General features: G+C 67.2%; 47 protein-coding genes. 27 read left to right on the top strand and 20 right to left on the bottom strand.

The annotated features are described in order from the left end of the window. Positions 1 to 127: 127 nt before the first annotated feature. Both E7T09_RS20185 and E7T09_RS22610 read right to left on the bottom strand, forming a co-directional pair. Positions 128 to 1129: an IS110 family transposase gene (locus E7T09_RS20185; RefSeq protein ID WP_136391012.1), complete on the bottom strand. Its 1002-nt coding sequence runs from the start codon at positions 1127 to 1129 to the stop codon at positions 128 to 130. A gap of 295 nt (positions 1130 to 1424) precedes the next feature. Further along, positions 1425 to 1631 (bottom strand): helix-turn-helix transcriptional regulator, encoded by a 207-nt coding sequence (locus tag E7T09_RS22610; protein WP_205747058.1) that lies wholly within the window; start codon positions 1629 to 1631, stop codon positions 1425 to 1427. A 93-nt stretch (positions 1632 to 1724) separates the two neighbouring features. Between E7T09_RS22610 and E7T09_RS20175 the strand changes: the two genes are divergently transcribed. Then, on the top strand, positions 1725 to 2465 hold the full coding sequence (locus E7T09_RS20175; protein WP_136391011.1) for a gamma-glutamyl-gamma-aminobutyrate hydrolase family protein: 741 nt from the start codon (positions 1725 to 1727) through the stop codon (positions 2463 to 2465). 550 nt (positions 2466 to 3015) lie between these two features. Here the strand turns inward: E7T09_RS20175 and E7T09_RS20165 are convergent. Further along, positions 3016 to 4095: a diguanylate cyclase gene (locus E7T09_RS20165; RefSeq protein WP_136391010.1), complete on the bottom strand. Its 1080-nt coding sequence runs from the start codon at positions 4093 to 4095 to the stop codon at positions 3016 to 3018. A 279-nt stretch (positions 4096 to 4374) separates the two neighbouring features. Beyond that, complete coding sequence (locus tag E7T09_RS20160) at positions 4375 to 4806, bottom strand: hypothetical protein (protein WP_168734959.1); 432 nt, start codon at positions 4804 to 4806, stop codon at positions 4375 to 4377. A gap of 169 nt (positions 4807 to 4975) precedes the next feature. Between E7T09_RS20160 and E7T09_RS20155 the strand changes: the two genes are divergently transcribed. The 4 genes from E7T09_RS20155 (at position 4976) to E7T09_RS20140 (ending at position 9015) form a co-directional block, all read left to right on the top strand. Continuing rightward, positions 4976 to 5512, top strand: coding sequence for a helix-turn-helix domain-containing protein (locus E7T09_RS20155; protein WP_168734958.1), 537 nt, complete (start codon positions 4976 to 4978; stop codon positions 5510 to 5512). Positions 5513 to 5627: 115 nt separating this feature from the next. Further along, the gene (locus tag E7T09_RS20150) at positions 5628 to 6581 is read left to right on the top strand and encodes an ABC transporter permease (RefSeq protein WP_136391007.1); all 954 of its coding nucleotides are present in this window, start codon (positions 5628 to 5630) and stop codon (positions 6579 to 6581) included. After that, entirely contained in the window at positions 6578 to 7444 is an 867-nt protein-coding gene (locus E7T09_RS20145; protein ID WP_205747057.1) for an ABC transporter permease, read from the top strand. The genes E7T09_RS20150 and E7T09_RS20145 overlap by 4 nt, the downstream gene beginning before the upstream one ends. A gap of 50 nt (positions 7445 to 7494) precedes the next feature. Next, positions 7495 to 9015: an ABC transporter substrate-binding protein gene (locus tag E7T09_RS20140; protein ID WP_136391006.1), complete on the top strand. Its 1521-nt coding sequence runs from the start codon at positions 7495 to 7497 to the stop codon at positions 9013 to 9015. Between the two features lie 229 nt (positions 9016 to 9244). On the opposite strand, the gene E7T09_RS20135 is transcribed toward E7T09_RS20140, so the two are convergent. After that, positions 9245 to 11560, bottom strand: a complete 2316-nt coding sequence (locus tag E7T09_RS20135) for an AbfB domain-containing protein (protein ID WP_136391005.1) — start codon at positions 11558 to 11560, stop codon at positions 9245 to 9247. A gap of 442 nt (positions 11561 to 12002) precedes the next feature. Here E7T09_RS20135 and E7T09_RS20130 point away from each other — a divergent pair, with 442 nt between their 5' ends. Further along, positions 12003 to 12845: a phytanoyl-CoA dioxygenase family protein gene (locus E7T09_RS20130; RefSeq protein WP_136391004.1), complete on the top strand. Its 843-nt coding sequence runs from the start codon at positions 12003 to 12005 to the stop codon at positions 12843 to 12845. 2 nt (positions 12846 to 12847) lie between these two features. Beyond that, the gene (locus tag E7T09_RS20125) at positions 12848 to 13093 is read left to right on the top strand and encodes a hypothetical protein (protein ID WP_136391003.1); all 246 of its coding nucleotides are present in this window, start codon (positions 12848 to 12850) and stop codon (positions 13091 to 13093) included. Positions 13094 to 13315: 222 nt separating this feature from the next. Here the strand turns inward: E7T09_RS20125 and E7T09_RS20120 are convergent, their stop codons facing one another. Beyond that, positions 13316 to 13612 carry a hypothetical protein gene (locus E7T09_RS20120; protein ID WP_136391002.1) on the bottom strand — a complete coding sequence of 99 codons (297 nt, stop codon included), beginning with the start codon at positions 13610 to 13612 and terminating at the stop codon, positions 13316 to 13318. Between E7T09_RS20120 and E7T09_RS20115 the strand changes: the two genes are divergently transcribed. The 6 genes from E7T09_RS20115 to E7T09_RS20090 all read left to right on the top strand — a co-directional run bounded on the left by E7T09_RS20115 (position 13596) and on the right by E7T09_RS20090 (position 23698). Beyond that, a complete protein-coding gene (locus E7T09_RS20115; protein WP_136391001.1) occupies positions 13596 to 14549 on the top strand; it encodes an NAD(P)-dependent oxidoreductase in 954 nt (317 codons plus the stop codon). The two genes, E7T09_RS20120 and E7T09_RS20115, sit on opposite strands and share 17 nt — an antisense overlap. Positions 14550 to 14607: 58 nt before the next feature. Next, complete coding sequence (locus tag E7T09_RS20110; protein ID WP_136391000.1) at positions 14608 to 14931, top strand: Dabb family protein; 324 nt, start codon at positions 14608 to 14610, stop codon at positions 14929 to 14931. Between the two features lie 342 nt (positions 14932 to 15273). Next, a complete protein-coding gene (locus tag E7T09_RS20105) occupies positions 15274 to 16578 on the top strand; it encodes a S8 family serine peptidase (RefSeq protein ID WP_136390999.1) in 1305 nt (434 codons plus the stop codon). An 8-nt stretch (positions 16579 to 16586) separates the two neighbouring features. Next, positions 16587 to 19241, top strand: coding sequence for a diguanylate cyclase domain-containing protein (locus E7T09_RS20100; protein WP_136390998.1), 2655 nt, complete (start codon positions 16587 to 16589; stop codon positions 19239 to 19241). A 158-nt stretch (positions 19242 to 19399) separates the two neighbouring features. Further along, a complete protein-coding gene (locus E7T09_RS22555; RefSeq protein ID WP_136390997.1) occupies positions 19400 to 21835 on the top strand; it encodes a bifunctional diguanylate cyclase/phosphodiesterase in 2436 nt (811 codons plus the stop codon). A 171-nt stretch (positions 21836 to 22006) separates the two neighbouring features. Further along, the gene (locus E7T09_RS20090; RefSeq protein WP_136390996.1) at positions 22007 to 23698 is read left to right on the top strand and encodes an ATP-binding protein; all 1692 of its coding nucleotides are present in this window, start codon (positions 22007 to 22009) and stop codon (positions 23696 to 23698) included. Positions 23699 to 23741: 43 nt separating this feature from the next. Here E7T09_RS20090 and E7T09_RS20085 read toward each other — a convergent pair whose 3' ends face one another. Further along, entirely contained in the window at positions 23742 to 23975 is a 234-nt protein-coding gene (locus E7T09_RS20085) for a hypothetical protein (RefSeq protein WP_136390995.1), read from the bottom strand. A gap of 279 nt (positions 23976 to 24254) precedes the next feature. Between E7T09_RS20085 and E7T09_RS20080 the strand changes: the two genes are divergently transcribed. Beyond that, entirely contained in the window at positions 24255 to 25013 is a 759-nt protein-coding gene (locus E7T09_RS20080; RefSeq protein WP_136390994.1) for an SDR family oxidoreductase, read from the top strand. Between the two features lie 130 nt (positions 25014 to 25143). Here E7T09_RS20080 and E7T09_RS20075 read toward each other — a convergent pair whose 3' ends face one another. The 5 genes from E7T09_RS20075 to aceB all read right to left on the bottom strand — a co-directional run bounded on the left by E7T09_RS20075 (position 25144) and on the right by aceB (position 29932). After that, complete coding sequence (locus E7T09_RS20075; RefSeq protein ID WP_136390993.1) at positions 25144 to 25986, bottom strand: alpha/beta fold hydrolase; 843 nt, start codon at positions 25984 to 25986, stop codon at positions 25144 to 25146. Between the two features lie 37 nt (positions 25987 to 26023). After that, positions 26024 to 26806 (bottom strand): isocitrate lyase/phosphoenolpyruvate mutase family protein, encoded by a 783-nt coding sequence (locus E7T09_RS20070; RefSeq protein WP_136390992.1) that lies wholly within the window; start codon positions 26804 to 26806, stop codon positions 26024 to 26026. Next, positions 26806 to 27399 carry a TetR/AcrR family transcriptional regulator gene (locus E7T09_RS20065; protein WP_136390991.1) on the bottom strand — a complete coding sequence of 198 codons (594 nt, stop codon included), beginning with the start codon at positions 27397 to 27399 and terminating at the stop codon, positions 26806 to 26808. The genes E7T09_RS20070 and E7T09_RS20065 overlap by 1 nt, the downstream gene beginning before the upstream one ends. A 138-nt stretch (positions 27400 to 27537) precedes the next feature. Beyond that, entirely contained in the window at positions 27538 to 28332 is a 795-nt protein-coding gene (locus E7T09_RS20060; RefSeq protein ID WP_136390990.1) for an IclR family transcriptional regulator, read from the bottom strand. 40 nt (positions 28333 to 28372) lie between these two features. Then, positions 28373 to 29932: a malate synthase A gene (gene aceB, locus E7T09_RS20055; protein WP_136390989.1), complete on the bottom strand. Its 1560-nt coding sequence runs from the start codon at positions 29930 to 29932 to the stop codon at positions 28373 to 28375. A gap of 407 nt (positions 29933 to 30339) precedes the next feature. Between aceB and E7T09_RS20050 the strand changes: the two genes are divergently transcribed. Then, on the top strand, positions 30340 to 32298 hold the full coding sequence (locus tag E7T09_RS20050; RefSeq protein ID WP_136390988.1) for a YjhG/YagF family D-xylonate dehydratase: 1959 nt from the start codon (positions 30340 to 30342) through the stop codon (positions 32296 to 32298). 5 nt (positions 32299 to 32303) lie between these two features. Beyond that, positions 32304 to 33074 carry an SDR family NAD(P)-dependent oxidoreductase gene (locus tag E7T09_RS20045; protein ID WP_136391076.1) on the top strand — a complete coding sequence of 257 codons (771 nt, stop codon included), beginning with the start codon at positions 32304 to 32306 and terminating at the stop codon, positions 33072 to 33074. Between the two features lie 57 nt (positions 33075 to 33131). Here E7T09_RS20045 and E7T09_RS20040 read toward each other — a convergent pair whose 3' ends face one another. The 3 genes from E7T09_RS20040 to E7T09_RS20030 are packed head-to-tail and all read right to left on the bottom strand — an operon-like array spanning position 33132 to position 36876. Then, complete coding sequence (locus E7T09_RS20040) at positions 33132 to 35345, bottom strand: xanthine dehydrogenase family protein molybdopterin-binding subunit (RefSeq protein WP_136390987.1); 2214 nt, start codon at positions 35343 to 35345, stop codon at positions 33132 to 33134. Continuing rightward, positions 35342 to 36310, bottom strand: a complete 969-nt coding sequence (locus E7T09_RS20035) for a xanthine dehydrogenase family protein subunit M (protein ID WP_136390986.1) — start codon at positions 36308 to 36310, stop codon at positions 35342 to 35344. The genes E7T09_RS20040 and E7T09_RS20035 overlap by 4 nt, the downstream gene beginning before the upstream one ends. After that, positions 36307 to 36876 carry a 2Fe-2S iron-sulfur cluster-binding protein gene (locus E7T09_RS20030; RefSeq protein ID WP_136390985.1) on the bottom strand — a complete coding sequence of 190 codons (570 nt, stop codon included), beginning with the start codon at positions 36874 to 36876 and terminating at the stop codon, positions 36307 to 36309. The genes E7T09_RS20035 and E7T09_RS20030 overlap by 4 nt, the downstream gene beginning before the upstream one ends. 363 nt (positions 36877 to 37239) lie before the next feature. Between E7T09_RS20030 and E7T09_RS20025 the strand changes: the two genes are divergently transcribed. From E7T09_RS20025 to E7T09_RS19985, 9 genes are all read left to right on the top strand, one after another. Further along, positions 37240 to 40815, top strand: coding sequence for a transposase (locus tag E7T09_RS20025; RefSeq protein ID WP_168734957.1), 3576 nt, complete (start codon positions 37240 to 37242; stop codon positions 40813 to 40815). 189 nt (positions 40816 to 41004) lie between these two features. Next, positions 41005 to 41829: a hypothetical protein gene (locus tag E7T09_RS20020; RefSeq protein WP_136390983.1), complete on the top strand. Its 825-nt coding sequence runs from the start codon at positions 41005 to 41007 to the stop codon at positions 41827 to 41829. A 20-nt stretch (positions 41830 to 41849) separates the two neighbouring features. Continuing rightward, on the top strand, positions 41850 to 42065 hold the full coding sequence (locus E7T09_RS20015) for a hypothetical protein (RefSeq protein ID WP_136390982.1): 216 nt from the start codon (positions 41850 to 41852) through the stop codon (positions 42063 to 42065). Positions 42066 to 42083: 18 nt separating this feature from the next. Further along, positions 42084 to 42914: a hypothetical protein gene (locus tag E7T09_RS20010; RefSeq protein WP_136390981.1), complete on the top strand. Its 831-nt coding sequence runs from the start codon at positions 42084 to 42086 to the stop codon at positions 42912 to 42914. 96 nt (positions 42915 to 43010) lie between these two features. Continuing rightward, positions 43011 to 44135, top strand: a complete 1125-nt coding sequence (locus tag E7T09_RS20005; RefSeq protein ID WP_136390980.1) for a DUF4352 domain-containing protein — start codon at positions 43011 to 43013, stop codon at positions 44133 to 44135. Then, complete coding sequence (locus tag E7T09_RS20000) at positions 44132 to 45937, top strand: hypothetical protein (RefSeq protein WP_136390979.1); 1806 nt, start codon at positions 44132 to 44134, stop codon at positions 45935 to 45937. The genes E7T09_RS20005 and E7T09_RS20000 overlap by 4 nt, the downstream gene beginning before the upstream one ends. A gap of 3 nt (positions 45938 to 45940) precedes the next feature. Further along, positions 45941 to 46429: a hypothetical protein gene (locus tag E7T09_RS19995; RefSeq protein WP_136390978.1), complete on the top strand. Its 489-nt coding sequence runs from the start codon at positions 45941 to 45943 to the stop codon at positions 46427 to 46429. A gap of 222 nt (positions 46430 to 46651) precedes the next feature. After that, positions 46652 to 47188: a MarR family winged helix-turn-helix transcriptional regulator gene (locus E7T09_RS19990; RefSeq protein WP_136390977.1), complete on the top strand. Its 537-nt coding sequence runs from the start codon at positions 46652 to 46654 to the stop codon at positions 47186 to 47188. Further along, entirely contained in the window at positions 47185 to 49311 is a 2127-nt protein-coding gene (locus tag E7T09_RS19985) for a DHA2 family efflux MFS transporter permease subunit (RefSeq protein WP_136390976.1), read from the top strand. Before E7T09_RS19990 ends, E7T09_RS19985 begins: the two co-directional genes overlap by 4 nt. 140 nt (positions 49312 to 49451) lie before the next feature. Here the strand turns inward: E7T09_RS19985 and E7T09_RS19980 are convergent, their stop codons facing one another. From E7T09_RS19980 to E7T09_RS19960, 5 genes are all read right to left on the bottom strand, one after another. Next, a complete protein-coding gene (locus tag E7T09_RS19980) occupies positions 49452 to 49931 on the bottom strand; it encodes a hypothetical protein (RefSeq protein WP_136390975.1) in 480 nt (159 codons plus the stop codon). A gap of 234 nt (positions 49932 to 50165) precedes the next feature. Next, positions 50166 to 51722, bottom strand: a complete 1557-nt coding sequence (locus E7T09_RS19975) for a protease pro-enzyme activation domain-containing protein (RefSeq protein WP_136390974.1) — start codon at positions 51720 to 51722, stop codon at positions 50166 to 50168. Positions 51723 to 52676: 954 nt separating this feature from the next. After that, positions 52677 to 53024 carry a hypothetical protein gene (locus tag E7T09_RS19970; protein ID WP_136390973.1) on the bottom strand — a complete coding sequence of 116 codons (348 nt, stop codon included), beginning with the start codon at positions 53022 to 53024 and terminating at the stop codon, positions 52677 to 52679. After that, positions 53021 to 53665 (bottom strand): ParA family protein, encoded by a 645-nt coding sequence (locus E7T09_RS19965; protein ID WP_136390972.1) that lies wholly within the window; start codon positions 53663 to 53665, stop codon positions 53021 to 53023. The genes E7T09_RS19970 and E7T09_RS19965 overlap by 4 nt, the downstream gene beginning before the upstream one ends. A 933-nt stretch (positions 53666 to 54598) precedes the next feature. Further along, complete coding sequence (locus E7T09_RS19960; RefSeq protein ID WP_136390971.1) at positions 54599 to 55996, bottom strand: replication initiator protein A; 1398 nt, start codon at positions 55994 to 55996, stop codon at positions 54599 to 54601. Positions 55997 to 56729: 733 nt separating this feature from the next. Here E7T09_RS19960 and E7T09_RS19955 point away from each other — a divergent pair. Both E7T09_RS19955 and E7T09_RS22360 read left to right on the top strand, forming a co-directional pair. After that, the gene (locus E7T09_RS19955) at positions 56730 to 57215 is read left to right on the top strand and encodes a Type 1 glutamine amidotransferase-like domain-containing protein (RefSeq protein ID WP_240741912.1); all 486 of its coding nucleotides are present in this window, start codon (positions 56730 to 56732) and stop codon (positions 57213 to 57215) included. Between the two features lie 20 nt (positions 57216 to 57235). Further along, the gene (locus tag E7T09_RS22360) at positions 57236 to 57400 is read left to right on the top strand and encodes a hypothetical protein (protein ID WP_240741911.1); all 165 of its coding nucleotides are present in this window, start codon (positions 57236 to 57238) and stop codon (positions 57398 to 57400) included. Positions 57401 to 57671 lie beyond the last annotated feature (271 nt).

The raw sequence follows: 57671 nt of genomic DNA, 5'->3' as shown, positions 1-57671 counted from the left end.
GCCAGGATGTAACACACGACCTGCAGGGTCGAAGTTACCAGCAGGCTTGTCGGCCCGAGCGGGAGTGACGCGCTCAGCGCCCCACAGCTCAGCGCAACCCACAAAATACTGTGTTGCTAGGGATCCGTCAAGCACCAGGTTGCAACGCTCGTGTATAGCCGGGGTCATACGCTTGGCCTGATTTTAAGACGGCGAAGCAGACTCGGATGATTTTGCGTGCCAGCGCAATGAGAGCCACTTTTTTCGGTTTCCCTGAGGCTGTGAGGCGGCGGTAGAAGTCGCCGAATGGAGTCGTCATTCGCGAGGCCGTCAGAGCCGAAAGATAGAATGTTCGTCGCAGACGAGCATTCCCAATCTTGGAGATCCTCGTCTTCCCGACGAAGTGCCCGGACTGGTGCGGCATCGGTGAAAGGCCAGCGTACGCAGCCCACTGATCCGCATGCTCCATCTGACCTAACGTCATGGTTTCGGTCAACAAGACCGACGCGGTAAGCAGGCCAATCCCCGGAACCGTTGACAGCAGTTCGACGTGTTGATGTAGACGCAGCGATGCCTTGATCAGCGTCCGGATTTCAGTATCCGCCTCGTCAAGTTGCTGTGCGAGAAATGCTTGACGGGCTTCGATCCACCTCAGCGCCACTGGACTCGACTGAAATTGATGCTCCATCGCGTGGTGGCGGCCTTTCTCGAGCGTGATCAGCTCAACGATACTCGCCCGGCCTCGCATCAGAGCACGCAATTCGACCAATTCTGTCTCTGGGGGCATCCAGCACGCTGGATGCATCGCAGCTCCATAGTGTGCAATCAATTCGGCGTCCAACACATCGGTTTTGCCGCGCTTCAGCAGGCTTTTGCCAAAAAACCTGATCTGTGCGGCATTGACGATGCTGACAACGTATCCGGCCTCGTGGAGGTACATCGCGATGGTTTCCCAGTACACGCTGGTCGATTCCATGACCACCTGGGTCTCCGCGACCACCGCACGCGACGTTCTCAGCCAGGCAACCAGCTGTCGGTGCCCTGCAGCGGTGTTCGGGAACGGTTTGACTTTTCCCTGGGATTCTCCTTTCTGGCTCCGCAGTGAGACATATAACTCGTCCTTTCCAACGTCGATTCCAAGCACAGCCATACAAACCCCCAGTGAGGATGGATGGTCACTGCCCTAATTCAATCGACGATATTTTGTGTGCAGGCTCGGACGCCTCGAATACTGTTGCGTCTGGTTGAAGGAGTCTCGGGCCGGCCAGGATTTAACACACGACCTTGCAGGGTCGAAGTTGCCAGCAGGCTTGTCGGCCCGAGTGGGAGTGACGCGCTCAGCGTCCCACGGCTCAGCGCAACACACAAAGTTGCCAGAACCCCCTACCTCAGCTGGCCTGTCCAACCCCAAATCAGCAACCACACGCCGCGCTCCTGTCTACCGTTCAGTCTGAAGCTGCAGGATGGCCCTGTCGGCCATACCGGCGGGGCGGGCGGCCCATCACCCGTTTGAACGCTGTGCTGAATGCCGCCTCAGACTCATACCCCAGCGACAGCGCGATGTCGGCCACGCTCTCCCCGCCAGCGGTGAGCCGGTTCGCTGCCAGCAGCATGCGCCACCTCGTCAGGTAGGCCAGCGGGGTCAGCCCCACGCCCGCTCTGAATATTCAGCAGGCCACCACATCGGGCCGCTGAGCATCTCGTTTTCAGAGGCTTGATACGGTGGCCTGCTCTATGCTCGGGCCATGCCCGCACGCCCCCTGATCGGCCTGAGCACCTCGCAGCCCACCGAGACGTCCGGGCTGGGCCGCCGCTTCAGCGGCACCTCCCAGAACTACGCCGAGGGCCTGGCGGTGGTCGGCGCCCTGCCCATCCAGCTTCCACCGCTGCCCGAACTGGCCGGCGAACACGCCCGCATCGTGGACGCCGTGCTGCTGACCGGCGGCGTGGACGTGCACCCCCGGCACTTCGGCGCCCACCCGGTGCGCGGCCTCGGCGAGGTGGATGAGGGACGCGACCGCTACGAGACCGAGCTGTACCGCGCGGCACGGACGCTGGGCAAACCGGTGTTCGGCATCTGCCGGGGCGTGCAGATGATCAACGTGCTGGAGGGCGGCACCCTGTGGCAGCATCTGCCGGACCACGCCAGATTCTGGGTGGATCACGCCCAGGTTGCCCGGCCACCCACCCTGGGCCACGAGGTGACCCTCGTTCCCGGCAGCGCCCTGCACGCCGCGCACGGAGAACGTGCCCTGGTGAACTCGTACCACCATCAGGGAATTGATGTCCTGGCACCCACGCTGCGCGCCGCAGCCCACGCTCCGGACGGACTGGTCGAGGCGGTCGAGGGCGACGGTCTGGTCGCGGTGCAGTGGCACCCGGAACTTCTGTTCGCGGCCCACCCTCACACCCTGAGCACCTTTCACGCGTTCATGGCCGTGTTGCACGATCGCCACGCAGTCCGGCCGACGCCATCCCACGGGTAGGCACCGTCGCCCCGCCCGGGGGCAAGTCCAGCAGGATCGCCAGGCCTGCCGCCACTCGTGGTGGGGGCGCATCGCCGCCCACACAGCCGAGCCCTTCCATGTCGAGCCACACCATGACGACGTCGTCACCTGCGGGGTACCTCTGCTGGCCCCGCACTGCAAAGGTCAGGCCACTGCCGTTCTCCATGCCACAGGTGAACACCCACCGAGACTCACGCGGCACTGGTGGGCGAAGCGCTCGCCCTCTACCGGGATCAGGTGGTCATCACCACCAAGTTCGCGAACGAGGACGACGCGGATGGAGGCCACGTAAGCCTGAATAGCCGTCCCGAACACATCCGGCAGGTCATCGAGGGCTTACTTCGACGCCTTCGTACATGCCACATCGACTGTACGACCAGCACCGCGTCGACCTCAACGTGCAATCGAAGACGTGGCCGGCACCTTGAGGAACCTGATTACAGCGTCGCTGATGCCGCCCCACTGGCCCTTGACCGCAGCCCAGATGGAGCGTCCCACGGATACATCCTCCTGGTGCCCGTGACTGCGGTCAGTTCAGGCTGGCCGGTGCGAGGTGGCTTGAGCCCGCGCTGATCACGGTGCGGTTGCGTCCCGCGGCCTTGGCCTGGTACAGCGCCCGATCCGCCTGCACCACCACGTCCAGCGGCGGTTCCTTCCCCATCAATGCCGCGCCCACACTCACCGTCACGTGCGACCACACGCTCAGCAGGGGGTCGCGTTCCACCGCCGCGCGCAGCCGCTCCGCCACCGCCGGCAGGTGGCTTGCCCCGACGTCCAGCAGAATGACCGCGAACTCCTCGCCCCCGTAGCGGTAGGCCCGGTCACCCCCACGCAGCTCGCCGCTCAGGCGCTGCGCGACCTCGCGCAGCGCGGCGTCCCCCACGGCGTGGCCGTGCGTGTCGTTCAGCGCCTTGAAGTGGTCGATGTCCACCATCACGACCGCGTCCATGGCCTGGAGGGTCAGCAGGTCGCGCTCGAACTGTCGGCGGTTGGCCACGTCCGTGAGCGCGTCCAGCAGCGCCTGGCCTTCGAGGGTGCTCAAAAGCCGCAGCGTCGTCAGCCGGGAATCGATGATCATCATGACCACCACGTACCCGGCCAGGCTTAGGAGCAGCACCGGCGCGTACGTCTGGGCGAACAGGGCCTGTCCCTGCGGCAACAGGAGCAGCCCCAGACCGTTGGGCAGCAGGGTCAGCAGGCTGCGGGTCACGCGCCGCCGCCAGCTGACTTCAAATCCCGGCAGGGGATCGAGACGGCGAACCACGCTGCCGAGGAGCAGCATGCTGATGGTGCTGAGCACCATGATGGGCGCCCCGGCACCGCCGAGGTGAAGGCGGTAGAGCATCAGGGGAAAGGCAACGACCATCCCAGCCACCGGCCCGCTGTGCAGCACGGTAAACACGACGGGCACGGCGCGCAGGTCGGCGAACACGCCTGGAACCACCGTGGCGGGGAATTGCATCAGCAGGAGGCCGCTGGCCGCCATCCCGGCATAACGCACCCAGAACCATGGCCCCCGGCCCTGCACGGGCCACCGGCGGTAGGTGAAGCTGAGTGTGAACGCGCAGGCGGTCAGGATGCACAGGTTGAGAAACAGCGTGGTGAGCATGGCCCCTCCCGGTGGTGGCCCCCAAAGGGTAGGGAGTCGGCCCTTACGGAATCGTTACCCCTGGTGAACGGGTGATCCCTTCACGGGCATGACTGCCGGTCCGGCCTGGCCGGTCACCGTGCCAGCGCGATGTGGCCAGCGGCGCTGACGACCAGGAGGGAGGCGCCCTACTCCGTCACGACCTCAGGCCGCCTGACCCGGTGGCTCGGCCGCAGGGCAGCCCCTTGGTTCCCGCCGCGCAGAGTGGCCCACACCCTGGGGATGATCTCCCACACTCCGTTATGCGTCTGACAACGTGAAGCCATATCCACCCTCCATCCAGAAGCCCCAGGAGAGGGGCTGGGTGAATGTGTTGCTGCCCTGCGGCCCGGTGAGATACACCGTCGCCTGAAACACGACACCCGCTTTGAACAGGGCGGATTTTCCCTGGATGCTGGCCTGAAGGGTCACCCTGTCCGCCATATCAGGGCCGATGAGCACCAGCTCGTGTCCGGGTTCCAGCGTCCGATCGATGGAAATCGTCACTGACAAGTCCTCACTGGAAAAATCGACCCGATCCACCGCGATTGGGGACGTTCCACGGTTCACCAAGGTCAGGTGGATGGCTGTGATACCTGGCCGTTCCTGATCGACCGTGCGTTCCATGCGGGTCAGCAGGAGATCACCATGTCGTTCGACCTCGTACACGCGCGTCTCGTCAGGGGAAGTCATACGTCAGCCTACGCCACGGCGTCTGAAGATTTCCCGTTCCAGACCGTTATCGCGAACAGTTGTCGGGCACCATCAACGGAACCAAAGACGTCACAGTCCAAGGTGGTTACCCTTGAACTGTGATCAGAATTATTCTGATAGGCTGCAAGCACCTCAACCAGGAGGGGTGATGCAGCTAGGTTCAAAGGTTCGCGCACGACGACGTCACCTCAGCCTCACCCTCAAGGACATCAGCGAACGCAGCGGCCTGTCCGTGCCGTACCTGTCGCAGATCGAGCGTCACCAGGCCAATCCCAGCATGACCTCGCTGGCTTCCATTGCCCGGGCACTGGGCGTCACCCTCACCTACTTCGTTCCCGAGGACGTCCCGCATTCCAGCGTCACCCGCCAGGGCTGCGGTAACGTCCTGCACCTGCGTGAACTGCCCTACCGGGTCGAGAGTCTGGCCGGCCAGGGCACAGACCTTCAACTCGAACCGCTGCTGATCAGCATCCATCCCGGCTTCACCTCAGACCTGAACAGCCACCTGGGCGAGGAGTTCATTCACGTGCTTCAGGGTCAACTGCGCCTGACACTCGGCACCGAACAGTTCGAGCTCGGGCCGGGCGACAGCGCCCACCACCCGAGCACCACGTCCCACACCTGGGCCAATCCGGGCTCCTCGGACACCCTGCTGCTGTGGGTTGGCACACCCCGCCTGCTGTGAAGCACCTGCTCCACCCCCTCGGAGGAACGATGCACCGGCCGACCGTCACCCCCCCTGCCCACTCCCGGGTCCTGCATGCAGGCCTTGTGCGGCGTATCGCATCACCGGAACAGCCGTGAGCCCCAGCTGGCTGCTGCGGCGCGTCCTGCTGGCCCTGCTCGCGGCCTTCGGCGTCAGCGTGCTCGTCTTCGTGCTCCTGCGGCTGGTGCCGGGCGACATCGTCACGCAATTGATCGGCCTGGAGGGCAATGTCAGCGCCGCGCAGCAGGCCGAGATGCGCCGGCTCTTCGGGCTGAACGAACCCATCTGGCTGCAGTTCACGCACTGGTTCTGGGCGCTGCTGCACGGCAACCTGGGGATCAGCCTGCGCACGGATCGCCCGGTCTTCCACGACCTGCTGATGCGCTTCCCGGTCACGCTTCAGCTCACCGGCCTGGCGCTGCTGTTCGCCGTGGTGATCGGCCTGCCGCTGGGCATCCTGGCCGCCCTGAGACGCGGCCGCTCGGCGGACTTGCTGTCGAGCACCTTCGTGCTGATCGGCCTGGCCGCGCCGGAATTCTGGCTGGCGATCCTGATGATCCTGCTGTTCAGCCTGAAGCTCGGCTGGTTCCCGCCGAACGGCTACGTGACCCCGGCCGAGTCCCTGGGCGGGAACCTCCGCAGCCTGTTCCTGCCCGCGCTGGCCCTGAGTTTCAGCCTCTCGGCCGCCACGACCCGGATCGTCCGGGCCAGCCTGCTCGACGTGCTCGGGCAGGATTACATCCGCACGGCCCGTGCCAAGGGCCTGACCGGCGGCGCCGTGGTCATCCGGCACGCGCTGCGCAACGCCCTGATTCCCGTGGTGACCGTCATCGGGCTTCAGGTGGGCAACCTGCTGGGCGGCGCGGTGATCATCGAGCAGCTCTTCGGCCTGCCCGGCGTCGGCCGGTACGCCCTGGAGGGCATCAACCTGCGCGACTACCCGGTGGTGCAGGGCGCGGTGCTGTGGATCGCGGTGAGCTACGTGCTGGTCAACGTGATCGTCGACGTGCTGTACGGCGTGATCGACCGCCGGGTGGCGTACTCGTGACGGCGGTGGCCGCCGTCCAGCCGCGCTCGCCCGCCCGGCGCGCCGCGCAGGTCTTCTTCCGCACGCCCAGCGGCGTCGCCGGCCTGATCCTGGTGCTGATCGTGGTGGTGGCGGCCCTGTTCGCGCCGCACCTCGCGCCGTACGATCCGGTGCAGTACCGGCCGATCGACCGGATGCAGGGGCCGTCGGCGCACCACTGGCTCGGCACCGACCTGTACGGCCGCGACCTGTTCTCCCGCGTGATCTTCGGCAGCCGCATCAGTCTGGCCGTCAGCATCCTGAGCGTCTCCCTGGCACTGCTGGTCGGCGGCACCCTGGGCGCGCTGGCCGGGTTCTACCTGAAGTGGGTGGACACGCTGATCATGCGCATCACCGACATCCTGCTGGCCTTCCCCGCCATCCTGCTGGCCATTGCGCTGCTGGCCTTCCTGGGCGGCGGCTTCTGGAATCTCACCATTGCCATCGCGGTCGCGTACATCGCTCCGTTCGCGCGGGTCGTCCGGGCGGCGGTGCTGCGCACCCGCGACACGATGTTCGTGGAGGCCAGCACCGCCCTCGGGGCGTCCGACACCCGGCTGCTGCTGCGGCATGTCCTGCCCAACGCGACCGGCCCGGTGCTCGTGGAAATCACCCTGCGTCTCGCCTACGCCATCCTCGGCGAGGCGGCCCTGAGCTTTCTCGGCCTGGGCACCCAGCCCCCGGCGCCCGCGTGGGGGCAGATGATCGCCGATGGCCGGCCTTTTCTCGAAACCAATCCCTGGATCTCGATCGCGCCTGGCCTGGCGATCATGGTCACCGTGCTCGGCTTCAACCTCCTCGGCGACGCGCTGCGTGACGCCCTGGATCCGCGCCTCACCCGCTGACGCCCCCCATTCACGTCACCCCTGCACTCCCCTGGAGGATCACCATGCGCATGAAGACCCGGACCGCCCTCACACTCGTCCTCTCGCTCGCTGCGCTGGGCAGTGCCCACGCCCAGACCGCCGGCGGCATCCTGCGCGCCGGGATGCAGGCCGACCCGGTGGGCCTCGACCCGCACGTCACGCAGGCCACGTCCACCCGCAACCAGCTCGAGAACGTGTACGACACCCTGGTCGCCTTCGACGCCAGCGGCAAGGTCGTGCCGTCCCTCGCCACGCGCTGGACGACCAGCAAGGACGGCCTGACCTGGACCTTCACGCTGCGCTCCGGCGTGAAGTTCCACAACGGCCGCACGCTGGAAGCCAGCGACGTCGTGTACTCGATAGGCCGCATCAAGGATCCCGCGACCAAATCCCCCCGCAGCGGCGACTTCGAACTCGTCAAGAGCATCACCGCGCCGAACAAGAGCACCGTCGTCATGACCCTCAGCAAGCCCTTCTCGCCGCTGCTGAGCAAGCTCGCCTTCAGCCTCAACGTGATCGTCCCCAAGGAAGCCGCCGCAACCCTGAATACCAAGCCGGTCGGCACCGGGCCGTTCACCTTCGTCGAGTACGTGCCGCAGACGCGCATGGTGCTCAAGAAGAACCCCAACTTCTGGGGTAAGGACGCCAAGGGCAACAAGCTCCCCTACCTCGACGGCATCACCTTCAGCTACCTGCCGGATCCCACGGCCCGCGTGACGGCCCTGCGCACCGGCACCGTGGACTGGATCGAGTACGTGCCCTCCACGGACATCACGGCGCTGAAGGGCAACGCCGCCGTGAACGTCCTCGGCGGGCCCGCCGCCAACTACCGCGCGCTGTTCCTGAACGTCGCGCAGAAGCCGCTCAACGACCCGCGCGTGCGCCGCGCCATCGCCTACGCGATGAACAACCAGGAAATCGTGGACGTGGCCCTGCTCGGGGTGGGCGGTCTGCCCTCAGCGGGCACCGTGCTCCCGAACGGCAGCTACTACGGGCAGCCCGATCCCACCTACGGCAAGCCGAACCTCGACAAGGCCCGCGCCCTGCTCAAGGACGCCGGCTACGGAAGCGGCTTCACGCTGGAACTGAAGGTCACCTCCACCTACGACTTCCTGCGCACGCCCGCCGAGATCATCCAGGCGCAGCTCGCTCCCCTGGGCATCAAGGTGAACATCACGGCGCTGGAGTGGAGCGTGTACCTGCCCGACATCCTGAAGAAGAACTACATGTCCACCATCCTCGGCGAGAGCGGCCAGGGCGACCCGGACGACTACCTCTTCACGCCCTTCGCCTCGGACAGCGGCGGCAACCTCACCAACTTCAAGGACGCCACCATCGACACGCTGCTCGACCAGGGCCGCCAGACGGCCGACCCCGCCGCGCGCAAGGCCATCTACGCCAAGGTGCAGCAGCGCCTGGTCGAACTGAGCCCGATGGTCTTCCTGTACTCCAGCACGCAGTACGAAGCGGCGGGCAAGGCCGTCCAGGGCTATGAGCACTTCCCGAACACCAGCTACGTCGGCCTGCGCACCACCTGGCTCAAGCGCTGAGCTTGGCGGCAGGGCTTCCAGCCCCTTGAGGGCCTGAGGCTGCTCCCACGGGCCCGACCGAATTCTCGGCCCCTACGGACAGGTGCACCACGCTCTTGCAAACTGAAGATCGTCACCGGGAACCCCCACAGGTTCCCGGTGGTTCATTGACGAGATCGGCAATGGTCATTAATCGCTGTGGCAACAACAGTGCAAAACGGAAACGACCCGGAGCAGGTGCCCGCTCCCGTCACCTGAACCATCGGGCTGACGGATGGGGTGGGGCCACCACCCGCCACGTCACGTCCACGGGGTAGGCCATGCCGCCGTCCCAGGGCTGGTCGCCCCCACGGTCGGCCAGCCACAGCGTGCCCTGGTAGCGGCGGATGGCGGCGGCGCGGAAGTTGTACGACACCAGGGTGACGCCCGTGCCCGCTGCGCCCCGTTCCGCGCAGAAGGTCGCGTCCTGTCGGAAGCCTACGGAGTTCAGGTCATCGGTCTCCACGTGCAGCAGGGACTCGCGGTGACGGAGGTAACTCTGCGGATCGCTGGACGAACGGAAGGACGCGCACGTGGGATCCGCGAGGCCCGGCACCGCCACCAGGGTCGCCGCCTTGACGTCCGCGGCGCTGGTGCCCGCCGGCAGGGAACCGACCTGCAGGGGATCGGCCGTGTAGAGCAGGAACGTGGGCTTGCCGGGCACCTGGAAGGCCACGGGGCCGGGACGGATGGCCACGCGCGTGGACGCGCTTCCGGACGCCGCGATCAGGGCCCGGTGGGCGGCCCGCAGGCGCGGAGCGTCCACCTTCATGACCTGCCGGTCGTAGGTCAGCAGGCCGTTGACCTCGCCCTCCACGTCGGTGATCTCGGTGTAGATGGCGGCGCTCAGTCCCGCGTTGGCGATCATCGGCCGCAGGCTGTCCACCAGCCCCAGGTAGCGGCGGTTCAGGTCGCCGGGACTCGCCTGCATCTCGTAGGAAAAACTGGTTACGGGCGACCACTCGTGGCCGGGAACGCGCAGGCCCAGACCGCCGAACTCGCCCAGCACGGCCGCGCGGCGCACGCTGGGTGAAGGTGAACTCGGGCCGATGTACACGTGCCAGTCGGCCAGGTCGCCATTGCCGCCGTCGTGGGCGCCGCAGCAGTTGATGCCGCTCATGTTGTCCACCAGCCGGCTGGGATCCCAGCGTTTCACGGCGGCGGCCAGCGGGGCCTGCGCGAACTGCCCCCAGCCCTCGTTCTGGTTCACCCACGTGACGATGGCGGGCGACGAGCGGTGCTGGTCGATGATCCGGCGGTACTGCCGGACAAACTCGTTGGCCGCCCCCGGCGTGACCGGCTGCTCGGTCATCATGCTGGGCATGTCCTGCCACACCAGCAACCCGAGCTTGTCCGCCCAGTAGTACCAGCGCTGGGGCTCGACCTTGATGTGCTTGCGCACCATGTTGAACCCCAGCTGCTTGTGCTTGACGAGGTCGAATTTGAGCGCCGCGTCGCTGGGCGCCGTGTACAGACCGTCGGGCCAGAAGCCCTGGTCGAGGGTGCCGATCTGAAACACGAATTTGCCATTGAGCACGGGACGCGTCCAGCCGTTCACGGTCTGCAGGCCGATCGACCGCATCCCGAAGTAACTCTGCACGCGGTCGACCGTCCGGCCGCCCTGCTCCACCGTCACGGTCAGCGTGTACAGGAACGGATCGTCCGGTGACCACAGGTGGGCCGACGGCACTGGCAGCCGGACTTCCTGCCCCAGCACGCCGGCGACCGAACTCACGACCTTCCCCCCCGCCCTCGCCGTCAGGTGGACGCGGCCCTGCCCGGTGCCCTGAACGGTCGCCCGCAGGGCGCGGCCGGGCACATCCGGCGTAAGGGTCAGCCGTGAGACATGCGTCGGCGCGACGGGCTCCAGCCACACGGTCTGCCAGATGCCCGAACTGGCGGTGTAGAAGATCCCGCTCGGCTCCAGGCGCTGCTTGCCGACGGGCATCCCTCCCGCGCCGGTATCGTCCAGCACGTGGACGATCACCTCGTTCACGCCGCGTTCGAGGTGTGGCGTGACGTCGAAGCTGAAGCTGTCGTAGCCGCCGGTATGGGTGCCGACCCGCTGGCCGTTGATATATACCGCCGCGACGGTGTCCACCGCACCGAAGTGAAGCAGGATGCGCCGTCCGGCCCAGCCGGCGGGCAGCGTGAACGTCCGGCGATACCACATGGCGGCCTCGTGGCGGGCCAGGCCGGACAGCGCGGATTCCACCGGGAACGGCACCAGCACCGTCTCCCGGAGCGTGCGGCGCACAGGCACCGCGTCACCGGCGCCGGCCGCCTGGAACTGCCACGGTCCGTTGAGGTTCAGCCAGTCTGGGCGCACGAGCTGGGGGCGGGGGTACTCGGGCAGTGGCCGCGCCGTCGAGACCTGTGCCGTCCAGGGCGTCCGGAGGAGGGGCGACTTGACCTGCAGGGGTCTCTGCCCCCCCTCTGCGCGGGCAAGCCCCAGCAGGGCCAGCGTGAACACCAGGAGGCAGATGGCCCCCCGGAAAATCTGGAAACGAGGATGTACACCGGACATAGGGCTCCTTCGGGACCGGATGGACGGCCGCCTGATAGGCAGACGTTTCTCCTGGGGGAAGTGGGTGGCCTGTGGATGTGGTTGGAATGCTCGAATAGAGCAGATTATGCTTGACTGATCAGGGGAGTATGGCGCCTGATGCGACGCAAGGACGTGCAGGCATCGGTGACGCACCCAGCTCCGGACGGTCCTTACCTTCACGCCACCAGTGGCGGACACGCCGTCTGGGACAACCAGCGCTTCGCCGTTCGCTGCCGTCATATTCCGGCAGAGTCCCACGGGCGTGGCCTTCAAGGCCGGCGTCCTCCGCAATGGGCAGGAGAGCTGACCGGCCACAGACGCGACGTGTCCAGCTCACGCTTCTACAGGGAATCCCGCTTGACTTTGCTGAACCCAGGGGCACAATGGGCAGAGTTCAGCGCAACCCACCGAGGAGGAGAGAATGACGACAATCCCTGACGTCGCGCCTACCACGACCTACGACATTCCAGCCATCATGGCCGGGCTGTACGGTGACGGCATCATCGGCCTCAAGGGTGCCTTCCCACGCGAGTGGGTGGCGCAGCTTGGCACCGAACTGCCCCGCCTGTACGACGCGGCCCTCGCCCGCCCCGGCGGCGCCGTGGGGCGCGGCACCAACCGGCACTACGTCGAGATTCACCCCGAGGACATCAGCGGGTTTCTGGATCTCGTCACGCACCCGTGGGTCACCACCGTCTGCGAGAGCGTGCTGGGGCCCGACTACAAGATCGTGGAAATCGGCTTCGACGTGCCCAACCCGGGGGCGAAAGATCAGCCGTGGCACCGTGACTTCCGCGCCGGCTCCGAAACCCTGGTGGATCGCCGCCTGAATTCGCTGGCCTTCAATGTCACCACCGTGGATGTCGAGCCCGACATGGGCCCCTTCGAGATCGCACCCGGCACGCAATGGGATGATCCCAGCGAGTACGACCACGGCATGTTCCCACCAGTGTCACTGTTCCCCCGCTATCAAGCACTGGCGCAGCGCAAACTGCCGAGCATGGGCGACATCTCGGTGCGCTCGGCGCTGACCATCCACCGGGGCACGGCCAACGTCAGCAGCAAACCCCGGCCGGTGCTGGTGCTGGGCGTCGACGCGCCGGGCGCCGGGCACGACGAGTTCCATGACCTCCAGTTCACCCGCGCGTACTATGAGCGGCTCCCCGAGGACGTCCGCAAGCATCTGATCTGCCGCGTCGTGGACGAACTCGAACCCATCATGCAGGGCCACACCATCGAGGGCCTGATGATGGGCGACGCCTGAACATGCGGGAATTCAATTCGGTGGTGGCGCACTTTGGAGCGCACGCGCTGACGGGGCGTCTCCAGGCCCTCGAGGGCGGACGCGGGGTCATGCGGATCGCCGTGGATCCTGCGGCTGGCGACGCGGCCCTCCAGGAAGGCCGTGAGGGCGTGCTGGAGATGCACGACGGCGCCCGCTTCCGGGTCAGTGTTCAGGAGCGGCTCGCCGAGGCGGGCGAGTGGCGGGTGAAGTTGATGGGCCGGGCCTGACAGCAACGCCGGCATGAGGCAGATCACGTGGCTCCCTGGTGTGACAGCGAAGCTCGGAGCGCTGTTCCCATGGGCCGCACGTCCGGGCGACAGGAGCAGCCGGGAGGACAGTGGCCAAGGCTGTCGTAGACATCCCCGACTCACCGTACCTGCACCAGAATGTCGGCTGGAACGGAGAAAATCGACGCTACGGAGTGCCGTAGCGTTTCCGTGTATGCCGGGCTAGAGTGAAGGAATCAGAGCGGCCGAAAGGTCGCTATCTTCGTCTGGAGTGATAGCGGGAACCGGTTCGACGGGCAGGGCCACGCCCGCGTCGCGCAGGTGCGTGGTGAGCAGCTCGACCAGCTCAGCATTCGCCACTCGGTGCGACCTCTCTTCGACGGTATCTTCCTCCATACCGCTCACCGTACTCCACGACCACCACGCACGGTGCCGCAGGTGACCAGAGACATCCGCGAAGCGTCCTCCGGTACAGTGTTGCAGAGCAGAAAAGGAGAAGGTCATGCGGGTCGTGGTCATCGGCGGAACTGGACACATCGGCACCCACCTCGTCCCGAGGCTGCTGACCCTCGGCTGTGATGTGGTCAATGTCAGCCGGCAGCAGCGCGAGCCCTACCAGCCGTCGGGCCTCTGGAAGGCGGTGGAGCAGGTCAACCTCGATCGGGCCCAGGCTGAAGCCGCGGGGGAATTCGGACGCGCGATCCTGGCACTCCGGCCGGACGCCGTAATCGATCTGATCTGTTTTACCCCGGACAGCAACCGACAGCTGGTCGACGCGCTGCGGGGGCACATTCAGCATTTCCTGCATTGCGGCACCATCTGGGTACACGGCCCCTCGGTTGAGGTGCCCACCCAGGAACATGCGGCCCGCCGGCCGTTCGGCACGTACGGCGTGGACAAGGCCACCATCGAGCGGGAGCTGCTCGCCGAGGCCCGGCAGTCTGGGTTTCCCGCCACTGTGCTGCACCCTGGGCACATCGTCGGGGTCGGGTGGACGCCCCTGAATCCGGCCGGGCATTTCAACCCGGCAGTGTTTACCCAGCTCGCGCAGGGCCAGCCGTTGACCCTGCCGAATTTTGGCCTGGAAACCGTGCATCACGTTCATGCCGACGACGTGGCCCAGGGCTTCGAGCGGGCCCTGACCCACTGGCGCGCCGCCGTCGGGGAGGCGTTCCACGTCGTCTCACCAGCTGCTCTGACCCTGCGCGGCTATGCCGAGGCCGTCTCTGGATGGTTCGGTCACGACGCCGACCTGAGCTACGCGCCGTACGACCAGTGGCGGGCCACGGTGTCTGCCGAAGACGCCGGAGCGACGTGGGAGCACATCGCGCGGAGTCCGTCGGTCAGCATCGAGAAGGCGCGGTCGGCCCTCGGGTATGCGCCACGTTACTCGTCCCTCGAAGCGGTACACGAGTCACTGGACGCGCTCATCGCGGCTGGTGTGGTCACGCCCTGATCGCGGCGAGCCGACCGCCAGCGCACCCTCCGGCCTGGCCGCTGGACTGGAGAACGTCATGACTGCGTACGAACATCTGGTCGTCTTCCGGTTCAACCAGCCTGTCCCGGCCGCGACGACCGACGCGCTCCTCTCGGCGCTCCGGGAGTTCCCAGCGCAGATCCCGGGCATCCTGGCCCTGTCCGCCGGGCTGAACGAAACCGAGGAAACGGAGAACGCCCATGGCTACAGCCTGGGCCTGCGGATCACCTTTGAGAGTCTTGAGGCCCTGCGCACCTACCGACCGCACCCGCGGCACCTGGCCTTCGTGGAGTCGCTAGATGGACTGATTGACGACGTGATCGTCATGGACTACGCGATGACGAACCCGCCGCCCCCCTGAGTCTGGGAGGGTCAGGAGTGCCCAGCGGGCCGCTGTTCGCAGGTGGCAAGAGGCCGCGCAGCGCGAGCGACCGGATGACGTCCACTGCGCCGGATGCGGTCGGCATAAAGACATCGGACACGGAGAGACCCCGTCAGGCGGTGGAGTTCTGCAAGCCACTCCTGGCCCAGCTTTCTTCATGGTTTGGTGGTGGCCCCCCAGGCCGGCGTTCATGCTTCGCGGCGCCAGAAGCGTGTAAGAGTTCACAGAGCACAGTGGTCGGTATCCCCAGTCGCCTTCGGCTTGTCATGACTCACCAGGCACGTGGATGACCCTGAATCCTAGAACCGCGGAGGCCACCACATGTTCCACAACCCTATTTCCGTCTTAGCAACCGTCACCCTGACGCTGCTGGTGAGCTGCTCACAACTTCCCACGTCGGCGGCACCAGCGGCGTACCCGTACACGTCACTCGTGTCGGTGGCGAACACGGACTCCCGCTCGGACATCGAGCATCGCTATGGCGGTCAGGTCGTGGTGTGGCACCCGGAATCGGGCTTCGCGGTGCTGGGCATGTCCCACCAGGCAGGCCAGACGTTGGCGGCCCAGTCCGTGGGCAGCGCCACCGTGACCGTCGAGCCGAACGCCGATGTCTACGATGCGAGCGGCACGTCCAGCGCGTGGTCGGGGCAGGCCACCCGGATCGACGCGAGCGGCCGCGCCGTCATCTGGAGCGGCGGCCGGGCCGTGATCTGGAGTGGGGGCCGCGCCGTCATCTGGAGCGGCGGTTCCGGGGCGGTGGGCGGCATTGCCGAGAACACGACGTCCTGGACGCAGATCGGCCTGCCGGCCGCGTGGAAGGCCGCCCCAAACCTCGGGAAGGGCGTCAAGGTCGCCGTCATCGACAGCGGCATCGATCTCAAGCACGAGATGTTCCAGGGGGCTTTGGCCGCTCCGGGCGACCAGTGGGACTTCGTGGACGGGGACGCCGTGCCGCAGGAAGGCGGCGGCTTCAGTGACCCCGGTTTTGGGCATGGCACCAGCGTGGCCGGAATCGTCCTTCAGATGGCGCCGCACGCGACGGTCATGCCCATCCGCGCGCTGAGGCCCGACGGCAGCGGGGACGAGACGAGTATCGCGCAGGCCATCAATTTCGCAGTCGTGCACGGCGCCCAGATCATCAATCTGTCCCTCGGCTCGACCGAGAAGTCCGATGTAATCGCGCGCATGATCAAGTTCGCGACCGATCAGGGCGTAAGTGTGATCGCGTCGTCCGGCAACTCGGGCGACGACAGGATCACGGCGCCGGCCAGGGATGCCGATGGGAAAAAGACCCTTGGGGTCGGCAGCGTCGACAACAGTGACCGCAAATCTTCCTTCTCCACCTACGGCGACAAGCTCGACGTGACGGCGCCCGGGGAAACGGTGTGGGGTCCGGTGCCCGGCAATTACTTCTCGTACTGGAGTGGAACGTCCATGGCCTCCCCCATGGTGGCTGGCGCCGTGGCCCTGGCCCTGGGTCAGCGCCTCAAGGTCGATCCGAAAGTCCTGCTCACGGCGCTTCTGGAGACGGCCAGGGATATCCGGCCGGTGAACAGGGCCTACGGCAACAAGGTGAGGCTCCGGCTCGACGTCGGCACGTTCATTCAGACGACCACCCTGCCCTGAGGCCTCCCATGTACGTCGCCACCGATCTGCCCGCATCGGCCCAGCCCACCCCCACCACCGTCGATGCGTTGCTCGGCGCCGCCGAGGCGCTGCTCGCCGCCTCCCCCGGCCGGGCGGCGGCAACGGGTGAAGAGGCGTTGATGCTGGCGACCGATCTCGGCTACCCGTCCGGCGTGGCGGGCGCGCAGCTCCTGCTCGGCCGGGCACGCCACCGTCTGGGGGAGCTTTACCGGGCCGAGCAGCATCTGCAGGAGGCGCTGGCCCTGTACGCCACCCTCGGTGAGCAGGCGGCGCAGGCCAGCGCCCTGCTCGCGTGGGGCATGGTGCTGCGTGACCTGGGCGCCCTCGACCGGGTGGGGGGCGTTCTCGACGAGGCGCTCGAGCTGTCGACCGCCGTCGGGGACGCCGCCCTCAATGCGTCGATCCTCAACCATCAGGCGGCCCTGTCGAACAGCGCCGGGCGCCCCGATCAGGCGCTGCAGCAGTTGGGCGCGGCCCTGCAGATCCGCCAGGCCCTCGGTGACCCCCTCGGTGCCGCGCAGTGCCTGAACAACATCGGCCATGTCCACCTGGCGCGACATGACCTCACCGCCGCCCTGGCCAGCCTGACGCAGGCGTACGATCTCCTGAAGTCCGTGAACGACCCCGCCACCAGTGCCCACTGCCTGGTGAATATCGGTCACGTGTACGAGGAACTCGGGGACCACCAGCAGAACTACGAGTACAACGAGCGGGCCCTGAAGGTGGCGCGCGACCACGGCCTGCACAACCTGGAAGCGTACTGCCTGAACAACGTCTCGGAGGCCCTGCTCAACCTCAACCGCCCGGACGACGTGCGAGCCCGGTTCGCTGAAGCGCTGCACGTCTCGGAGACGCTGGGCATGCGCTACCTGACCGGCTGCGCGCATCATGGGCTGGGCCGGGCCGCGCTGCTGCAGGACAACACCGAGCAGGCGCTGGAGCACTTTCAGCAGGCGCTGGAGATTGCGTGTGAACTGGGCGACCAGAACAGCGAACTCGACGCGCGCCTGGGCCTCGGCGAGGTGCAGGTATTCCGCGGTCGTCACGGCGAGGCGCGCGGGTTCCTCGAGCAGGCCCTGACCCTCGCGACGGATCTGGGATCGGTCAAGCAGACCGCGCGGATTCATGAACTCCTCGCCCGGGTCGAACAGTCGGGTGGCGCCCACGAGGCGGCGGCCGGACACCTCTGGACACTCCGGATTCTGGAACAGGAACTGTTCACGCAGGAACGCGACCGACGAACCATGCAGCTTACCGTGCAGTTCGACGTGGAACGCGCCCACCATGAGGCGGCGGTGTCCCACCTGCAGACGGCCATCGCCCAGCAGGCGCACCTCGACGCCGAGGCGAAGGTGGCCACCCAGACGCGCCGCCTGGCCCTGACGCAGGTAGAGGTGGTCACGCGCCTGGCCCTCGCGGCCGAATACCGCGATGACGTCACCGGACAGCACACCCTGCGGGTCGGTCATGTCGCGGCCCTGCTGGCGCGGCAGCTTCACTACGCTGCGGACGACGTCGCCATCCTCCGGGTGGCGGCGCGGCTGCACGACGTGGGCAAGATCGGCATCAGCGATCTCATCTTGCAGAAACCCGGCAAGCTCACGGCCGACGAGTTCGCACAGATGCAGGGCCACACCACCATCGGGGCCGGGATCCTGAGCGGCGGGGAATCCCCCCTGCTGCAGATGGCCGAGCAGATTGCCCTGGCCCACCATGAACGCTGGGACGGGAGCGGCTACCCGGCAGGCCTGCGGGGCGACGCCATCCCGGCCATGGCGCGCATCGTGGCCGTCGCGGACGTCTACGACGCGCTGTCACATCCCCGGCCGTACAAGGCCGCCTGGACGCTGCCAGATGTGCTCACCGAAATCCAGGCCCAACGGGGCCGGCACTTTCAGCCGGAGATCGTGGACGCCCTGCTCGCCCTGCATGCCACCGGGCTGCTGCCACTGACCGGCCCGGTCGAGGTCGACGACCAGCTGCCGGATCTGCTGATCCACCGGGAGTCGATGACGACGGCAGAGCGGCAGGCGTCTCCAACGGGGACGACGGTCGACCCCACCGCCGCGGCCGTCCGCCTGGCCGACATCGAGCACAAGTATGCCTTGGCCCTCGAAGCCAACACGACGCTCCAGATGGCGGTGCACACCGATCCACTGACGGCACTGGGGAACCGTCGGGCGTTCGACCGCGACCTCGAGGCGGCGTTCTGCCAGGCGAAGCAGGGTCGGCAGAGCTTCTCGGTCGTCATGGTCGACGTCGACAACCTGAAGCAGATCAACGATCTTCATGGCCACCTGCAGGGAGACGCACTCCTGCAGCAGGTGGCCACCGCACTGATCACCCACCTGGGAGAAACGGCACGCGGCTACCGGATCGGAGGCGACGAATTCACGGTCATCGCGCCCGCCCTCTATCTCCACGATCAGGACAGCTTTCTCCTGGAACTAGAGGACGCGGTCGCCCTGGCCTCACAGCAGACCGGCATTGCGGTGCGCGTCAGTGCCGGAGTCGCCTCCTTTCCTCAGGATGCCGACCACAGCCCGGGTCTGCTGCATCTCAGTGACCAGCGGATGTACGCCAGGAAACGCGCCCGTCGCACCCCCGCGGTCGCCACGCCGGAACGGCATCCGGTGGCCTGACCGGAGGCCGTTTCTGACCGGCCCGACTCGGACGTGGCCCGGTGACTGCCGGACGGGTGATCGGGCCGCCCTGGCGCCGCTGTAAGGGTTCCGCCAGGGGTGGCCCACTAGCCTGTGTCCGGCGGCGTTGCCCAGCGCCACGGTGAAAGGAGGTGCCCATGCTGAAGTCGAACCGCGTTGTCCCGCTCGGACTGCTGACGCTGCTCGGCCTGCTGCACGCCTCATGGATGCTGTTCAGGTGGGGGCCAGCGGACCTCCAGCCGTTTCTGGCGGGCTTGCTGTATGTCCCAACATTCCTGACCGCCGCCGCCTTCTCGACGCGCACGGCCCGGCGGGTCACCTCCACGCGAGAGGTAGCCGCGTGGAACTGCATCAGCGTCGGCCTGCTCGCGTTCGGCGTGGCGCAGGTCATCTTCACCTACCTGCAGGTGGTTCGTCAGGTGGCGCCCTTCCCCAGCATGGCCGACGCCCTGTTTCTGCTGTTCCCACCTTTCGTCGGCGCGGCCCTGCTGTTGTTTCCCCGTCCCGCCCTGAGCCGCGCAGGCTGGCTGCGGCTGGGCCTGGATGTGGGCATCATGACTGCGGCCGCCGGGGTGTTCTCGTGGCGGTTTCTGCTGGCAGACCTCGTCATGGCCTACCGGACACAGCCACTGGCTGGCACCATCGCGCTGGCGTATCCATCGTCCGACCTGCTCCTGCTGTGCCTGCTGCTGCTGCTGCTGGCCCGTCACCACCAGCTTCCCCGCCAGGTCACCGTCACGATGGCAGCGGCGCTCACGTCCTTCATCGTGGCGGACACCGGGTTTGCCGAACTGACGGCGACGCAGGCCTACGTGCCGGGCCATCCCATTGACCTGTTCTGGGGGGGAGGTGCCCTCCTGTTCGGTGTGGCCGCTGTCCTCCGGAGTGAGCACCACCAGAGTGCCCACAGTGCCCCTGCCTTGAACTGGACGGTGCTCACGGCCGGCCCCTACCTGGCCGTCGCGGCCGCCGCCCTACTCCTGCTGGACACGGTGATGGACGGCACCGTCGATTTCACGGGGCGGGGCGTTCTGTGGAGCACCCTGCTGGTCATCACCCTGGTGCTGGTCAGACAGGCGGCCGCCTTTGCCGAGAACGCCGCGTTGACCCGCGACCTGCACCGGGCGACCCAGCACCTGGAACTCCGGGTGGCCGCTCGCACGGCAGAGCTGCACACCGCCAACGAGCAGCTGCTGGCCTTCTCGCTGACCCTCGAGGACACCGTACAGACGCGGACGGCGGAACTGGAACTCAGCCGCGCGCACCTGGCGCACCTGGCCCAGCACGACGCCCTGACAGGACTGCCCAACCGCGTGCTGTTCGGTGACCGGCTGGGTCAGGCGGTGGCCGCGGCCGCCCGGTACCACCGCCGGCTGGCGGTGTTGTACCTCGATCTGGACGGATTCAAACTGGTCAATGACACGCTCGGGCATGAGGCGGGCGACGAGGTGCTGCGGGTCACGGCCCGCCGGTTACAGGAAGCGACCCGGCAGAGTGACACCGTGGCCCGCCTGGGCGGCGACGAGTTCATCGTGCTGCTGACCGAGGTCAGCGAGGTGGCGGAAGTGGCCACCGTCGCCCAACGGATACTGGCCGGACTCAGCCGCGACATCCACGTCGAGCCACACGCGGCCCGGGTCACCGCGTCCATCGGGATTGCCCTGTACCCAGACACGGCACTCGATGCGGCCGCCCTGCACAAGCAGGCGGACGCGGCGATGTACCGGGCCAAGCACGGGGGCAAGAACAACATCTGCTACTTCGCGTCCGAGATGAACAGCGCAGTCCAGGCGCGCGCCGAGGTGTCCAGCCGTCTGCGCACTGCGCTGACCGATCATGAACTGTACGTGGTCTATCAGCCGCTCTTCTCGTCTGGCACGCGCGAGCTGGCGTCTCTGGAGGCCCTGCTGCGGTGGTCATCGCCCACACTGGGAGAGATCTCGCCGGCGGAATTCATTCCGATCGCTGAGGACAGTGGCCAGATCATCGAACTCGAAGCGTGGGTGCTGAACGAGGTGTGCCGCCAGCAATCGGAGTGGCAGTGCCAGGGTGTGGCTCCCGCCCTGGTCGCCGTCAATGTCTCGCCGCTGCAGTTCGCCCGTCCAGGCTTCGTCGACGATGTGCGCCATCTGCTGGGACGGTATGGCCTGGACGGCCGCTGGCTGGAACTGGAATTGACCGAGCGGATCATGCTGCAGGACCTGACGTCAATTTCGCAGAAGATGCGGGAACTGCGGGCCCTGGGAGTGGGCATCTCGATCGACGACTTCGGGGCGGGCAACACGGCCCTCAGTTATTTCTTCGAGTTGCCGGTCACGACCGTCAAGATCGACCGATCCCTGATCCAGGGACTGGGGCAGGCAGACAGCACGGATCGGGTGGTGCAGGCCATCGTCGCCCTCGCCCACTCCCTGCATCTGAACGTGGTGGCAGAAGGCGTTGAAACCTGGGCGCAGCTGACGGGCGTGACGGAGATGGGTTGTGAACGGGTGCAGGGCTACCTGCTGGCACGGCCAGAACGGGCCGACGTGGTTCGGACTCGACTGTCCGGAACGAGTCCCTTGACGCCCTAGGCCCCTCCTCGCGCCCGACTCTGAAGGAGCCAGTCCCTTCCCTTACCTGCTGCCCGACTCTCCGAGTCGGGCAGGACGACCCCACCCAGGGCGTGTTCAGAAGTGACGTGAGCACATGGTCTGTAGTTGATGGTGTACCCACGGCTTGGGCCCTGCCGATAGAGTGGAGTAATGCCCGAGCCTGGTGCGCCCGCCTCCTCTGATGACCGCGCCCGGGCACCACGATCGAGATTCGAATTCCTGCTCAACCTCAGCGACACGCTGGGGCCACTGACCGACCCAGCCGCTGTGGCCGCTGAGGCGTGTCGACTGCTCGGCGAGGCCCTGAACGTAGACCGTGCGTTCTTCGCCGAGGCCGACGGGGGCCCGGAGACCGCGCAGGTGACGGGGAACTGGGTGTACCGCAATCCGGGGTCTCTGGCAGGAAAGAACCCGATGTCGGACGTCGGCTGGATCCTGGCCACCTTGACCCGGGGGAATTCTTCGAGCATCGACGATACCCAGGTTGCAGACAGCATCCTGCCAGCCGAGCGTTCCGCCCTGGTGGCGCACGGGATTGCTGCGTACGTCGGCGTGCCGCTCCTCCGAGATGGACGGCTGGTCGGAGCCCTGTGTGTGTCGGCCACCCAGCCCAGGAAATGGACGGAGGACGAGCTCGAACTCGTGCGCGAGGTGGGGGAACGCGTCTACGCGGCGGTCGAGCGTGCACGTGCCGAGGCGGCGGTGCGCGCGTCCGAGGCCCGCTACCGCACCCTGTTCATGTCCATGGACGAGGGCTTCTGCACCATCGAGATGCTGTTCGACCCGCACGGGAACGCGGTGGATTACCGCTATCTCGACATGAACCCGGCCTTCTCGCGGCAGTCGGGCTTCGAGGGCGTCATTGGGCATACCGTGCGGGAGATCTTTCCCGATCTTGAGGCGTACTGGTTCGACCTGTACGGACACGTGGCCATGACCGGCGAGGCCAGGCGGGTCGAACACGCCGCCGCCGAACTCGGACGGGTCTACGACGTGTTTGCCTTCCGGGTGGGAGAGCCGCACGAGCGGCACGTCGCCATCATCTTCAGCGACATCACCGGGCGCAAGCAGGCCGAGGCCACCATCAGGGAGATGAACCGGACCCTGGAGCAGCGGATTGACGCCCGCACCCGCGAGCTGTCCGAGGAACGCGCGGCCCTGCAGACCTCCAACGAGGAACTCGAAGCCTTCAACTACAGCGTGTCACACGATCTCATGACCCCAGTGCGGCACGTGCAGGGCTTCGCGCAGCTGGCCGCGAAGCATCTGGACGATCCAGACAAAGCGCGCCGGTTTCTGGGCATCGTGGAGCAGGGCGCCCAACGCATGGAGGCCCTGATCGGCGCCATGCTGACCCTCTCGCGCACCGGACGGCGCGAGTTGATCCTGGGCAGCGTGGATTTGGCGGACGTGATGACGCAGGCGCAGATGGACGTGCGGCCAAAGATTCTGGTGCGGCCCGTCGACTGGCGGATTGGCCCGCTGCCGCATGTCCAGGGCGACCGCGTGATGTTGCAGCAGGTGATGACCAACCTGCTGGATAACGCGGTGAAGTACACCCACGGTCGCCAGCCGGCGGTGATCGAGGTGTGGGCTGAGGAGGACGCGCAGCAGTGGACGATCCATGTCCGGGACAATGGAGCGGGGTTCGACCCGGCCTATGCGAGCAGGTTGTTCGGGATCTTCCAGCGGCTTCACCGTCAGGATGAGTTCGAGGGCACGGGGATCGGCCTGTCAGCGGTGCGGCGCATCATCATGCGGCACGGGGGCACTGTCAGCGCGACGGGAGCGCCAGGACAGGGCGCGACGTTCACCTTCACCCTGCCCAAGCGGCCTGCCTGAGGCCGGCCAAGGGCGACCGATCACGTGGGTTGGGAGCGTCCGCTTACAGGTCGTGCCGGTGTCGCTGCACGGAACTCACCGCAACGCCCGCCGAGGTCAGGAGCACGGCCAGCAGGGCCGTTACTGTGCCCATGATCCACGATGCCGTGATGAGCACGCCGAGCCCGAGGGCAGCCACAGTGAGTCCAGCGACAAGCGGCCAGCGTTTGAGAAGGCTGATGCGGATGCAGCGGCGCAGGTAGTGGCGGCGGGCCGCTGGGGTCAGAAACAGACTCATGGATATCTCATTATACCCACACCGTCCGCACAGAGTTCTCGGGATCTCTTCACCGTACTTGGCCGTCAACGTGTCAATCTGTGGACATGTAAATTCGTGTACATCAACACCGGGATCATCTGGCGGAGTCGATTCGCGCACCCGAGCGGGAACGACATCAGCAGCGCAGGAGTGCGGCCCAGCGGGGCGAGCGCCCCAGTGGGTCAGGAACGTCTTCCAGGGAACCCGCCTTGCTCGGCGTCAGCACAGGCAGGTGGGCCAGGCGCGCAGAATGCGGGTATGAGCGATGGTGGAACCCGGGCAGGCGTGCACTTCGACTTCAGTGGACGGCGTGCGCTGGTGACCGGCGCCGGCAAGGGCATCGGCCGGGAAATCGCCGCTTTCCTGGCGAGCTGTGGGGCCGAGGTGGTCGCTGTCAGCCGCAGCGCCGAGGATCTTGCTACCCTGGCGCAGAACCACGGCTGCCTGGCCGTCGTGGCCGACCTGGAAACGGCCCAGGGCGCGCGGGACGCGGCCGACGCTGCCGGCCCCATCGATCTGCTGGTGAACAATGCCGGCATCTCGATCCTGCAATCCTTTCTGGACACCACGCCCGAGGCGTTCGACCGGACGATGGCCGTGAATGTCCGGGCACCCCTGATCCTCGGGCAGGAGGTGGCACGTGGGCTGATCGCGCGTGGTACCCCTGGTGCCATTGTGAACGTGTCGAGCCAGTCGTCGACGGTCGGGCTGCCCGATCATGCGGCGTATTGCGCGTCCAAGGGCGCCCTCGACCAGCTGACCCGCGTGATGGCCATCGAACTCGGCCGGCACGGCATCCGCGTGAATGCGGTGAACCCCACCGTGACCCTGACGCCCATGGGCCGGATGGCGTGGGGTGATCCCGCCAGGAGCGGGCCGATGCTGGCGCGCATTCCGCTGGGACACTTTGCCGAACCTCTGGACGTCGCCCAGACGGTGGCGTATCTGCTCAGCGACGCGGCCCGCATGGTTCACGGCGTCACCCTGCCGGTGGATGGCGGTTTCCTGGCGACCTGACCAAAGGCCTGACAACCCGGCCCTCCAGAATCGGTGAAAGGCCGGAGTGCTTATGACAATTCAGACGTGGCCGCGCGTTCCGTCAATGATCCGCAGGGGCCATCGTCGCGTGGCCCCTGCATTCCTGTGCTCAGCGGGCCAGGAAGGCCAGCAGGATCGAATTGAAGTCTTCAGCATGCGTGGCATTCAGGCCGTGTGGTGCTCCCTTCATCACGTGCAGCTCGGTCCCCTGCTGGTACTGCGGGACGCGCTGCCCGCTCGCTTCCAGCGGGACGATCCGGTCGCTGTCGCCGTGCACGACCAGCAGTGGCACCGTCAGCCTGGCCAGATCAGCGCGGAAGTCCGTCGTGCCAAACGCCCGCACACACGCCTGCGTCGCCACCGGGGAGGCCTGGAAGTACAGCGACGCCGTGAAGTCTAGGAATTCGTCGCCCAGCCGGTGCGCCACGTCGCCGTCATCCCAGTTCAGGAAGTTCTTCGTGAAGCCCGCCAGGAACTGCGGGCGGTTCCCGGCCACCGCCTGCACCATGCCCTCCACGTCCGCTTCGCTCAGGCCACCGTCGGGGTTGTCCGTGGTCTTGAGCAGGTATGGCGCGATCGAGGAAATCAGCGCCGCGCTGTGAAGATGCTCCGTGCCGTACAGGCCGGCGTAGCGGGCGACTTCCCCCCCGCCCATCGAGAAGCCCACGATGGTCACGTCCTCCAGTTTCAGGGCCTCGATCAGGTCCTTGAGGTCGCTGGCGAAGGTGTCGTAGTCGTAGCCGGTGGCAGTCTTGCCGGACTGACCGAAGCCCCGGCGGTCATACGCGATGACCTGATACCCGGCGTGGCGCAGCGCATCGATCTGCGGTTCCCACATGCGGCCCGAGAGAGGCCAGCCATGGATCAGGACGACCGGGCGACCCTCGCCATAGGTTTCGTAGTAGAGCTCGGTGCTGGGCGCGTGGCGGTGCGTCGTGGTGATCGTGGGCATGGTGGAACCTCCTGGAGAAGGGTGTGGCTCGGACAGCTCAGTTCAGCGGGCGGGTGGTGGCGGGCAGGGTGCCCCCGGCGACGATCTCCGCCGCAGCGTCCTGCAGGGCGGTCAGGGCGACGCGCTGCGTGAAGGGACCGGTAGACAGGCGGGCGACGCCCAGGGCCTGCAGGTCACGGGCGGGCAGGCTGACCCCGGGCACGCTGATCAGGGTCAGTTTCTGCGGCCCGAAGGCGTCGCTGACCTCCTGGATCTCGTCGCGGGCCACCAGGCCCGGCACGAAGACGACAGGGGCGCCCGCCTCGAGGAAGGCGCGGCCACGCGTGATGACCTCCGCGATGACCTGCGAGCGGGTCTGTTCGGGAGTGGCGCGCACCACGGCGTCGGTGCGGGCGTTGAGCACGAAGTCCACACCGGCCGCCCGCCCCGCCTCCATGACGGCGCGCACGGCAGCGACCGCTTCTCCCAGTGGACGCATGGCGTCTTCGAGGTTGCCGCCGACCACGCCGATGTCGATGGCGCGGCGCGCGGTGTCCCCGGGGTTGCCGTAGCCGGCTTCCATATCCATGGAGACCGGGATGGAGACCGCCTGGACGATCCGGCGCACCATGTCCAGGTGGAGCTCCAGGGGAATCTGTTCCCCGTCGGGGTACCCGAAGGTCGAGGCGATGGAGTGGCTGGCCGTGGCGAGCGCGTGAACGCCGGGGGTGGCCGCGACCACCTGGGCGGACACGACGTCCCAGACGTTGGGGAGGACAAGAATCTCAGGCTGGGTGTGAAGGGCGAGGAGACGGCGGGCTTGATCAGCAGTGTGGGACATCAATGACTCCGGGAAGGGGCGGCGCAGAGCGTGGCCAGGGCGCGCTGGGTGACAGCGTGGAACCGCTGTGGACTGCGGGTGGCGCGGGCCATCAGCATCGCTCCTTCTATGGTGGCGAGAAAGGTCAGGGCCGTGTCGGCAGCCGAACCGGCAAACTGCAGGTCTCCCTGCTGACGCCCTTCATCGAGGGTCGCCGTCAGCCACGCCTCGCTGAAGGTGAAAAACGCCCCGAGTTCCTGCTGGATGGTCGCGGGCAACACGCAATCCTCCGCGATCAACTGGGTACACAGGCAGATGCGGCCGTCCTCGTGAATGACACCCTGGTACGCCGTGAGGTACTCCCGGAGGCGGCCCAGCGGGGAGGGTTCGGTGGCGCTCAGGTGCGTCAGCAGTCGCTCGATCTGGGCACGGTACCGCTGGACGAGGGCGGTGCCCAGGTCGGTCTTGCTGGGGAAATGGTGGTGGACGCTGGCGTTGCGGATTCCCAGGGCGGTGCTGATGTCGCGGTACGCGACGGAAGAGAAGCCGCGCTGCTGAACGAGGTGCTGCGCCACGTCCAGAATGCGCTCGCGGGTAGCGGGGTGACCGGTCACGCCACAGAGTATCTACCTACCTGTAGGTAGGTGTCAAGGCGACCGTTCTATCGAGGGGATCCGGATTGGTTCAGTTTCCTGTGCACAGCTCGGATCGATCGGAACTCGGACTCGGGCAGCCCATGGCACTGCCAGTCGTCACCTCCACCCCAGGCGGAGGGAGATCTGCGCGGCGGCCCGGACGAGCTGGCTGGCCACCTCCGGGATCTGGTCGGTGGGAAGGCGGGCGGTGGGCGCCGACACGCTCAGGGCAGCCACCACCGCCCGCGTGTGGTCGCGGACGGGTACGGCCACGCACCGCACCCCGAGTTCCCGCTCCTGGTCGTCGATGCTGTAGCCGAGGTCGCGGACCTGGGCCAGTTCCTCCACCAGCGCCGCCAGGGTGGTCTGGGTGTGCGGCGTATAGCTCACAAAGGGCTCCTCGCCCACCAGCAGGTCGGCGTCCGGGCGCCACGCCAGCAGCGCCTTGCCCACCCCCGAGGCATGCAGGGGGGCACTGTCGCCCTGGCGCGCGAACATCCGGACCAGCTGCCGCCCCTCGACCTGATGCACGTAGATGGCCTCGGGAGCGTGCAGCACGGCCAGATTGACCGTCTCGTTCAGCCGTCCGACCAGCGCTTCCATCTCGGGATGGGCGCTGTGGATCAGGCCGCTGCGTTCGGTGAAGGCCAGGCCCACCTGATAGGCGCGCAGGCCCACGCTGTACACGCCCGACGGCCCGTCCCACTCCACGAACCCCTGCTGGCGGAGGGTCTCGAGCAGACGGTAGGCGGTGCTGGACGACAGGCCGACCTGCCGGGCCAGCTGTCCGAGTGGGGCGCGGCCGAATTCCTTCAGGGCCACCAGGATCAGCAGGCCGCGTTCGAGCGTCCGGACGCTGGCCGGTTCGCCGGTTCTGGCGCGGCCCGGTTTCTGTTTTGACGTCGTGGTCATCGTGCAGTTCCAGCGCCAGGCGACTGCCCGGCCGTCGGCGTCACGCGAGCTGGGCGTAGCCGGGCAGGGTCAGGAACTCCATCAGGGGCGTCTGCGTGGCCGTGCGGCGGAACAGGGCGGACGCCGCTTCGAAGTCCGGGCCGAGCTGCTGCACCTCGTCGGCATACAGCGCATCGAAAAGCTCTGGGGTGAGGGTGCGGCCATCGTCGAGGGTCACGTTGTGCTCGCGCCACTGCCACAGCTGCGCGCGGCTGATCTCGGCGGTGGCGGCGTCCTCCATCAGGTTGTGGATGGGCACCGCTCCCCGGCCCTGCAGCCACGCGTGCAGGTACTGGATGCCGACGTTGATGTTCGTCCGCACGCCCCCCTCCGTCACCGTGCCGTCCGGCGGGGTCAGCAGGTCTGCGGCGGTGATGTGCACGTCGTGCTGCTTGCCACTGCCGATCTGGTTGGGGGTGGGCATCAGCGCATCGAAGACCTCGGTGGCCAGGGCGACCATGCCAGGGTGCGCGACCCACGTGCCGTCGTGACCGTTCGTGGCCTCGCGTTCTTTGTCCAGGCGCACCTGCGCGAAGGCGCGGTCGTTCGCCGCCGGGTCATTCTTCACCGGAATGAAGGCGCTCATGCCGCCGATCGCGGGGGCGCCACGTTTGTGGCAGGTCTGGATGGCCAGCTTGCTGTAGTTCTGCATCATGGGCGTGGCCATGGTCACCTGGGCCCGGTCCGGCAGGATGCGGTCGCTGCGCGTGCGGAATTTCTTGATGTAGCTGAAGATGTAATCCCAGCGGCCACAGTTCAGGCCCGCCGAGTGCTCGCGCAGTTCGTACAGGATCTCGTCCATCTCGAAGGCGGCCACGATGGTCTCGATCAGCACGGTGCCCCGGATGATGCTGCGTGGCGCCTCCAGGGTGTCCTCCGCGAAGGTGAACACCTCGTTCCACCAGCGTGCCTCGAGGTGGCTTTCCAGTTTCGGCAGGTAGAAGTACGTGCCGGTGCCGCGTTCCAGACGCGCGTGCAGGTTGTGGAATGCGTACAGACCGAAATCAAACAGCGATCCGCTCATGGTCTGGCCGTCGACGGTGACGTGTTTTTCCGGCAGGTGCAGGCCGCGCGGCCGGACGAGCAGCGTGGCCCGCCTCTCGTTCAGGGCGTAGCTCTTGCCGCCCTGCTCCAGGCTGATGGTGCCGCGCACGGCGTCACGCAGGTTGAGTTGACCCTCCACGCAGTTCTCCCAGGTGGGACTGCTGGCATCCTCGAAGTCGGCCATGAACATCCGGGCGCCGCTGTTCAGGGCGTTGATCACCATCTTCCGGTCGACCGGACCGGTGATCTCCACGCGGCGGTCCTTCAGGTCATCCGGCAGCGGCGCGATCTGCCAGTCGCCGGCGCGGACGCCCGCCGTCTCGGCCAGGAAGTCCGGCTGTTCCCCGGCGTCCAGCCGGATCTGCCGGGCCTCGCGGGCGGCCAGCAGCTCGAGGCGGCGGGCGTCGAAGCGGCGGTGCAGCGCCGTCACGAAGTCCAGCGCCTCGGGCGTCAGGATCTCCTCGTAGCCGGGGTTCAGCGGGGCCGTGATGGTCAGTCCGTCGGTGGGCGTCGTCATGGGCAGCTCCTGTGAACGAGAAGGTGGTGAATTTCAACCAATGAATATTGATTTCATTTTATTTGATCCTGCCCGGTGAATGCTGTTCCTGCCCCAGGAACGCCCGGCAGGGCCGGTACGTGGCTCAGGGACGGCCCGCACTCCGTCTGGAGAGAATTGGCGCGGGTGTCGAACCTCCCCCTCAGCGGTTCCTGCCGTGACCATGCCATCGGGCAGGCGGTAGAGAGCCCCTGCAATGGAGTCCGGCTCGGCCTCCCCCTCCCCTGCCGGGCCACCCGGGGCGGCTGGGGGCTACGATGCCAGCGTGAACCCCCACGGCATTCCTGCTTCGTTGCTGGCACGTGACGCCAGCGGGTCGGCCCCTCTCCTGCGCGCCGCGTCCGCGCGGTCGCTCGGGCGGCACCTTTATGCCTGACGATTCCTCGCCACCCGCCGCCGACCTCAGCGTGCACGACGTCCAGACCCGGGCGCCCGGCCCGGCCGGAGAACTGCCGTTCACGCCGGAGATGCTGCTGTCGCGCCCGTCCGGCGACGTGTTCGGCCTCAGCCAGAACGCCGGCATGGGCTGGAACCCGGCCCAGCTGAACCGCAAGGAGGTGCTGATCCTCTCGACCCAGGGCGGCATCCGCGCTCCGGACGGCACACCTGTCGCCCTCGGCTACCACACGGGGCACTGGGAGGTGGGGCTGCTGATGCAGGCCGCCGCCGAGGAACTCAGCGGGCAGGGCAGCCTGCCGTTTGCCGGGTACGTGAGCGACCCGTGCGACGGCCGGACGCAGGGCACCACCGGCATGATGGACTCCCTGCCCTACCGCAACGACGCCGCCATCGTCCTGCGCCGCCTGATCCGGTCCCTGCCCAACCGGCGCGGCGTGCTGGGCGTCGCCACCTGTGACAAGGGGCTGCCGGCCATGCTGATGGCCCTGGCGTCCTTCCCGGATCTGCCGACCGTGATCGTGCCGGGCGGCGTGACCCTCCCGGCCGACGGTGGAGAGGATGCGGGCAAGGTGCAGACCCTCGGCGCCCGCTACGCGCACGGCCTGATCACGCTGCAGGAAGCGGCGGAGGCCGGGTGCCGCGCGTGTGCCACGCCCGGCGGCGGCTGTCAGTTCCTCGGCACGGCCGCCACCACCCAGGTCGTCGGTGAGGCGCTCGGGCTGTCCGTGCTGCATTCCGCCCTCGCGCCCAGCGGGCAGCCCATCTGGCTGGACATGGCGCGGCGCTCGGCACGGGCCGTCCTCGACCTGGACGCGCGCGGCCTGAGCACCCGGGACATTCTCACGCCGGACGCGGTGGAGAACGCCATGACCGTACACGCGGCCTTCGGCGGATCCACCAACCTGCTGCTGCACCTTCCGGCCATCGCGCACGCGGCCGGGCTGCCGCGCCCCTCCGTGGAGGACTGGGCGCGCATCAACCGGGCCACGCCCCGGCTGGTGAACGTGCTGCCCAACGGCCCGGACGATTACCCCACGGTGCTGGCCTTCACGGCCGGGGGCGTGCCGGAGGTGATGCTCCACCTGCGCCGCCTGGGGCTGCTGCACGAGGAATGCCTGACCGTCACCGGCCACACGGTCGGCGAGAACCTCGACCTGTGGGAGCATTCCGCGCGGCGCCGACAGCTGCGCGACACCATGCGAACCCGTGACGGCCTCGACCCGGATGACGTGATCCTTCCCCCGGACCGGGCGCGGGCCCGTGGCCTCACCAGCACCGTGTGTTTTCCCACCGGCAACCTCGCGCCGCAGGGATCGGTGATCAAGAGCACCGCCATCGACGCGTCCGTGGTGGACGCCGACGGCATCTACCGCAAGACCGGCCCGGCCAGGGTCTTCACGACCGAACGCGCCGCGATCGACGCGATCAAGGGCACCGGTGACCGCACGGTAGGCGCCGGAGACGTGCTGGTGCTGATCTGCCGTGGCCCGCTGGGGGCCGGGATGGAGGAGATCTATCAGATCACGTCCGCACTGAAGTACCTCCCGTGGGGCCGGCACGTGGCCGTCATCACCGACGCGCGCTTCTCGGGCGTGTCGACGGGGGCGTGCATCGGGCACGTCGGCCCCGAGGCCCTGGCAGGCGGCCCAATCGGAAAGGTGCTCGACGGCGACCTCATCGAGATCGTGGTGGATCGGCACCGCCTGGAGGGCACGGTCAACCTCATCGGGCACGGCGACACGACCTGGGGCGCCGAGGAGGGCGCGCGGGTGCTGGCCGGCCGGGCGCCGCGCCCTGACCTGCGGCCCGACCCGAATCTGCCGGACGACACGCGCCTGTGGGCGGCCCTGCAGAACGCCAGCGGCGGCACCTGGGGCGGCTGCGTCTACGACCCGGACGCCATTCTCGCCGCCCTGAAGGGGCCGTGACCGGGATGCCGTTCACGGATCAGGTGGCCATCGTCACGGGCGCCAGCGCAGAGATCGGCGCGAGCATCGCCGTGGCCCTCGGCCGGGCGGGCGCGCGCGTGCTGCTGTCGTACCATGCCGGTCCCGGCGTCGCCCTGGACGCGCAGGCGCAGATCCAGGCGGCGGGTGGGCAGGCGGCACTGTGCCAGCTCGACCTGACGCGGGTGGATCAGACGGCGCAGCTCGTGGCGCTGGCCACGTCGCGCTGGGGCCGCCTGGACGTGCTGGTGGCGAACGCGGGCCTCACGCACCACGCGCCCTTCCTGGACACCACCGAGGCGGCGTTCGACGCCGTGGTGAACCTCAACCTGAAGGGATCATTCTTCGCCGCGCAGGCGGCCGCGCGGGCCATGATCCAGGGGGGCCGCGGCGGGCGGATCATCTTCTCCAGTTCCGTGACCGGCACGCAGGCCCTGCCGGGCTTCGCCGCGTATGGCGTGACGAAAGCCGCCCTGCAGCATATGGCACGCACCCTCGGCAGTGAACTGGGCCGCCACGGCATCACCGTGAATGCCCTCGGGATCGGCGCGACGAGCAACGTCCGCAACCGCAGCGACGATCCCCGCTACGACGAGCACTGGCGTGCAGTGATTCCGACCCGTCAGGTCGGCCTGCCGCAGCACGTGGCGGACGCCGTGCTCTTTCTTGCCTCGGCGCAGGCCTCAATGGTCAACGGCCACACCCTGATGATCGACGGGGGCTGGTCTGACGCCGGCCTGCTGCCCCCGCCGGACTGAGCAGGTGGGCCAGACCGCCACGCTGTGCCTGCACCGCCACACTCCCCGGGGCGACGTTCAGCCCTGCCCCTCCCAGCCAGCCAGCACCTTGTCGAGGGTGATCGGGAAGTCGCGCACCCGCACGCCGCTGGCGTTGTACACGGCGCTGGCAACGGCCGCCCCGACGCCGCTGATGCCGAGTTCGCCCAGGCCCTTGGCGCGCAGCGGTGAGGACTGGTCGTCGAGCTCATCGAGGAAGATGACGTCCATGTCGGGAATGTCGGCGTGGACCGGGACGTGGTATTCAGCCAGGTCGTGGTTCACGAACAGGCCCAGGTCATGGTCGACGTGCAGCGCCTCCATCAGGGCGGAGCCGATGCCCATGGTCATGCCGCCCAGGCACTGGCTGCGGGCGGTGATGGGGTTCAGGATGCGGCCGGCAGCCACGACACTCAGGGCCCGCCTGACGCGGATCTCGGCGGTGTAGGCATTCACGTGCACCTCCAGGAAGTGCGCGCCGAAGCCCGCCTGCACGTACTGTTCGTCCAGGTCGCCGTAGGTCATGCGGCCCGTGGCGCTGACGCCGGACGTGCCGGCCAGGTCTGCGAGCGGCGTACATTCCGCGCCCTGCCAGACCTGGCCGTTCCGGAAGACGGCGTTCGCATACGTGTAGCCGGCCTGGCGGACCAGTGCGCGGCGCAGGTCGTCACACGCGGCGTAGACGCCGGCCGAGGCGCTGTTCGCGCCCCAGGAGCCGCCGGAACCGGACGCCGCCGGGTAGTCGGAATCGCCGAGGCGCACCTGCACCTGGGCGAGTTCCAGGCCGAGCATCTCGGCGGCCACCTGCCCGAGGATGGTGTAGCTGCCGGTGCCGATATCGGTCATCTGCGTCTCGACCGTGAGGGTGCCGCCGGGTTCGAGGCGGACGGTGGCCCCCGACGGTTTCACGAGGTTCGTGCGGAACGCGGACGCGACGCCATACCCCACGAACCACTCGCCGTCCCGGCGTTCTTTGGGCGTGCGGGGCCGGTTCTCCCAGCCAAAGGCCCGCGCGCCCGTCCGGAGGGCCTGCGCGAGCCGCCGCGACGAGAAGGGCCGCTTCGGGCCTTTCTCGGGGTCGAACTGCACGTCGTTCCGCAGGCGCAGCTCGACCGGATCGATCCCGAGCTTCTCCGCGAGTTCGTCCATCGCGCCCTCGAGGGCCAGCATCCCGACGGCCTCGCCCGGGGCGCGCATGCTCGCGCCGGGCGGCAGGTCGAGTTCGGTCTTGCGGGTGCGGATCTGGCGGTGTGGGCCGGCGTACAGGTATTTCGTCTGCTCGCAGGCGGGTTCCGTGTCCCCGCCGGGCAGGTTGCCCGTCCAGGTGTCGTGGCCGACCGCACTGAGGTGCCCGGTGGGATCGGCGCCCAGGCGCAGGTGCTGGATGGTGGCGGCGCGGTGCGAGGTGTGGTTGAAGATCAGGGGGCGGGCCAGGGCCGTCTTGACCGGGCGGCCCAGCAGCCGGGCGGCGGCGGCGGACAGAACCGCGTCCGAGAAGAACAGCAGTTTCGTGCCGAAGCCCCCGCCGACGTACGCGCTGATGACGCGCACGTTCTTCTGCGGGACGTTCAGGGTCAGGGCCAGCCCGCGTTTCACCCAGTGCACGACCTGATGGGCGGTGTAGACGGTGAGCTGTTCGCCCTCCCAGTGGGCGATGGTGGCGTGCGGTTCCATCGGGGCCTGCGACTGGTCCGGCGTGGTGTAGGTCAGGTCGACGGTCACCTCGGCCTTCCGGTAGGCGTGGTCGAAATTCCCGACGACGCTGTCCACGGCGTCCTCGGGTTCCTGGCCGCCGGGCACGGTGTCGGCCAGCGTGTACTGACCCGGCGTGACCTCGTAGTCCACCTCGATGAGGGACGCGGCGGCGCGGGCCTGCTCGAAGGTCTGCGCGACCACGAACGCCACCGCCTGATGGTAGTGGCGCACCTCGGGCCCAGTGAGCTGCGGGGACGCCTCCTCCTGCTGTGGAACCGGCGTGTCGGACTTCCCCTGCGCGGGCATGGTCTCGTGCGTCAGAACGAGCAGCACGCCCGGCGCGGCCTCGGCCAGGGCCGTGTCGATGCGGGTGATCCGGCCATGCGCGATCCCGGCCCCGAGCACGAAGCCGTAGGTGGGGGCCACGGGGAGGTCGTATTCGTAGGCGTACGGGGCCTGTCCGGTGACTTTCAGCGGCCCCTCGATCCGGGTGTGGGGGCGCGTGACGACCCGCTCCTGGTCAATCGGATTGGGGGTGGCGGCTTGATCGAACTTCATGCCTGGCCTCCGTGGGCCGATTCCAGCACCGCCGTGAGGGTGCCGCGCAGCAGCGGCAGCTTGAAGGCATTCTGCGCGGTCGGCCGCGCCCCCTCGAACGCCCGGTCGATCACAGCCGACGCGCGGCGTCCTGGCGCCGTATCCACAGACACGCCCTCGGCCTCCTCGACCCTCCAGGGCCGCGGGGCGACGCCGCCGAAGGCGAACCGGGCCGCCTTGCCGTTCAGGATGGCCGCCACGGACACGAGCGCAAACGCGTAGGACGCCCGGTCGCGCACCTTGCGGTACACGTGCGTGCCCGCCACCGGCGGCGGGAGCGTCACGCCCGTGATGAGTTCGCCGGGTTCCAGCGTGGTCTCCAGGTGCGGCGTGTCGCCGGGGAGGCGGTAGAGCCCGTCGAGCGTCAGGGCCCGCTCGCGTCCATCCGGCCGCACGGTGTTCACAGTCGCGTCCAGCACGCGCAGGGCGACCGCCATGTCCGACGGATGCTGCGCGATGCACGCGTCCGAGGTGCCGATCACGGCGAGCGGGCGGCTCAGACCGGTGAGCGCCGCGCAGCCGCTGCCGGGCTCACGTTTGTTGCACGGCAGGTTCGTGTCGTAGAAGTACGGACAGCGGGCACGCTGCAGCAGGTTCCCACCGGTTGTGGCCTTGTTGCGGATCTGTCCGGACGCGCCCGCCAGGATGGCGCGTGACAGGACGCCGTACTCCGTCTTCACGCGTGGGTGGCTGGCGAGCTCGGTGTTCGTGACCAGCGCCCCGACGTGCAGACCGCCGTCGCGGGTGCCGGTGATTGCCCGCAGGTTCAGGTCGCCGAGATCCACGAGGTGGGTGGGCCGCTCGATGTCCAGCTTCATCAGGTCGAGGAGGTTCGTGCCGCCCGCGATGAATTTCGCTCCGGCCGGCAGCGTGGCGTGGCTGGCCGCCTGCGGCGTGCGCGCCCGTTCGTACGTGAAGGCCCTCATGGCGCGGCCTGTGCGCCCTGCGCGGCGTGGACGTCCGTGACCGCCGCGATGATGTTCGGGTACGCGGCGCAGCGGCAGAGGTTGCCGCTGAGGCGTTCACGCACCTCGTCGGCACTGAAGGTCACGTCGTTCAGGTCAGCGGTCACGTGACTGGGCACGCCGCGCGCGAGTTCGTCGAGCGCGCCAAGCGAGGAGCACAGTTGCCCCGGCGTGCAGTACCCGCACTGGAAGGCGTCGTGCTGCACGAAGGCCGCTTGCAGCGGATGCAGCGCGTCCGGCGTGCCCAGACCCTCGACCGTCGTGACGTGTTGCCCAGCGTGCATCACCGTCAGCGTCAGGCAGCTCAGGATCCGGGTGCCGTCCACGAGCACGGTGCAGGCGCCACACTGGCCGTGGTCGCAGCCTTTCTTCGTCCCGGTCAGGTGCAGGTGCTCCCGCAGGGCGTCAAGCAGCGTCACGCGCGGGTCGAGGGTCACGTCATGCCGCGTTCCGTTCACGGTCAGGGACACCGCCAGTGCGGGCGGGTCGGCGTCAGAAGGCTTGGGGGTCGGACTGGTCTGGGACATCGGTTCCTCCACACGCTGGACTGAGCTCTAGAACGGAATCAGATGGAACTTTCGGGCACAGCATTCCGGGCAGTTCCCTGCTGGCCGCCACGGCATTCCCTGGCTGTCTTCTCCCTCAGCGCCTCAGCCCGTACTGTCCCGCACGAGGCCCCGCGAACCACCGCAAATGGTTAAAGCAGGCTTTACGGACGTCCACCGTCACGTCCAGGGCCTATTCGCGACCGCCGTCGTGGCCGCCGTCACCACTGTCACCATCCTTTCCTGAACCTTGAGCCGCTTGAGGCCGGGTTCCGCGACCTACCGTCTGGCATGGAAGTCAAGGTCACCCTGGCCTCTCGCGAGCGTTCTAGACTTGCCGGAGTCATGAGCCGGCCTGCACGTCCGCTCGTCCCGTCCGCCCAGGCAGCGCCGGACGGGGGTCTGCCCACGCTGGAACGGCGCGCTGCGGCGCTGCTCGCCTACCTGTCCGTCGAGGGGCCCACCCCCCGATCCCGCCTGGCCGGGCTGCTGTGGCCGGACGTACCAGAATCCACGGCACGCGTTAACCTGCGCCAGACGCTCCGACGCTTGCGGCAGGGCGGCGTGGCACCTGAGCTGGGGAAGGGCACCATGCTGCACCTGAGCGTCCCGTTGACCACCGAAGAGGTGCTGGGCGGCCTGCACGTTCACGACTACGACGACCTGCCCGAGTTGGCCGACTGGTTGCTGGCGGTGCGGGAGCGGCACCGTGCCGCGCGGATCGTGGCGATCCGCACGGAAGCGCGGCACCTGGAGGCCACAGGCAACCTGCGCGGCGCGCTGGATCTGGGCGAGGTCTGGCTGGACCTCGATCCGGTCAGCGAGGAGGCCTGGCGAAGCCTGATGCGCCTGCACCACCTGCTGGGCGACCGGGCGGGCGCATTGGTCGCGTGGCAGCGCTGTCAGGCAACCCTGCGACGCGAACTGGACGTCCTTCCGTCATCGGCCACGGCCGCCCTGGCCCGCGAGATCGAGGGCGACGACGCCCCGCCGCGTCCCACGCCCGCCGCGCTGCCGCTCTCCACCCGCCGACCGCCGCGCCTGATCGGCCGGGACACCGAGTGGGCCGTGATGGAACAGGCCTGGGCGGACGGTCAGGGCATCATCCTGAGCGGGGAGCCGGGCGTGGGGAAAACCCGCCTGCTGCGGGATTTCGTGACCGCGCATGGCCTGGCCGCACACTTCGAGGGCCGCCCTGGGGACTGGTCCGTGCCCTACAGCACACACGCCCGCACCTACAGCGCGCTGCTGCGCCGGTTCCCGGAGCTGGCGCTGCCCGGCTGGGTGCGGCGGGAACTTGCCCGGATCGTGCCCGAACTGGGGGAGCCGCCGCCACCGCTGTCCAGCGACGCCGACAAACTGCGGTTCTATCAGGCCAAGACGGAGGTTTTGCGGCTCGCCGCGGACGCGGGCATGGGCATCGTCGCCTTCGATGATCTGCAGTTCGTGGACGCGGCCAGCGTGGAGGCCGGGGAGCACTCGCTCGCCGCGTTCTGGGGAGATGGCAGCGCTCCCCTGCGCACCATTCATGCCCACCGGGCGGGCGAACTGTCCCCCGAACTCGAAGCGCGCATCGACCGGCTGGTGTCGGCGGGCCTGGCGGTGAGGGTGCGCCTGGAACCGCTGTCCAACCCGCAGGTGGCCGAACTGCTGGGCAGCCTGGGGGTGGCCGACCTGGCCGCGCAGGCGGACGAGATCGCGCGGGCCACAGGCGGCAATCCACTGTTCGTGCTGGAAACGGCCCGTCACCTGCTCTCCACCAGCGCCGGACTGCTGCCACAGCGGCTCGGCCCGCTCGTCAAACAGCGGCTAGAGCGGCTCTCGCCCGCCGCCCTGAGCCTGGCGCGGGCCGCCGCAGTCCTGGGAGCGGACCTGAGTCCGGAGACCGTCGCCCCCATGCTGGACTGTGCCGCCCTGAGCCTCGTGGCCCCCTGGGCCGAACTGGAGGACGCGCAGGTGCTGTCGGGGAACGCCTTCACCCACGATCTGCTGCAGGAGGCGGTGCTGTCCGGTGTTCCCGCTCCCCTGCGTGCCCTGCTGCACCGGCAGGCGGCGGCGGCGCTCGCGCCGGTGGGCCGCGCGCCCGCCCGTGTGGCGGCCCACTGGGAAGCGGGCGGGGAGCCGGGGCGGGCCGGCCCGTTCTGGCAGGCGGCGGCGCAGGAGGCGCTGGACGCCTTCCGCCTGACGGAGGCCGCGCAGCTCGCCGGGCGGGCAGCCTCTGCGTACGCCCAGGCCGGCCACACGGACGCGGCGATCACGGCGTTGGAAGCGCAGAGCCGGGCGCTGCTGGAAGCCGATCATGGCGGGGCCCACGAGGCGGTGATCGCGCAGATGGCAGACCTGGCGCGCACGCCGGTGCAGCGGGCGCGGGCCGCGTACCACCGGGCCCAGCTCCTGAACCGCCAGCGGCGCAGCGCCGAGGCCCAGGCCACAGCGGAGGCGGGTCTGGTGCTCCTGGGCGACCGGCCCGAACCGGAACTGCGCGCCAGCCTGCTGGGCACCGTGGCCCTGAGCCTGTGGTACGAGGGGCAGCTGGACGCCGCTGCGGACGCCTACGCGCGGGTGGAGGTGATGTTCGGCGAGCTGGGCATGGTCTCCGCGCAGGCGGACACCATCAATGACCTCGCGCTGGTGCTGGACTACCAGGCCCGGCGGGCCGAAGCTGCCGAACGGTACGCGCAGGTGGAGGCGCTCTTCACCGCGCTCGGCCAGACCGATCACCGCGCCATCGTGCTGGGCAACTGGGGCGGGAGCCTGCTGCAGGGAGGCCGGGCACGTGAGGCCGTGGGCCGTCTGGAAGCAGGGCTGGAGCTGTGCACGGCCCTGCAGGGCACGCCGAACATCGAGCGCCGCATCCGCACGCAGCTGGGCAGCGCGCTGACGATCCTGCACCGCTTCACGGAGGCGCAGACCCACCTGGAAGCCGCCCTGGCCCTGGCGCAGGCCCACGGGCTGCCGCAGGCGTACGCGCGCACGGCGCTGGGCGACCTGTGGGCCAGTCTGGGCCGCCACGCCGAGGCCGAACGTGAGTTCGGTCTGGCCGATGCGGAACATACGCGCGCGCCGGAACGGGCCATGGTTCGCCTGAGCCGGGTGCGCGCGGCGGCGCGCACCGGACTGCCCTACAGCAGGCCTCTGGCCGAGGCGGAGGAGTTGATCGGCGCCGGCAGTCCGGCCTCCAGCCGCCTGCGCGCCCACCTGTGGCGGGCCGGGCTGGCCGAGCCTGCGGTGGGTCTGACCCTGGCCATGGAGGCGGTGGACGAGGCCAGGAACATCGATCATGGGGGCCTGGAGGCCGCCGCGCACACCCGCGCGGCGCAGGCTTTGATGGCCCTGGACAGACCCGACGACGCGGTTCGCCACGCGAACCAGGCCCGCACCCTGCTGCACACCTTCTCGGCCGCCGACCTGGACTGGCCGGAGGTGGCGCTGGTTCACCTCAAGGCGCTGGGCGCCCTGGGCGACGTGAACACACAGACCGTCCAGGATGAGGCGGCCGAGCGTCTCGTGGCCCTCGCGGATCACGTTCCCGAGGCGTGGCGGAGCGACTTCCTGAACTTGCCGGCCCACCGCGCCCTGCTCAAGGCCCCACCCTCGCCCACTAGGCACTGGAGTCCGCTGACCGACGCCCAGTGGGCCCTGGTGCACCACACGCTGGGCGGCCGCGAGGCGAGCACCGGTCGACCCCGCCGGGACACCCGCGCGGCGCTGGACGGCGTGCTGTGGGCGCTGGACACCGGCTCGCCCTGGCACGGCCCATTTCCGGCGGGGCTGCCGTCGGCGGCCACCTGTTACCGGCGCTACCGGGACTGGCTGGGCAGCGGCGCCCTGCACGCCGCCCTCGAACGCCTGCACGCCGAGCCGACGGCGCGAGCGCTGGCCGCGCGGGTGCTGGGCCGACTGAACCCGTCCCAGACCTGACCGGCAGCACCGCACCGGGTTTTGACATGACCTACTCCGGCCAGCCGTTTTGAAACGGCGCCGGAGCCCCGGTCGTGGCGAGAACACGCCATGTGCCGTCACGGGTTCATCACGCCGCGCCGTCTACCGTGGGCGCAGCGGTGAGGGGGCCGGACCGGTGATGTCCGGAGTCGCCGCGAGGAGAACAGGATGATCCGGAACCTGACCGCCCTGATTGCCGCAAGCCTCGCCCTGGTCGCGTGTTCCCAGACCGCCGTACCGGCCACCCTGCCCGAGGTCACCGTGACCGCGGCTGACAGCGGCGTGCAGGCGCCCGCGACCGCCCAGTCGGGCCTGCTGGCCGTGACCCTGACGAACACCGGGGCCCGCCCCCACACCATCTTCCTCCTGCGCCCCAAGGCTGGCCACACCCAGGCCGAGGTGCAGGCCGCGCTGAACGCGGCCGATGAGGCCGCGCTCTACACCCTGGCGGATGGCTACGGCGGCACCATGGACGTCGCGCCGGGCACCAGCGAGCGCGTGATCCTCGACCTGCCGGCGGGGACGTACTTGCGGCTGGACGACGCGGCCGATCCGTCGGCGGCGCCGGTCATCACCGGCACGTTGACGGTCACGGCGCGCAGCGGGGCGGCGGTGTCGGAACCAGCGTCCGACGTGAAGGTGACGGGCACCGACTTCGCGTACGCCCTGCCCTCGACGATCCGCGCCGGCACGCACATGTGGCAGTTCGTGAACGCCGGGCAGGAAGCGCACGAACTGGGACTGGTGAAGCTGCACGACGGCAAGACGCTGGCCGACGTCAAGGCCTTCCTGGATCAGCCCAATCCGGACTTCAGCAACGCGCCGGGAGACTTCGTGGGCGGCAACATCCCGCTCTCGGCCGGGGTGCGGGAGTTCACCAGCCACACGCTGAGCGCCGGGAACTACGTTGCGGTGTGCTTTATTCCGGATCCCGCCAGCGGCAAGCCCCACTTCGATCTGGGCATGCTCACGGAGTTCACGGTCACGCCCTGACCCGCTTGGAAGGCGGCCCCATGTCTGACGATCCGGCAGCTCCCGATCCCGAACAGGTCTACGTCCTGCGCCTGAGTGCCGAGACCGATCAGCCGGACAGCCGACGGCTCAGCCTCTACGACGCCTCCAGCGGCGAGCGCGTGTATTTCCGCACGTCCGGCGCGCTGCTGCGCTGGCTGGGGGCCCGGCTCGACCCACATCCACCCACCACCGACCGCCCCCACCTGAAGTCCTGAGCGCCAGAGGAGACCACCATGAACCGACGCCTGCTTGTCCTGTCCGCCCTGAGCCTCGGCAGCGCCGTGGCCGCCCCCACGCCGCTGACCGTCACGGCCACCGCCAGCGGCTACAGGGCCCCCGCCACCGTGGCCGCCGGGGCCGTCACCGTGACCTTCAAGAACAGCGGCAAGATACCCGTGGACCTCGCCTTCTTCCGGCTGAAACCCGGCGTGACCGACGCCCAGTTCCAGGCCGCCGCGACCGCCGTGGCCACCCAGTCGGCCAAGGACGCGTCGTGGAAACTCAACCAGATGGTCGAGGTGGCCGGCGGCGTCGGCGATGTGCCGCCCGGTCAGTCCGGCGCCGCCACGATCACCCTGGTGCCGGGCAAGTACCTCCTGGCCTCCCTGGACGCCGACGAGAAGACCCACAAGACGGCGCTCTCCATGGGCTTTCTCAAGACCATCACGGTGACCGGCTCCGCCATGGGCAGCGCACCCGCCGCCGACTACAAGATCAACATGGTGGATTACCGCTTCGAACTGCCCACGAATGCCACCGCCGGCCGCCACACCTGGCAGGTCATGAATTCCGGCAAGGAACCGCACTTCGCCCTGGTCGCCAAGTTGATGCCCGGCAAGACCCTCAAGGACGCCATGGCGGCGCTGATGAGCCAAAGCCAGTCCGGGCCACCCCCCATGGACTTCGAGCACGCGGTCTTCGCCCAGGTGCTGACCACCGGGCACGCCGAGACGGTGACGTGGAACCTGAGCAAGGGCAGCTACGTGGTGGTGTGCTTCGTGGCCACCAAGGACGGCACCGAGCACGCCCGGATGGGCATGCTCCAGCAACTCGATGTGAAATGAAGGCCGGGGCACCGGTGCCAGCGACATAAGCGTGCTGGCACCGGTGCCCCGTGTTGCGTAGACTCGATCCGTCCTCCACACAACTTCAGGAGTCCCATGATCCGGAAATCCGCTGCACTTGCCCTGCTGCTCTCCACCACCCTGGCCCTGGCCGATACGTCGGTGACGATCAATGGCAAGGCGGTGACGCTGCCCAGCACCACCCAGAATGGGCAGGTCTACGTGAATCTGAGGGCGCTGGCGCAGGCGCTCGGCCTGCGCCTCACCTACGACGCCGCGACCAAACGCTACACGCTGGGGCCGGCCGGAGCCACCGGCAATGGACAGCTCGCGGGCGGCTCCGGCGTCGTCGGCCAGCCGTATGCGCTGGCGAACAGCGACGTCAGCCCATTGAATTTCACGCTCAGGGGAGCCGAGTTCGTGGCCACGCGGGTGAACATCGGGCAGGAGAGTACCGTTCCCGCCGCCGACCAGAAATTGCTGGTGCTGCATTACAGTGTGCAGAACGCCGGCAAGACTGAGAGCCGCTTCTCGTGGAGCAGCGTGAAGTTCACGGTGGTGGACGACCAGAACGCCAACCGCCAGAACGTCGAGGCCGTCGGACGTGAGGGCAGCAGCGACGCTGTAGACCTGCGGCTCAAGCCGGCGCAGAAGGTCGACGTGTACACGGTCATTCCCCTGCCCGCCGCGAACGGCGCCCCCAAACTGATCGTGCAGGGCGGCGACCAGAAAGTGCTGCGATACGACCTGCACGGCGTGGTGAAGGCCATGGCCGCGCCGTATGCCGATCCGCAGAATCCGCTCGCCGTCCGCGCCAGCGTGCCCGCGAAGGCGAGCAGCTACGTCCAGGTCGGAGCGCTCGACCTGCGACTCGACCGTCTGGCCCTCAGCGACGCGGCCATCGGCGGCACCAAGCCCAGCGACGGGCACCGCTTTCTGATCGCCACCTTCAGCGTCCGCAACGGATCGCCTACCGAGCAGCGGCTGTCGTACAACAACCTCCAGCCCACGCTGCGGCTCGCCAGCGGCGACAAGGTGACCTGGAACCAGACGGTGCTCAAGGCGGGCAGTGACGAGTCCCTGGACGTGAGGCTGCAGCCCGGCGAGGAGGCCAAGGCCCGGCTCTACTTCGAAGTGCCCACCAGCGATCCGGTCACAACCCTGAGCGTCGTTCAGGACACGTCCCGCCCGGTCGAGTTCGACGTGAGCGGCGCGAAATGAAGGCCGCAGTATGGATCGGGCTGCTGGCCCTCCTGGGCAGCGCGCGGGCGGCCACGGCGCCCACCCTCCCCGCCGACTACTTCACCCGCGACGTGAAGCCCCTGAACGTCACGCCCACCACCGACGCCGACAACAGTTACAGCGACGTCATCGGGCCGGACGGTGGGCAGCTCACCACCCTGGACGCGGCCGGAAATACCTACACGCTGACGGTTCCAAAAGGCGCGCTGGGCTTTCCCGAACGCCTGACCATGACCCCGCTGACGGCCCTGAAAGGCATCCCCTTCAAGGATGGCGTGAACGCGGGCGTGCAACTGGAGCCCGAGGGCACCTTCTTCGTGAAGCCGGTGACGCTGGAAGTGGAGTTTGCCGACAAGCCGAACCTGCAGACCATCACACCCTTCAACTTCACGGGCGCGGGCCAGGACTTCACCACCACCATGCTGATGCGTGACCCCGGCCATTATGTTTTCCTGCTGAACCACTTCAGCGGCGCGGGCTTTGCCAACAGCAACGAGGCCGAACAGACGGCCGAGGCGGTACGGCAACCGCAGGCCGACGAGGAGCGAATTCAGCACTACGTGCAAGAGCAGCTGGGCAAGGAACGGCAGCGGCAATTGCTCGGGCAGGACTCGAACGGTCTGGACACAGCCGTGTTGGCCAAGGCCATGGCCGAGTACGAGAAGCAGGTCATCGGGCCCCTCAAAGAGGCCTCAACCAAGAGCTGCACGGTGGGCCTCCTGTACATCACCAAGGTGCTGGGCCTGGAACGTCAGAAACAACTGCTGGGCGTGGACAGCGATTCGAGCTTGAGCGCGCTGGCCAGCGGACTTGGCCCCATCGCCGAGAAATGTCTGGACGAGGAGGCGCAGGTCTGTTTCAAGACCGGTGATTTCCTGCGCCTCACGACCTTCTACCTGGGCGTGGAACGCCAGGCCCAGCTGCTGGGCGGCACCATGGGCGACGCGTTCAAGACCAAGTACGACAGGGTGCTCAAGGCCTGCGCGCACTTCGAAGTGCAGGTCAACTCCACCCTGACCGAAAAGGGCAACATCGACCTGGCAGGGGTGTTCCCTCAGAACAGCGTGGCCAGCATCATCCAGGGGCAGGGCATCACCAGCTACAGCGCCACCATCACCAGCATTCTGCCCATCAAGATTTCGGCGATGACGTTTCTGGGATCACCGGCCGAACTCCCGAACGGTCACCAGCCCCTGCCCTACGCCGGATTCAACCTGAACGAAACGTACAACGGAAGCACCATGGGCTTGCCCGCCCATTGCGTGGAATCTGGCACTGGCACCACACCGGGCCTGATCGCCGCACAGTTCCTTCCCATTTTCAAAGCCGAGCCGCCCGACCCGAATGCCCCGAACCCGAATCTGGAGGGCCTGTCGCCCGCCCAGAAACGCGACGTGATCCGCATTCTGCACAACACACCCAAGTACGGCCTGCTGGCCCCGCCGCGCAAGCTGGATCTGCCGAACACCATCCTGACCATCGGCGTGGGTACGCCCACAGAACACACCCTGAGCAGTTGTGGCGAGCAGAAGCACTCCGACCCCACCACCTGGCTGGACAGCTGGAACAAGCAGCTCAAGGCCATCGGCGAGAAGAGCGCGGTGACCATCGGATCGGGCGCCACCACCGAACCGGGCTGGGCGCTCAGGACTTGGCAGAACACCACGACCTTCCCGCTCAAGATCGTGCAGGACGTGCCACACCACGAAGCCATCGGCGGTGGAACCTACGACGAGACCTGGCACCTGGACATCACTGTGGTGCACACCCCCAAGGAGTGATCCGTGAAGATCCTGACTGTTCTGACCATCCTCGGCTGTTCGTCCATGTCGCTCGCTGCCACCGATCCCTGCAAGCTGCTCGCCCCCGGCGAGGTGAAGTCCGGACTGGGCGCACCCGCCGTGACGGCCAAGCCGGCCGAGGGACAGGATTTTCCGTCCTGCAACTTCGACTTCGAGGGCGGCAGCCTGATGGTGCAGCTGATCTCGCCGGCCAGCAAGTTCTTGCAGGGCAAGTCCCTGGCGAGCGCGATGGGCAGTGGAGAGAGCAGCTTCAAAGGGTTGAAGACGGTACCGGGTCTGGGCCAGGACGCGGCGGGCGTGGGCGGTTCCTCGGTGACAGGTGGCGTGCCACAGGACTCAGCGGTACTGTTCGTCCGCCGGGGCGACGTGATCGTGATGCTGTGGGCCGTGTCCAGCAACCACGCGGCCAAAAAGCTGACCCTGCCCAGCGTGACGCTCCTGGCCAAGCGGGCCCTGTTGCGACTGCACTGAGCTCGACTGCCCGTCCGTGTTGTCGAGAGCAGGCGTTCCGCATGGATGCCCGGAATGCTGTGAGGTCTGCAGACGAATTCCAAGTGGGTGCCTCTAAAGCAATCGCAAGTCGTTGGAATTGAGGCCTTGGGACGAGGTGGACTGGTCGGCAGTCCACCTCGTCGCATTCCAGCCGCCAATCCTCCTATTGTAAAATTATTGCAGAAGTGAAACAATTTCTCCATGAAAACACCACCCCGTGAGCACCCTCCCGCCGGGAACCAGGCCTCGCCGTCCGAAGGAGCGATCAATGACCTGATGGCCGCGTGGTGGGCGGCCACCCAGGCGATGAAGCGCCACCTGACCCCAGTGCTGGAGCGTGAGCATGGCCTGGACTTCAAGGATTACCTCGCGTTGAGCGCGGTCGAGACCGGCGCCAATTACCCTGGGCTGGTCTGCGGCCGCCTGGCCATGACGCCCAGCATGGTGTCGAGGCTGATTGACGACCTGGTCAAGAGCGGCCTGATCGTCCGTCGGCTCGACCTCGACGATTCGCGCCGGGTACAGCTCACCCTCACGTCGGCCGGCGCCGCCGTCCTGGCCGCGACACGTCACACCATGTACGAGGTGCTACGCGGGGGGCTCAGCGGCCTGCCCGCGACACAGGTTGTGGCGTTTACCGAGATCATGCGGCTTCTGGGAACCAGCTTCAGCCAGTCGGGATCGACGCCGTCCGATCCAGCCCTCTCTGCACCCGCACTGGAGATTGACCACCCATGACCACACCCGGCGTCGCATCACCCCCGGCCGCTTCGCCCGAAGCCCATGCTGGCCCCACCTTCACCCGTCAGGAAAAGCTGTTCACCATGATCGGTACCCTGCTCGGGATGCTGCTGGCGGCCCTCGACCAGACCATCGTCTCCACGGCCGGGCCGCAGATCCAGAAAGACCTGCACATCGATCCCAGCCTCTACACCTGGATCACCACCGCGTATCTCGTGGCCTCGACGGTCATGGTGCCCATCTACGGCAAGCTCTCCGACCTGTACGGACGGCGGCGCATCCTGATGTTCGGCATCGTGTCCTTCCTGATCGGCTCCCTGCTGTGCGGGCTGTCAGGCGAGCCGTTCATGGGCTCCTTCCTCGGCGGTGGCACCGGACAGCTCATCGCCTTCCGCGCCGTTCAGGGCTTTGGCAGTGCGGCGCTGTTCACCACGGCCTTCGCGGTGGTGTCCGACCTGTTCGCGCCTGCCGAACGGGGCCGCTACACGGGGCTGTTTGGGGCTGTCTTTGGCATTTCGAGCGTCCTCGGGCCACTCATCGGCGGGTACCTCACCGATCACCTGAGCTGGCACTGGGTCTTCTACGTCAACCTGCCGATCGGGCTGATCGCCATGACCTTCATCCTCACGCGGATGCCGGCCCTCAAGCATCTCTACGGCCAGGCCGAGGAACGGCCCCGTCTGGATCTGCTGGGCGCCTTCTGGCTGATCGTTGCCGTGGTGCCCCTGCTGCTGGCCCTGTCGCTGGGCAAGACGACCCTGACCCCCGGAGAAACCGGCTTCCTGTGGGGCTCCTGGCAGGTGCTGGGCATGTTCGCGCTGGCCGCCTTGGGCACCGTACTGTTCCTGCTCACGGAGCGCCGCGCACACGATCCGCTGATGAACCTGGGGCTGTTCCGCAACCGGGTGTTCTCGATCGGTTCGGCCGCGACCTTCCTGCTCGGCATGGCCTTCCTGGGGCCGATCATCTTCCTGCCGCTGTTCATGGTGAACGTGGTCGGCCTCAGCGCCACCAATTCCGGCCTGACCCTCACCCCGCTGGTGCTCGGACTGGTGGCCGGCAACATCCTCAGCGGCCAGCTGGTCACCCGCATCGGCAAGTACAAGGGCATCATGGTGGTCAGCCTGGTGCTGCTCATGGCCGCGTTCCTGATCATGGGCTTCACGCTCCATCCCGACGCCAGCCAGGCGTCCGTGACATGGAAGATGATCCTGATCGGCCTGGGCCTGGGACCCTCGATTCCGCTGTACACGCTGGCCATCCAGAACGCTTCCGATCCGCGGCTGACCGGTCAGGTCACGTCGGCCGTCACCTTCTTCCGCAACCTGGGTCAGGTCGTCGGAGTCGCCATTCTGGGCACCCTGTTCGCGAATACCCTCAGCGGCGAGCTGACCGTCGCCAAGACCGAGGCCCAGGCGCTGCTGCCCGCCAGTGCCCGGGCGCAGTTCAACACCCTCGGGCAGGGCGGAGGCAGCGATGCGAGCAATTTCAACGTCGCGACCATCAAGAACACCGTGGCGGCCAAACTGAACACCGAGGAAACCCTGATCACCCAGGCGCTGCGGGACAACGATCCGGCCAGCGTGAAGACCCTGCTGGCCGATCCGAACACCCCGGCCCAGCTCAGGGACGTGCTCAGCGCCGGTGGCATCGACGCGCAGGTCAAGGCCGGTTTTGGGAAGGTACTGGCCGGGGTCACCGCTGCCGTCCGCAGTGGGCAACCGGGAGCCCTGACGGCCCTGGCCGCCAATCCACAGCTTCCCGAAGCGCTACGGAGCCAGCTGGCCCAGATCCCCGCGCAGGCCATCTCCACTCCACAGGGTCAGGACGCCGTGCTGGGCCGGATCACGGCCGGGCTCAGCGCCGCCGAGACCAGCGCGGCCACGCAGGCGAAGACCACGGCCGTCAACGCCGCCATCGCAGGTATCGAACGCAGCAAGGCGACGCTCCTGCACGCCATCGACGTTTTCGGCACCGGATTCAAGGTGGCCCTGACCGACGCCGTGGCCGCCGTGTTCCGCGTGGGGTTGATCGCGGTCGTCCTCGGCTTCCTCGCGACCCTGATCCTGCCGCAACTGCCTTTGCGTCGGCGTGGCGCGCCCGTTCCCGTCAGCGAATAGACGAGACCTCCAAACAGAGAGGACGGCCGTGGGCCGTCCTCTTTCCTTTTCCCTCAGTAGAGTACCGGGCAGCCGAAACGAGCGGTGTGTCCAGATATCTTCCGCGCCTTTTGCTGACGCGTCTCCATGACCCTCCCGGTTTACCCGGACGCTGTCCACGTCGAATCGACGACCGTGCCGAAGTACCCACTGCCGTCGGCCTCGACGGCCAGCGGCTTCACGATCAACCGGACGTCGATGACGTCACCCGGCACGGCCACGCGCGCATGTAGTCGAAAGGCACGTGCGCTGTCCCGGAAACCCGAAACAGGTGGGCTGCCCATCAGGGTCATGATCTCCGGCAGGGCCTCCACGCCCAGCAGATCCTTGCCTTCCCCGGGCACGATCACCGTGCCAAAGGGAAAGTAGGTGGTGCGGTCACCATGACCGTCATACCAGCCGAGCACCACCGATTCGAGCAGGACATGGGCTGGCCCCAGGTTCAACAGCACCACCCTGGACGCGGCCGACGGTTCGAGTTGCAGGTGGGCATCGTCATAGAGCCGCAGCAGGGCACAGGGGCCATACATCGCCATGACCTGGGCCACCAGGGGCTCATCCAGTCGTACAGGATCGCTCATACCTGAGCCTAGCGGCTCTCCCTTGCCCGACCAGCGCAAAGGGGTGAGCGGTATCGCCGACACCACAAGGGACGGCCTGCTCCGAGCACCTGGCACAGGCCAGGGCGGGGGCAGGTCATGCCATTGCGTTCAGCCGATCCTCCTGTTCGCACCGTTTAGCACGCCCTCAAGACTGTTGCTAGGGTGTCGGGCACGGGCACGGAAATGGTCCGGCTGATGTTCAGGCGTCAGTGACTAAGGGGCCAGGGTGGCCAGCCGCGTGCCGTCGGGACTGCCCAGACCGGTGCAGGCGTCCCACCCTGAGTGCGCCTGATACGCACCGTTGTTCCCGCTGGTGATGTCGCGCAGCGGCCCGGCCGCATACAGCAGGGGGTTCAGGAAGCCGATGGGGTGGGCGCGCTGGGCGTTCAGGCGGGCCACCAGACCGGACCACAGGGGCGAGACGGCGCTCGTACCGCCGATCACCATGTCCTGACCGTCCACGCGAACGCGGTACCCGGTCTGCGGATCTGCCACGGCAGCGATGTCCGGCACGCCTCGACCGACCCGGCCACCGGGATTGGCCGAAGGCGGCACGCCGGCACCCTGCTGGTAGTCCGGGAGCGCGAACGTGTCGCTGACGCCTCCACCGGTGGCTCCGTGACCCATCCCGTTGTTCCAGACTGTCTCGCTGCTGATGGCGCCCCCGTTCAGTTCTAGGCGGGTGCCGCCGCAGCCGGTCGCCCAGGGGCTCGACGCCGGGAAGTCCGTGTGCGCTAGGTGGTCGCCCACGCGGTCGTCCGAACCGTCGTCGCCGGCCGCGCACAGCACGGTGACTCCGAGCATGGCCGCCTCGCGGAAGGCGCTGTCCATGGCCTGCATGGCCTGCTGTGTCCAGCCCGGTTCGGCTGCCCCCCAGCTGATCGAGACCACGCTGGGCTTGCGCCGGGCGTCATGCACGGCCGTGGTCACGGCATTGAGAAACCCGGCGTCGGTGTTCGGAGCGAAATACACGGCGATCTTGGCCCCAGGAGCGACGGCACCCGCCACTTCGATGTCCAGCATCACCTCGCCGTCCGCGCTGTTCGGGTCGCCCGTCGGGGCGTTCTTGCCACCGTTCACCCGGACGGCCGTAACCTTCGGGGCCTTAAGGCCCAGTTCGGCGAAATACGCGGTGATATCGGCCTTTCTGTACCCGCCGCCCAATTCGATGATCGCGATGGTCTGACCGGCCCCGTCGCCTGCCGGGAACTGATAGGCCTGCGCGAGTTCGAGCGGCGTGAAACTGCTGCCTGCCGCGTGTGGATGCACCACGCCCGGGGCTGGGAGCGGGCCGGCCAGCCGGAACTGCGGGTGGGCCTGTGGGCGGTCGTCGAGGCCGAACACGCCCTCGACGATGTCCGCGAGATCCTGGGGAACGTGCACCGGCCCGCTGCGGCCCCGGAAGGTCACGCCACGGTCTTCGTACAGCCCGAGCGAGACGCCAAACGCCTCCTGCATCTGCGACACGCGGCCCCGCAGGATGACTGTCCGGCGTGGAGCGCTGCTCTCGACCACGCTGAGGCCATGGGCTTGGGCGAACTGCTCCACGCGGGCCAGCTCCTCTGGCGACGATCCGAATTCACGGTTGAACGCCGACCGGCGCATGGGCACGGCCGGGAGGGCGTGGGGCTGCACCCCCGACGACTTCAGGCGCACGGTCACGTCGATGTCCTGGTCGGGGTGTGGATCGCCCACAGCTTTCGCGGTGGCCGGGAGGAGGCGAGCGCTGCCTTTCACGGCAACCTGAGCGGACGTGGCTTTTCTGGGCATGACAGTCTCCTGGGGTGGTCGACGGGAGGGGGAACGGAGCGGAATCCTGTCCATCGGTACGCGGTGAACATCACCACACTACGATGCTAAATTCGTTCTTGGTGAATTTTCAAACTAAAGTTGTCTTATAACAGAGGAACAGGGCGCATCGACAGACATACTGGGGCCTCGACCACCTGACTCAACTTTCACCTCCACAGAACAATCGGACGATGGGACGTTGGTTCTCGCGCTCAATGTCCCGTTCTGGGAGTGCCGGGCGAAGGCCATCAATTCCTCCTGGCCACCGGGCTGAGGGGAAGGGAGCGGGAACGGCTCGCCCGGACGGTGGGTTCAGTGTGCTGCCCAAGGCATGATCGCCCCATGATCGGCTGCAGGTCGACCCAGCCTTCAGCACACGCCGAACGGGTTTCGTCCAGGTCAACCCGTCCACGATCAAGGGGGTGACGTGGGCGGCCTCGGCGACCATTCGTCATCACCGCAGAAATCGGGCACACTGGGTGCAGCACCACGTCCGCCGAGGTTTTACATGCTTTATCTGGACACCAACTGATGCCCACCCGAGACAAGTCGAGCGCCCGTCCCCGTTTTCAGCAGTGCTATCCCGATCAATTCGCCACGCCCGATGAACTCCACGCCGCGGGCCTGCGTCCAGGCACCACCGAGCCCGACGCCATCCTCACCTACGATCATGGAGACCGAAGCGGTCTGTGTGCCCTCTACGACCGAGCCAAGGCCCTTCCAATCACCCATCCTGCCAAATGACGATTCGTGGCGCCCTGACTGGGACGCATACCCGAGCTGGGGCGGCCTGACTGGCTCCTCACGACAACGGGTCATCTTCGCCTTGGCAAGGTCTACATCTCAGTGGAAGCAGCTACATCTCCCGATACGCTGGCCGTTGGACGGTAGGACGCCGACCACCGGACTTAGCCGCTGAAGCAGCCGCAGAGGTCAGGTATCTCGGCGCTCTCGACGCACCGCCTGGATCTCTTCGAGCCACCGTTGATGCACCTGTGGATCCCGAAGGGCGACACGCACGGCCGCTTCCAGCGCTTCGTCGAGATTCACGCGCCTCACGCCGAGTTCGTCCGCCGCGTCAAGGAGCCCGCGCGTCAGTTCGCGGTGGAGCGCGAGGGGCACCCGCCCTGCGAGGGTCTTGTCGTCTCCCCTGCCACCTGGCGCCAGTGCTTCTGCGGGTCGAGTGGACGCCGGGTGTACCTCGGGCACCGCGGGTGTGGGTTGCTCGTCCTGCTCACGTGCCTGCTTGAGCTGCGCCAGGCTGGACAACAGGTCAGTCATGCGTTTACCTCCATCACCCGGGCGATCACCTCCGCGGTCACCGCCTCGTAGTCCTTCCAACACTTCGCTGCGATGTCAGCACGAACGTCTTTCACGAGGACAGCGGCATTCGCCGCGTCGCGAAACACTTCACTGATCCGGACGCTCGATCGCAGCACCGGAATCTGCTGGCCCAGTAGCCCCTTGCGCGCCTGGATTTCCTTCATGCCTCCTGGGCGCACCATGGTGAGCAGCGCGCTGTAGCGTTCGGACGCCACCCCGCCAGCCCGCAGGATGTCGGCGGTCTGTGCCACACCATCGAGGCCGTTGATGTCCGGTGTGGTGGGCAGCAGGGTCAGATCCGCCGTGCGGGCAAATTCGAGAAGCTCCGTGTTGTCCGGGCCACCTTCGGTATCGAGGACGACAACGTCGTAATCGCGGGCTCTGGCCAGCGCTGTGACCGGCGCAACGGTGAACGGAAGGTGTCCGCCCCGCGCCCATGCCGTGCTGGTACGGATTCGGTCACCATCGGCCAGGAGAACCCGTTGTTGGGCGCTTGCCAGCACACCAGCGATGTGGATGGCGGTGGTGGTCTTGGCGATGCCCCCCTTGAGCCCAGCTACGGCGATCACCAGTGGCCCAGATCGAGACGCGGTCGTCATGAAGTCAATCTACAGGCTTACCCGTCTACGCGTGATTTTGTAAAAATGTGTACACACACACGTGTAAACAAGTGTTTGTACTGCGCAGCCCACGACGTCGTTCGCTGGATGTATTGAACTGGAATTGTACGGCTGGCCGCAGATCGAAGCTGCAAACGAGACAGAGTCCACAGACGTGTAAGTCCACATGTACACATGTGGACTTACACGTCTGTGGATAATTTTGACTATATGCATATGTGTACACCTACTGACCGAAATGCTTCCGCGTCGCTCTGGAGCGCCAGCGTTTTTTCAGGATCTCGAAGGATTCTGAACCCGAACTCCCGAAGCACTCCCGCTCCTGCACCACCGTGGTGTGAGTGGAATGCCAGTGGACAGACTTGGCTTCCTAAAGGGATGGATGCCCGCCACCAGGAGGCGGAATTCCACTTTGGAGGCCCACTACGGGCACACGTTACATTTGAGCTTGATTCCCATGTCGGAACGGGGCCACGTCGCGCTGTCCCAGCGGCATACAGACGGCGCGGACGTGCTGGCGATAGGCCGACGCCAAGCTGAAAGAACACAAACATGATTCCTGACGCTTTACCCAGCAGGCGCTGCAACACGGGCAGAACCGATTCTGCCCGAACGGAGCTGAGGCGCCAGATGGCCGCACAGCGTCTGAGCGGCCCAGCACGCACCCGCCCAAGCACGTCGGGCCCTGAATGACACCCGCCTCTGGTGAGGGCTCCTGTGGCCGAGATAGCCCGTCTTATCTGGAGGAAGATCACACCGCATGCCACGAGGTGCAGGAACGGCCAGTTCTTTTGATTTGCCTCACCACACACGCGATTGATTCAATAAGGGCTGGATCGCATCAGAACCGTGCTGAACGCAGAATTCAGAGAATATGGACTCGTGGAAAACACCGAATCCCACAGGTGTGTCTCAGGCAAGCTGAAGGGGTGGCACGGGTTCACCATCCATACCAGCGCGCAGTCTGGCCTTGAGTTCATCCACGAACTGCTGCGCCTCAATGCGCACCAGCCGGTGATGGGCCTCGGTCAGCAACTGCGCTGGATCCGTCACACCGTGCAGCACCTGGTGACGCAACTGATCCAGCTCCGACGTGGTGAAGCGCCTTGCAAACAGCAGCGCAATGCGCTTGACCGTGAACGTTGCCGCGTCCTCCGGAGAGAGAACTCCGAGTTCCTCCGCCCAGGTCGGCAGATCGGGTTCCGGAGCCGGCTGGCGGGGCAGGGGAGAGGCGGGAGGATGCAGTGTGACGACCCGGCCGCTCTGCGCATCGGGGTACTGGTCAGGATTGCGGATGAGGTGCACCAGCGCGTGGGCCGCTGTCTTCCGGATGGTGAGGGTGCCGCTCCGCACCAGCCGGTCGAACTGATCGATGCGGGCCATCAGGATAGAACTCGTGTACTGCCGGGCCAGTTGCCGGGACACGCCATCCGTGACGCCATGGGTGCGCAGGCGGGCGAGCAGCGCCGGGCTGACAGGCGTGAATTCTGGCGCGAATTCGTAGCGCAGGCGCTGGTTGCGGCCACGGCCTTCAATGGTCACGGCTCGCAGGTATCCCCGGCGTTTCAGTTCCTCATGCGGCGCTTCCAGCGCGCGGCGGATGGTGTCCGGCCGGGTATTCGGGAGTTTGCAGAGATCGGCCCATTCGATGATCCCGATCTCGAACTCGTCAATGATCTCATCGGGCGACTCGGGGTTGTACCGCATGGCGTCCAGCAGCCGAAAGATGATCCGAGTCCGTGGACGGGACAGGGATTGCATGAATTCGATGTTCAGCGGCTTGGTATATCCGCTGCGCAGCGACGCCACGAGCGGTTCCGCCAGTCTGACGCGCAGCATGGTGCGCTCATCGAATTTTCCGGACTCGCCCTGGTGCGTGTACTCGAGCAGTTCGATGAAGTGGAACTTCGCGGTCGTCCAGCGGCGGTTTGGATGATCCCGCCAGCCACCGGCAATCTCGTAGGACGTAGTGTGCAGGCGGTCGAGGCTGACAAGCATCATTTCCCGGTATTTCCCAGTGCGGTGGAACCCGGCGAGCTGCATGAGTTCGGAGACCGACAGGTTCATTTCCCCGTCGTCAGGGAGGCCGAGGCTCATAAAATAATCGATTAGGGCGCTGCTGACGTCGTTGTCGATGCCGTGTGGAACCCCGAGTTCTGGAAGGGCCCGGCACGACACCCGAACCATGCGCTCACCGTGCGGGTAGGTGACCTTCCAGGAGTTCAGACCATCAATCTGATCCTGGGCGGAGACGAGGTTCAGCCGCCCCCAGTTGAGATCATCGAAACTATTGCGGCGCTTGTCAGCCATGCGTCTCCTGTTGTTGTCAAGAATACCCTTGTTTAGGAAAAAGATTTGAAAAGATTATGGTGAAAAACACCACCAAGAGGCCGCAGGAGTTCCTGTGCTGGACATGTTTTTTCGGCGAAATCCCACAGGTGTGTCTCAGAAAACCCCACGGGTATGTCCCAGGTACCTGGGCCTTTTCCCACAGGTATGTCCCAGGGGCCTGAAAATTCCCCATAGGTGTGTCCCAGTGGATCCCACGGGTGTGTCTCAGGCGTGCTGTGGGACATACCTGTGGGGATACAGGGATTTTCCACGGGTATGTCCCACGTCGTGGGGTGGAAATCCCACAGGTATGTCCCAGGCACAACACCCCAACTCCACAGGTGTGTCCCAGGCACAACACCCCAACTCCACAGGTGTGTCCCAGGTGGGATGCCTGTCCCGACCAACCGCCCCAGGGCCGGCGGTCGGCCCGACCGCTGCTGAGGGTGTCATTGAGACATTGGAATTCGTGGGCTGTGTTCCTAGGCCATGATTTGCCGTGTGAGCGTCATTGTGATTCCGAGCTGGTACGACTGCGTCAAGTGCACGAGGTCATTGACGCTGCCAGCGAAGAGGCGGCACCCCATGCCTCCATGTTGTTGTAGAGACAATTTGCTCATCTCATCACGTTATTGACATCCTCTTTTTGGTGGCGAGTGAACGTCCATATCTGAGCCGACAGGCCTATCGAGCGGTTATCCGGGAGACGACCATGAAACTTCTCCTCACGTCCGCCGGGATCAAGAACCAAAGCATTCACGACGCGCTCCTGACTCTCCTCGGCAAGCCGATCGCTGATGCCACCGCCCTGTGTATTCCGACGGCAGGGTACGGGCATCCCCAGGGCAGTCCCGGTGGGGCCTGGCGCTTCATCAATGGGCGGGCACCAAGAACCCCCATGTGCGAGCTGGGGTGGAAGTCTGTGGGCGTCCTGGAACTCACAGCGCTGCCCAGCATCGGTCAGGAGCGGTGGATTCCCTGGGTGCAGGCGGCAGACGTCCTGCTGGTGAATGGGGGCGACGCGCTGTACCTGCACCACTGGATGAAGGAGTCCGGGCTGGCTGCTCTCCTGCCGTCGCTGCGCGAGACCGTCTGGGTGGGCTTGAGTGCGGGGAGCATGGTGATGACCCCCGGATCGGCGAGGACTTTATGGGGTGGAGGCCGCCCACTGGGAGCGATGAAACGCTGTGTCTTGTAGATTTCTCGATCGTCCCTCACATGAACCACCCCGATCTGCCAGAAAACACGATGGCCACGGCCGAACACTGGGCAGCGGGGTTGCCTGGATCCAGCTACGCCATCGATGACCAGACGGCCATCGACGTGGTGGATGGCACCGTGGAAGTGGTTTCCGAAGGTCACTGGAAGCTCTTGAGGCCCTGACGTCGCACTTTGCGGTGAAGCTCAGGCGTCTGGTTGCGAGGTCTGGCGGGCCGGGTCGGACGAATGATGAGCGACCCGGCTTGCCAGAGTCGTGGGTGCAACTGGAGCCTGTGGTTTCAGATTTCACGCCAACTGAGGTGCAAGTGCGTTCCGAGCCGGCTGACCTATTCGCCCACAAAGGTCGTATCGACCGGCCCCACGCTGGTGGAGCCGGTGGTGACGATCACCTTGCCGCCGATCACTCCAGCCACCGGGGATTGCCGCGGCTCCG

The sequence above is a fragment of the Deinococcus sp. KSM4-11 genome, from assembly GCF_004801415.1.
Classification (GTDB): Bacteria; Deinococcota; Deinococci; order Deinococcales; family Deinococcaceae; genus Deinococcus.
Note: the sequence above shows the minus strand (reverse complement) of the source record. Positions and strands in the feature narration are given on the sequence as shown.

Coding starts and splice junctions, on each gene's coding strand:
- E7T09_RS19980 (WP_136390975.1), bottom strand. CDS start 49,931: ATGAGCGATCCTGTACGACTGGATGAGCCCCTGGTGGCCCAGGTCATG.
- E7T09_RS20025 (WP_168734957.1), top strand. CDS start 37,240: ATGAGCCGGCCTGCACGTCCGCTCGTCCCGTCCGCCCAGGCAGCGCCG.
- E7T09_RS20090 (WP_136390996.1), top strand. CDS start 22,007: ATGCCCGAGCCTGGTGCGCCCGCCTCCTCTGATGACCGCGCCCGGGCA.
- E7T09_RS20140 (WP_136391006.1), top strand. CDS start 7,495: ATGAAGACCCGGACCGCCCTCACACTCGTCCTCTCGCTCGCTGCGCTG.
- E7T09_RS20000 (WP_136390979.1), top strand. CDS start 44,132: ATGAAGGCCGCAGTATGGATCGGGCTGCTGGCCCTCCTGGGCAGCGCG.
- E7T09_RS19970 (WP_136390973.1), bottom strand. CDS start 53,024: ATGACTGACCTGTTGTCCAGCCTGGCGCAGCTCAAGCAGGCACGTGAG.
- E7T09_RS19975 (WP_136390974.1), bottom strand. CDS start 51,722: ATGCCCAGAAAAGCCACGTCCGCTCAGGTTGCCGTGAAAGGCAGCGCT.
- E7T09_RS20155 (WP_168734958.1), top strand. CDS start 4,976: ATGCAGCTAGGTTCAAAGGTTCGCGCACGACGACGTCACCTCAGCCTC.
- E7T09_RS20100 (WP_136390998.1), top strand. CDS start 16,587: ATGTACGTCGCCACCGATCTGCCCGCATCGGCCCAGCCCACCCCCACC.
- E7T09_RS22555 (WP_136390997.1), top strand. CDS start 19,400: ATGCTGAAGTCGAACCGCGTTGTCCCGCTCGGACTGCTGACGCTGCTC.
- E7T09_RS20010 (WP_136390981.1), top strand. CDS start 42,084: ATGAACCGACGCCTGCTTGTCCTGTCCGCCCTGAGCCTCGGCAGCGCC.
- E7T09_RS20050 (WP_136390988.1), top strand. CDS start 30,340: ATGCCTGACGATTCCTCGCCACCCGCCGCCGACCTCAGCGTGCACGAC.
- E7T09_RS20135 (WP_136391005.1), bottom strand. CDS start 11,560: ATGTCCGGTGTACATCCTCGTTTCCAGATTTTCCGGGGGGCCATCTGC.
- E7T09_RS20110 (WP_136391000.1), top strand. CDS start 14,608: ATGACTGCGTACGAACATCTGGTCGTCTTCCGGTTCAACCAGCCTGTC.
- E7T09_RS19990 (WP_136390977.1), top strand. CDS start 46,652: ATGAAAACACCACCCCGTGAGCACCCTCCCGCCGGGAACCAGGCCTCG.
- aceB (WP_136390989.1), bottom strand. CDS start 29,932: ATGACGACGCCCACCGACGGACTGACCATCACGGCCCCGCTGAACCCC.
- E7T09_RS20005 (WP_136390980.1), top strand. CDS start 43,011: ATGATCCGGAAATCCGCTGCACTTGCCCTGCTGCTCTCCACCACCCTG.
- E7T09_RS19955 (WP_240741912.1), top strand. CDS start 56,730: ATGAAACTTCTCCTCACGTCCGCCGGGATCAAGAACCAAAGCATTCAC.
- E7T09_RS19960 (WP_136390971.1), bottom strand. CDS start 55,996: ATGGCTGACAAGCGCCGCAATAGTTTCGATGATCTCAACTGGGGGCGG.
- E7T09_RS20125 (WP_136391003.1), top strand. CDS start 12,848: ATGCGGGAATTCAATTCGGTGGTGGCGCACTTTGGAGCGCACGCGCTG.
- E7T09_RS20185 (WP_136391012.1), bottom strand. CDS start 1,129: ATGGCTGTGCTTGGAATCGACGTTGGAAAGGACGAGTTATATGTCTCA.
- E7T09_RS20030 (WP_136390985.1), bottom strand. CDS start 36,876: ATGTCCCAGACCAGTCCGACCCCCAAGCCTTCTGACGCCGACCCGCCC.
- E7T09_RS20080 (WP_136390994.1), top strand. CDS start 24,255: ATGAGCGATGGTGGAACCCGGGCAGGCGTGCACTTCGACTTCAGTGGA.
- E7T09_RS19985 (WP_136390976.1), top strand. CDS start 47,185: ATGACCACACCCGGCGTCGCATCACCCCCGGCCGCTTCGCCCGAAGCC.
- E7T09_RS20045 (WP_136391076.1), top strand. CDS start 32,304: ATGCCGTTCACGGATCAGGTGGCCATCGTCACGGGCGCCAGCGCAGAG.
- E7T09_RS22360 (WP_240741911.1), top strand. CDS start 57,236: ATGAACCACCCCGATCTGCCAGAAAACACGATGGCCACGGCCGAACAC.
- E7T09_RS20015 (WP_136390982.1), top strand. CDS start 41,850: ATGTCTGACGATCCGGCAGCTCCCGATCCCGAACAGGTCTACGTCCTG.
- E7T09_RS20035 (WP_136390986.1), bottom strand. CDS start 36,310: ATGAGGGCCTTCACGTACGAACGGGCGCGCACGCCGCAGGCGGCCAGC.
- E7T09_RS20165 (WP_136391010.1), bottom strand. CDS start 4,095: ATGCTCACCACGCTGTTTCTCAACCTGTGCATCCTGACCGCCTGCGCG.
- E7T09_RS20115 (WP_136391001.1), top strand. CDS start 13,596: ATGCGGGTCGTGGTCATCGGCGGAACTGGACACATCGGCACCCACCTC.
- E7T09_RS20160 (WP_168734959.1), bottom strand. CDS start 4,806: ATGACTTCCCCTGACGAGACGCGCGTGTACGAGGTCGAACGACATGGT.
- E7T09_RS20040 (WP_136390987.1), bottom strand. CDS start 35,345: ATGAAGTTCGATCAAGCCGCCACCCCCAATCCGATTGACCAGGAGCGG.
- E7T09_RS20105 (WP_136390999.1), top strand. CDS start 15,274: ATGTTCCACAACCCTATTTCCGTCTTAGCAACCGTCACCCTGACGCTG.
- E7T09_RS20020 (WP_136390983.1), top strand. CDS start 41,005: ATGATCCGGAACCTGACCGCCCTGATTGCCGCAAGCCTCGCCCTGGTC.
- E7T09_RS20075 (WP_136390993.1), bottom strand. CDS start 25,986: ATGCCCACGATCACCACGACGCACCGCCACGCGCCCAGCACCGAGCTC.
- E7T09_RS20085 (WP_136390995.1), bottom strand. CDS start 23,975: ATGAGTCTGTTTCTGACCCCAGCGGCCCGCCGCCACTACCTGCGCCGC.
- E7T09_RS20120 (WP_136391002.1), bottom strand. CDS start 13,612: ATGACCACGACCCGCATGACCTTCTCCTTTTCTGCTCTGCAACACTGT.
- E7T09_RS19965 (WP_136390972.1), bottom strand. CDS start 53,665: ATGACGACCGCGTCTCGATCTGGGCCACTGGTGATCGCCGTAGCTGGG.
- E7T09_RS20070 (WP_136390992.1), bottom strand. CDS start 26,806: ATGTCCCACACTGCTGATCAAGCCCGCCGTCTCCTCGCCCTTCACACC.
- E7T09_RS20130 (WP_136391004.1), top strand. CDS start 12,003: ATGACGACAATCCCTGACGTCGCGCCTACCACGACCTACGACATTCCA.
- E7T09_RS20175 (WP_136391011.1), top strand. CDS start 1,725: ATGCCCGCACGCCCCCTGATCGGCCTGAGCACCTCGCAGCCCACCGAG.
- E7T09_RS20060 (WP_136390990.1), bottom strand. CDS start 28,332: ATGACCACGACGTCAAAACAGAAACCGGGCCGCGCCAGAACCGGCGAA.